At 48.0% G+C, this 57,671-nt stretch carries 45 protein-coding genes and 1 riboswitch (1 of these 46 running past the window's edge); of the genes, 27 read left to right on the top strand and 18 right to left on the bottom strand.

Going from position 1 to position 57,671, the window contains the following annotated elements; genetic code table 11:
- Positions 1 to 2,086, bottom strand: the 5' portion of a protein-coding gene (locus MHM94_RS00225; protein WP_235418249.1) for an acyl-CoA dehydrogenase. The gene continues 176 nt to the left of window position 1, outside the view; only the first 2,086 of its 2,262 coding nucleotides appear in the window; the start codon lies at positions 2,084 to 2,086; its stop codon lies beyond the left edge, outside the window.
- Between the two features lie 278 nt (positions 2,087 to 2,364).
- Positions 2,365 to 2,826: a Cys-tRNA(Pro) deacylase gene (gene ybaK / locus MHM94_RS00220; protein ID WP_152441657.1), complete on the bottom strand. Its 462-nt coding sequence runs from the start codon at positions 2,824 to 2,826 to the stop codon at positions 2,365 to 2,367.
- 258 nt (positions 2,827 to 3,084) lie between these two features.
- Here ybaK and MHM94_RS00215 point away from each other — a divergent pair, with 258 nt between their 5' ends.
- From MHM94_RS00215 to MHM94_RS00195, 5 genes are all read left to right on the top strand, one after another.
- Positions 3,085 to 3,897: a hypothetical protein gene (locus tag MHM94_RS00215; RefSeq protein ID WP_235418248.1), complete on the top strand. Its 813-nt coding sequence runs from the start codon at positions 3,085 to 3,087 to the stop codon at positions 3,895 to 3,897.
- A complete protein-coding gene (locus MHM94_RS00210; protein WP_235418247.1) occupies positions 3,898 to 4,938 on the top strand; it encodes an ABC transporter substrate-binding protein in 1,041 nt (346 codons plus the stop codon).
- Positions 4,938 to 6,428 (top strand): iron ABC transporter permease, encoded by a 1,491-nt coding sequence (locus MHM94_RS00205; protein WP_045979906.1) that lies wholly within the window; start codon positions 4,938 to 4,940, stop codon positions 6,426 to 6,428. The genes MHM94_RS00210 and MHM94_RS00205 overlap by 1 nt, the downstream gene beginning before the upstream one ends.
- A gap of 21 nt (positions 6,429 to 6,449) precedes the next feature.
- Entirely contained in the window at positions 6,450 to 7,472 is a 1,023-nt protein-coding gene (locus tag MHM94_RS00200; protein WP_235418246.1) for an ABC transporter ATP-binding protein, read from the top strand.
- Positions 7,473 to 7,550: 78 nt separating this feature from the next.
- The gene (locus MHM94_RS00195) at positions 7,551 to 7,775 is read left to right on the top strand and encodes a hypothetical protein (protein WP_151174140.1); all 225 of its coding nucleotides are present in this window, start codon (positions 7,551 to 7,553) and stop codon (positions 7,773 to 7,775) included.
- A 49-nt stretch (positions 7,776 to 7,824) separates the two neighbouring features.
- Here MHM94_RS00195 and dnaJ read toward each other — a convergent pair whose 3' ends face one another.
- Both dnaJ and dnaK read right to left on the bottom strand, forming a co-directional pair.
- Positions 7,825 to 8,958, bottom strand: a complete 1,134-nt coding sequence (dnaJ, locus tag MHM94_RS00190; protein ID WP_022945190.1) for a molecular chaperone DnaJ — start codon at positions 8,956 to 8,958, stop codon at positions 7,825 to 7,827.
- 153 nt (positions 8,959 to 9,111) lie between these two features.
- Positions 9,112 to 11,037: a molecular chaperone DnaK gene (gene dnaK / locus MHM94_RS00185; RefSeq protein WP_022945191.1), complete on the bottom strand. Its 1,926-nt coding sequence runs from the start codon at positions 11,035 to 11,037 to the stop codon at positions 9,112 to 9,114.
- Between the two features lie 185 nt (positions 11,038 to 11,222).
- Here dnaK and MHM94_RS00180 point away from each other — a divergent pair, with 185 nt between their 5' ends.
- On the top strand, positions 11,223 to 12,014 hold the full coding sequence (locus tag MHM94_RS00180; RefSeq protein ID WP_235418245.1) for a thioesterase family protein: 792 nt from the start codon (positions 11,223 to 11,225) through the stop codon (positions 12,012 to 12,014).
- Here MHM94_RS00180 and MHM94_RS00175 read toward each other — a convergent pair.
- Complete coding sequence (locus tag MHM94_RS00175) at positions 12,003 to 12,800, bottom strand: transporter substrate-binding domain-containing protein (RefSeq protein WP_235418244.1); 798 nt, start codon at positions 12,798 to 12,800, stop codon at positions 12,003 to 12,005. The two genes, MHM94_RS00180 and MHM94_RS00175, sit on opposite strands and share 12 nt — an antisense overlap.
- 84 nt (positions 12,801 to 12,884) lie before the next feature.
- On the opposite strand from MHM94_RS00175, the gene MHM94_RS00170 reads away from it, so the two are divergent.
- From MHM94_RS00170 to MHM94_RS00160, 3 genes are read left to right on the top strand one after another with little or no spacing between them, the layout of a single operon-like run.
- Positions 12,885 to 14,111 carry a PqiA/YebS family transporter subunit gene (locus tag MHM94_RS00170; protein ID WP_138548974.1) on the top strand — a complete coding sequence of 409 codons (1,227 nt, stop codon included), beginning with the start codon at positions 12,885 to 12,887 and terminating at the stop codon, positions 14,109 to 14,111.
- Positions 14,104 to 15,762 (top strand): intermembrane transport protein PqiB, encoded by a 1,659-nt coding sequence (gene pqiB / locus MHM94_RS00165; RefSeq protein WP_022945195.1) that lies wholly within the window; start codon positions 14,104 to 14,106, stop codon positions 15,760 to 15,762. Before MHM94_RS00170 ends, pqiB begins: the two co-directional genes overlap by 8 nt.
- Positions 15,762 to 16,385, top strand: a complete 624-nt coding sequence (locus tag MHM94_RS00160) for a PqiC family protein (protein WP_235418243.1) — start codon at positions 15,762 to 15,764, stop codon at positions 16,383 to 16,385. The genes pqiB and MHM94_RS00160 overlap by 1 nt, the downstream gene beginning before the upstream one ends.
- 59 nt (positions 16,386 to 16,444) lie before the next feature.
- Here the strand turns inward: MHM94_RS00160 and MHM94_RS00155 are convergent, their stop codons facing one another.
- The gene (locus tag MHM94_RS00155; RefSeq protein ID WP_235418242.1) at positions 16,445 to 19,330 is read right to left on the bottom strand and encodes an insulinase family protein; all 2,886 of its coding nucleotides are present in this window, start codon (positions 19,328 to 19,330) and stop codon (positions 16,445 to 16,447) included.
- Positions 19,331 to 19,520: 190 nt separating this feature from the next.
- On the opposite strand from MHM94_RS00155, the gene MHM94_RS00150 reads away from it, so the two are divergent.
- Positions 19,521 to 19,934, top strand: coding sequence for an MAPEG family protein (locus MHM94_RS00150; RefSeq protein ID WP_022945198.1), 414 nt, complete (start codon positions 19,521 to 19,523; stop codon positions 19,932 to 19,934).
- A 56-nt stretch (positions 19,935 to 19,990) separates the two neighbouring features.
- Here the strand turns inward: MHM94_RS00150 and MHM94_RS00145 are convergent, their stop codons facing one another.
- The gene (locus tag MHM94_RS00145; protein ID WP_235418241.1) at positions 19,991 to 20,725 is read right to left on the bottom strand and encodes a peptidylprolyl isomerase; all 735 of its coding nucleotides are present in this window, start codon (positions 20,723 to 20,725) and stop codon (positions 19,991 to 19,993) included.
- Between the two features lie 198 nt (positions 20,726 to 20,923).
- On the opposite strand from MHM94_RS00145, the gene MHM94_RS00140 reads away from it, so the two are divergent.
- Positions 20,924 to 21,166, top strand: a complete 243-nt coding sequence (locus tag MHM94_RS00140; protein ID WP_306341141.1) for a hypothetical protein — start codon at positions 20,924 to 20,926, stop codon at positions 21,164 to 21,166.
- 148 nt (positions 21,167 to 21,314) lie between these two features.
- On the top strand, positions 21,315 to 22,934 hold the full coding sequence (gene ushA / locus MHM94_RS00135; protein WP_235418240.1) for a bifunctional UDP-sugar hydrolase/5'-nucleotidase UshA: 1,620 nt from the start codon (positions 21,315 to 21,317) through the stop codon (positions 22,932 to 22,934).
- Here the strand turns inward: ushA and MHM94_RS00130 are convergent.
- Both MHM94_RS00130 and MHM94_RS00125 read right to left on the bottom strand, forming a co-directional pair.
- A complete protein-coding gene (locus MHM94_RS00130; protein ID WP_235418239.1) occupies positions 22,921 to 23,910 on the bottom strand; it encodes a hypothetical protein in 990 nt (329 codons plus the stop codon). The two genes, ushA and MHM94_RS00130, sit on opposite strands and share 14 nt — an antisense overlap.
- Positions 23,907 to 24,749: a phosphate/phosphite/phosphonate ABC transporter substrate-binding protein gene (locus MHM94_RS00125; RefSeq protein WP_235418238.1), complete on the bottom strand. Its 843-nt coding sequence runs from the start codon at positions 24,747 to 24,749 to the stop codon at positions 23,907 to 23,909. Before MHM94_RS00125 ends, MHM94_RS00130 begins: the two co-directional genes overlap by 4 nt.
- 260 nt (positions 24,750 to 25,009) lie before the next feature.
- Between MHM94_RS00125 and MHM94_RS00120 the strand changes: the two genes are divergently transcribed.
- The 3 genes from MHM94_RS00120 (at position 25,010) to MHM94_RS00110 (ending at position 32,789) form a co-directional block, all read left to right on the top strand.
- A complete protein-coding gene (locus MHM94_RS00120) occupies positions 25,010 to 25,834 on the top strand; it encodes a S1/P1 nuclease (protein WP_235418237.1) in 825 nt (274 codons plus the stop codon).
- Positions 25,835 to 25,912: 78 nt separating this feature from the next.
- Positions 25,913 to 29,125, top strand: a complete 3,213-nt coding sequence (locus MHM94_RS00115) for a TonB-dependent receptor (RefSeq protein ID WP_235418236.1) — start codon at positions 25,913 to 25,915, stop codon at positions 29,123 to 29,125.
- 532 nt (positions 29,126 to 29,657) lie between these two features.
- Positions 29,658 to 32,789 carry a carboxypeptidase regulatory-like domain-containing protein gene (locus MHM94_RS00110; protein ID WP_138508325.1) on the top strand — a complete coding sequence of 1,044 codons (3,132 nt, stop codon included), beginning with the start codon at positions 29,658 to 29,660 and terminating at the stop codon, positions 32,787 to 32,789.
- A 47-nt stretch (positions 32,790 to 32,836) separates the two neighbouring features.
- Here MHM94_RS00110 and MHM94_RS00105 read toward each other — a convergent pair whose 3' ends face one another.
- Positions 32,837 to 33,283: a MarR family transcriptional regulator gene (locus MHM94_RS00105; RefSeq protein WP_045979893.1), complete on the bottom strand. Its 447-nt coding sequence runs from the start codon at positions 33,281 to 33,283 to the stop codon at positions 32,837 to 32,839.
- A gap of 103 nt (positions 33,284 to 33,386) precedes the next feature.
- Between MHM94_RS00105 and hmgA the strand changes: the two genes are divergently transcribed.
- From hmgA to MHM94_RS00090, 3 genes are all read left to right on the top strand, one after another.
- Positions 33,387 to 34,688 carry a homogentisate 1,2-dioxygenase gene (gene hmgA / locus MHM94_RS00100; protein WP_235418235.1) on the top strand — a complete coding sequence of 434 codons (1,302 nt, stop codon included), beginning with the start codon at positions 33,387 to 33,389 and terminating at the stop codon, positions 34,686 to 34,688.
- The gene (gene maiA / locus MHM94_RS00095) at positions 34,688 to 35,314 is read left to right on the top strand and encodes a maleylacetoacetate isomerase (RefSeq protein ID WP_235418234.1); all 627 of its coding nucleotides are present in this window, start codon (positions 34,688 to 34,690) and stop codon (positions 35,312 to 35,314) included. Before hmgA ends, maiA begins: the two co-directional genes overlap by 1 nt.
- Positions 35,315 to 35,386: 72 nt before the next feature.
- Complete coding sequence (locus MHM94_RS00090; RefSeq protein WP_053909315.1) at positions 35,387 to 35,674, top strand: DUF1496 domain-containing protein; 288 nt, start codon at positions 35,387 to 35,389, stop codon at positions 35,672 to 35,674.
- A 54-nt stretch (positions 35,675 to 35,728) separates the two neighbouring features.
- Here MHM94_RS00090 and MHM94_RS00085 read toward each other — a convergent pair whose 3' ends face one another.
- Positions 35,729 to 37,363, bottom strand: coding sequence for a diacylglycerol kinase family protein (locus MHM94_RS00085; protein ID WP_045979891.1), 1,635 nt, complete (start codon positions 37,361 to 37,363; stop codon positions 35,729 to 35,731).
- A gap of 227 nt (positions 37,364 to 37,590) precedes the next feature.
- On the opposite strand from MHM94_RS00085, the gene MHM94_RS00080 reads away from it, so the two are divergent.
- From MHM94_RS00080 to MHM94_RS00060, 5 genes are all read left to right on the top strand, one after another.
- The gene (locus MHM94_RS00080; protein ID WP_045979890.1) at positions 37,591 to 38,109 is read left to right on the top strand and encodes a sigma-70 family RNA polymerase sigma factor; all 519 of its coding nucleotides are present in this window, start codon (positions 37,591 to 37,593) and stop codon (positions 38,107 to 38,109) included.
- Complete coding sequence (locus tag MHM94_RS00075) at positions 38,106 to 38,816, top strand: anti-sigma factor (RefSeq protein WP_235418233.1); 711 nt, start codon at positions 38,106 to 38,108, stop codon at positions 38,814 to 38,816. Before MHM94_RS00080 ends, MHM94_RS00075 begins: the two co-directional genes overlap by 4 nt.
- Positions 38,817 to 38,975: 159 nt before the next feature.
- Entirely contained in the window at positions 38,976 to 40,574 is a 1,599-nt protein-coding gene (locus tag MHM94_RS00070; protein WP_235418232.1) for a DUF4331 domain-containing protein, read from the top strand.
- A 15-nt stretch (positions 40,575 to 40,589) separates the two neighbouring features.
- Positions 40,590 to 41,108 carry an Ig-like domain-containing protein gene (locus tag MHM94_RS00065; RefSeq protein ID WP_235418231.1) on the top strand — a complete coding sequence of 173 codons (519 nt, stop codon included), beginning with the start codon at positions 40,590 to 40,592 and terminating at the stop codon, positions 41,106 to 41,108.
- Between the two features lie 59 nt (positions 41,109 to 41,167).
- Positions 41,168 to 42,166: a hypothetical protein gene (locus tag MHM94_RS00060; protein ID WP_235418230.1), complete on the top strand. Its 999-nt coding sequence runs from the start codon at positions 41,168 to 41,170 to the stop codon at positions 42,164 to 42,166.
- On the opposite strand, the gene MHM94_RS00055 is transcribed toward MHM94_RS00060, so the two are convergent.
- Both MHM94_RS00055 and MHM94_RS00050 read right to left on the bottom strand, forming a co-directional pair.
- Positions 42,159 to 44,129, bottom strand: coding sequence for a methyl-accepting chemotaxis protein (locus MHM94_RS00055; protein ID WP_235418229.1), 1,971 nt, complete (start codon positions 44,127 to 44,129; stop codon positions 42,159 to 42,161). The genes MHM94_RS00060 and MHM94_RS00055 overlap by 8 nt on opposite strands.
- 218 nt (positions 44,130 to 44,347) lie before the next feature.
- A complete protein-coding gene (locus MHM94_RS00050) occupies positions 44,348 to 46,033 on the bottom strand; it encodes a cyanophycinase (RefSeq protein WP_235418228.1) in 1,686 nt (561 codons plus the stop codon).
- A gap of 362 nt (positions 46,034 to 46,395) precedes the next feature.
- Here MHM94_RS00050 and MHM94_RS00045 point away from each other — a divergent pair, with 362 nt between their 5' ends.
- The 3 genes from MHM94_RS00045 to iadA all read left to right on the top strand — a co-directional run bounded on the left by MHM94_RS00045 (position 46,396) and on the right by iadA (position 51,976).
- Positions 46,396 to 49,329 (top strand): TonB-dependent receptor, encoded by a 2,934-nt coding sequence (locus tag MHM94_RS00045; protein WP_235418227.1) that lies wholly within the window; start codon positions 46,396 to 46,398, stop codon positions 49,327 to 49,329.
- 64 nt (positions 49,330 to 49,393) lie between these two features.
- Positions 49,394 to 50,803, top strand: a complete 1,410-nt coding sequence (yfcC, locus tag MHM94_RS00040; RefSeq protein ID WP_235418226.1) for a putative basic amino acid antiporter YfcC — start codon at positions 49,394 to 49,396, stop codon at positions 50,801 to 50,803.
- A gap of 6 nt (positions 50,804 to 50,809) precedes the next feature.
- Positions 50,810 to 51,976, top strand: coding sequence for a beta-aspartyl-peptidase (gene iadA / locus MHM94_RS00035; RefSeq protein WP_235418225.1), 1,167 nt, complete (start codon positions 50,810 to 50,812; stop codon positions 51,974 to 51,976).
- Between the two features lie 73 nt (positions 51,977 to 52,049).
- On the opposite strand, the gene MHM94_RS00030 is transcribed toward iadA, so the two are convergent.
- On the bottom strand, positions 52,050 to 53,159 hold the full coding sequence (locus tag MHM94_RS00030; RefSeq protein WP_045979883.1) for an arginase family protein: 1,110 nt from the start codon (positions 53,157 to 53,159) through the stop codon (positions 52,050 to 52,052).
- A 279-nt stretch (positions 53,160 to 53,438) separates the two neighbouring features.
- Positions 53,439 to 54,218: a DUF2189 domain-containing protein gene (locus MHM94_RS00025; RefSeq protein WP_022944402.1), complete on the bottom strand. Its 780-nt coding sequence runs from the start codon at positions 54,216 to 54,218 to the stop codon at positions 53,439 to 53,441.
- 167 nt (positions 54,219 to 54,385) lie between these two features.
- Here MHM94_RS00025 and udp point away from each other — a divergent pair, with 167 nt between their 5' ends.
- Positions 54,386 to 55,147 carry a uridine phosphorylase gene (gene udp / locus MHM94_RS00020; protein ID WP_022944403.1) on the top strand — a complete coding sequence of 254 codons (762 nt, stop codon included), beginning with the start codon at positions 54,386 to 54,388 and terminating at the stop codon, positions 55,145 to 55,147.
- Here the strand turns inward: udp and cdd are convergent.
- The 3 genes from cdd to MHM94_RS00005 form a co-directional block, all read right to left on the bottom strand.
- A complete protein-coding gene (gene cdd, locus MHM94_RS00015) occupies positions 55,105 to 55,962 on the bottom strand; it encodes a cytidine deaminase (protein WP_235418224.1) in 858 nt (285 codons plus the stop codon). The genes udp and cdd overlap by 43 nt on opposite strands.
- Before the next feature lie 40 nt (positions 55,963 to 56,002).
- Positions 56,003 to 56,380 (bottom strand): hypothetical protein, encoded by a 378-nt coding sequence (locus tag MHM94_RS00010; RefSeq protein ID WP_235418223.1) that lies wholly within the window; start codon positions 56,378 to 56,380, stop codon positions 56,003 to 56,005.
- A gap of 67 nt (positions 56,381 to 56,447) precedes the next feature.
- Positions 56,448 to 56,537, bottom strand: a riboswitch (cyclic di-GMP riboswitch).
- A gap of 328 nt (positions 56,538 to 56,865) precedes the next feature.
- On the bottom strand, positions 56,866 to 57,450 hold the full coding sequence (locus MHM94_RS00005; RefSeq protein WP_235418222.1) for an HNH endonuclease signature motif containing protein: 585 nt from the start codon (positions 57,448 to 57,450) through the stop codon (positions 56,866 to 56,868).
- Positions 57,451 to 57,671: the final 221 nt, after the last annotated feature.

Genomic DNA, 57,671 nt, shown 5'->3' with positions numbered 1-57,671 from the left:
CGAGAGTTTCGCTAAAGCGCACGCCCGAGCGGATCTGCTTCGACTTAATAGCCTTGCGCACTTTCGCTAGGCTGTCTAGGTTAGCCAGTTTTGCTTTGTAAGCTTGCTCATTAATGTCATGGCCATCACCTGGCGTTGGCTTAACGAGATGCGTCAGTTGCGCTTTAATATTGGTATCAAGCTGTGCTTGCTTCGCCAGCTCACGTACCAACTCGTCGCCGATAGCAGGCATTTTGTAGCCATACTGCCATGTCAAAAAGCGCATGAACTTACGCGTGCCAGACGCAGGGAAGTTATCCAAGAATGCATGCAATGCCTTTTCCGCCTGCTGCAACGCCCAACGAGTTGCATAGTGGAAGTAAGGAGCCGCTTGCTCTCTATCCTCAGCACTGACTTTTTGCTCATAGTATTTAATGGATGCCATAGCTGCATACATGTAGCTCATCACATCACCTAAACGCGCTGACAACATTTCTGCTTGCTTAAGCTTGCCACCCAACACCAATAGCGAGAAATCGGCGTATACTGCTAAACGAGAGGATAGCTTATGCACCGCTTTTTCATATTCACGCACCTCTGCCAAGTTTGACTGACTTGACGCAGTGAACGGGAGCATGCCGTGCTTAAATGCACGAAGTGCGTTTGCTGTGCTGTAACCCACAGTTTTGCGCAAGATGCGATTGAACGTCGCGTCGGCATCTTTTTCCTGTGAGTGAATCGCCTCAACCATGTTTTGCAGGTACGGGTGACAACGCATTACACCTTGACCAAAGATCATCAGGTTGCGCGTCAAAATGTTTGCGCCTTCAACGGTGATAGCGATAGGCTGCGCCACAAAGCCGCTAGCTAGGGTGTTTTGCGGGCCGCGTTGAATCGCTTTACCGGCCTGAATATCCATTGCTGAATTAAGCACATCGCGACCAATTTCAGTCATGTGGTATTTGGCAATCGCGGTTACCACTGATGGCTTCAAGCCCATGCCAAGTCCTTCGGTGGTCAGCACTCGCATGGCTTCTTGCAAGTAAGTTTTACCAGCAATATCCGCGAGTTTTTCCTGGATACCCTCAAATTGGCCAATAGCCAAGCCGAATTGCTCACGCACAGCGGCGTATTCAGCTGCGCCTTTAAAGGATACTTGCGATACCGATACGCCCAGTGCAGGTAGTGAAATACCGCGCCCTGCGCCTAAACAGCTCACCAGCATTTGCCAACCACGACCAATATTCTGTTGTCCGCCGATGATGAACTCCATCGGGATAAAGACTTTCTCGCCGCGTGTCGTGCCATTATAAAAACGCACGCCCATCGGGTCGTGACGGTTACCTAATTGCACGCCAGGATGGTCATGAGGAATAAGCGCACAAGTGATACCTAGGTTTTCTTTGCCACCGAGTAGGCCATCAGGGTCTACCACTTTGAACGCCAAACCCAGTACAGTCGCGATAGGGGCTAAGGTGATATAACGTTTGTCCCAAGTGACCTCAAGACCCAGTACTTTCTTACCTTCAAACTCACCTTCTTTAACCACACCAATGTCTGGGATACCACCGGCGTCAGAGCCGGCCTCAGGGCTAGTTAACGCGAAGCAAGGAATGTCGCGGCCATCAGCTAGGCGTGGCAAATAGTGATTTTGTTGCTCGTCAGTGCCGTAGTGAAGCAGTAACTCACCTGGGCCTAGAGAGTTAGGCACCATGACTGTCACTGCCACCGCCGAGGATTTCGTTGAGATTGTCGCAACGATGGTAGAGTTTGCATATGGGCTGAACTCTAAACCGCCAAACTTTTTCGGGATGATTAACGAGAAAAAGCGCTCTTTTTTAAGAAATTCAAGAATATGCTCAGGGAGATGATTACCGGATTGGATTTCGGTCTCATCAATCATCTCAAGCAATTGCGCCACTGGGCCGTCGAGGAATGCCTGCTCTTCGGCACTCAAGGTTGCCGCTGGCACATCGCGCAGGGCAGCAAAGTCAGGTTTACCCCGGTAAATCGAGCCCTCTAACCAAACATCACCAGCGTCTAGCGCCTCTTGCTCGGTAACAGAAATACTCGGAAGGATTTTTTTCAATTTAGTACGTAAGCTCATAACCAACTCATCAGACCAGTTAATTTACCCACTATTACGGCATAAAAATACAAACAGATCAATTGGTCCAACCAGTTTTTTAACAGAAATTTTAATTCCCGTTTAAGTTGATGCAATTAACGTATTGAAATTAAATGGCTTTAAGCGCACAGTTGTACGCTGAATTTTTTTGTTATTTATCTTGGTATCGGCTGAGACGAAAAAGCAGGCGGGCTGTAAATCAAAACAATACCCAAACGCTCGGATAGTTAAGATAAGGAAAAGGCACAGAGCCTGTGCTAGAAGGCACCGAATTTTACCGGGAGCAACTGTGCTAACACATCAGGTGCAATTGCCAGCTCAACGCCCCGCTTGCCTGCGCTGACATAAATACGTGGTTGTTGTAGTGCACTTTGATAAACAAAGGTCGGCAAGCGCTTTTTTTGCGCAAATGGGCTGACTCCCCCAAGCACATAGCCGGTAATACGCTCAACTTCACTCGCACTGGCCATCGCCACCTTTTTACACCCCACTAATTTTGCCAGCGCTTTGGTATCGACCGTGCGATTGACTGTCGTAATGGCGACAACATAGTCATTATTCGCGGTTTTAAGAACCAAGGTTTTGAACACGCTTTCACAATCTAGAGAGAGCTTGGCAACGACTTCCTGACCGTAATTGTCAGCCTGAGGGTCATGGCTAAAACTGAGCAACTCGTATGCGTGTTTGTGCTTTTCTAATAGAGTCACAGCGGGGGTCATAGTGTGTCCATATCTTTATCATCTGTAACTTAAAGCATACTGCGGGGTTAGTTCTTTGTCTATGTTTCAGAACCTAGCTAACTATATGATAACAAGGCTCTTATGTTAATTCTCTGTAACTTTAACCTAAGTTTCATAAAAGCTTCGTTAGGATGTCATGAAATCACTCATAAGGGGTTGTCTGCATATTGATTAAGTGCGTCTCGAGGGATATGATAATAGCTATCATTTACACTTATACTTTTCGGTAATCTAATTATGAAAACATGGTCACACTCTATAAAACTCGCGGGCCTTGGCCTTGTTCTAGCCTCTGCCGTAGCCACTCAACCAGCCTTTGCAAACGGTCCAATTGGTGAGCACGTAAATCACCTACAGGAAAACTTAAAAGACTATTCAGAAGAAGTTGAATGGATGGTTGGCAAGGTTGATACCTTAGTCGGAAAATATGAACAGCAAGGCAAGAAGTCAGTAAACAGTGATGAGCTCATTGAATACTGGGAATCGGTTAAGTTCCACAGTGCCATTGAAACTAATTATGTGCCGGTTTATGCCTCGATTTGGCAAGGTTTGTATGGTGTAAAAATGGCCATTGATAATGGCGAACCTAGCAGCAACGTGCGTACCCAGCAACAAGCCATGAATGCAGCCTTGTGGCAGGGTCTTGGGGCTGTTAAACTTGCCGCGCAGTACCAACAAAAAGGCTTGCTTGAGAGCGTTGAAACCACAGCAACGGAGTCCATGACCCAAAGTGCCACCATTGTTGAAATCAAGCACAAATTGGACCGCGTCGTTGCCAAATACGCAGAGCGCCTTAACGAAGAAGCGACCAGCATTGTCCACGATACCTACTTGCACCTTTTTGAAGGCGTAGAGGGTACGCTGATTGAGCAAGACGCTAACCTCGTTGAAGTACTAGAAAAAGATTTTAACGTTACGCTGCCTAAAGCCATCGCCGATGATCAAGGCGTTGATGCGGTGCGCAACGTTGTCATTGATATGCAAACAAAATTAGACCGCGCTAAGGCGTTGATTGAGAAAGCCGAAAAAGCACGTAAGGATGTATTTTAAGTGAAGCGTAGGACCTTTATTCAAGGCCTAGCTGCGTTAGGGGTGGCTGGTGCCTTGCCGCTGCCTCTGTCACGTGCATTTGCCGCGACCACAGCCAGTCCTGTTTCTGTTGATCAGTTACCGCGTTTAGAGGGGAAGCTGACGCTTTACCTTGGTCGCGGTGAAGGTGGCCTGTATGAAAACGTGTTACAAGCCATCCAAGACAAAAACCCCAAACTAGAGCTTGGGATCCGTCGTGGTCCGACTGCCGCTTTGGCAAATACTATTGTAGCCGAGGCCAAAATGGGCGTGCAGCGCGCCGATTTGTTCTGGGCCGTCGACTCTGGCGCTATAGGTCTGGTCACCGATGCAGGCTTAGCTCACCCCCTACCTGATGATCTGTCTGCCCAGCTTCAGCCCCAATTCCGTTACCCTGGTTGGGCTCCGGTGACTGGCAGGGTTCGCACTTTACCCTACAACACTGAGCGCCTAAGTGCTGAGCAGATCCCAACAGATATTATGGATATTGCCGAGAGCGACTTGAGCATCGGTTGGGCGCCCGCTTACGCTTCGTTCCAATCATTTGTCACGGCCATGCGCCTCATAGAAGGTGATGACAAAACCGCAAAATGGTTAAAGAAGGTGCAAAAACGCGCCAAATCCTACGCTGGCGAACTGGGCGTAGTGATGGCTGTTGAACGCGGTGAGGTAGATATTGGTTTTGCTAACCATTATTACACCTTAAGGTTGAAATCCGGTAAGCCCGATGCCAATTTAGCGTTAGCCTTTACCAATAATGATGCTGGCTGTTTAGTCAATGCCTCTGGTATTTTGGCTCTGAGCGAAGACCCATTAGCAGTGAACTTTATGCGCTACTTACTAAGCGCCGAAGTGCAAAGTTATCTCGCCCAGGAAGCCTATGAAATTCCACTTATAAGCGGTGTTCCGCAGCCACAAGGGTTGCCGCCACTGGCTAGTATTTCACCACCCAAAGTAGACTTAACGCAACTAGCAGATTTGCGACCGACTCTCGATTTAATGCGCGCCAGCGGTGTGTTGTAATGCGCCTACCTGCGTCTTACCCTCTAGCGCTGCTCGCGGCGCTAGTTGCCCTAACCCCTGTGTATGTGCTGCTGAGCTTAGCAAGTGACGCTAACACCCTATTTGACAGTCATAATCTCGAGATTCTCGGCAACACCTTAGCGCTAATGGCATTGACCGTGTTGGGCTCCATCCTTATCGGCGTGCCTTTGGCGTTTATAAGCGCTTATGTGCACTTACCACTGAAAAAATTCTGGTTAGTGCTGTTTGCCGCTCCCCTCGCTATCCCGAGTTATATCGGTGCATTTACCTTGTATGCCGCATTCGGTCCTGGTGGCGAAATAGAAGGGTTGTTTGGCCTGACCACCGCACCTATGTATGGTCTCAGCGGCGCAGCGATAGTGATGACCCTTTATACCTTTCCTTTTGTGATGATGACCACCCGCTCGTCGCTATTAAGCTTAGATGCCAGTATGGTCAACGCTGCGCGCACTTTAGGAATGTCCATGACCGGCAGTATTTTTAAGGTGATTTTACCGCGCGTGGTCAATGGTATCGCCGCCGGCTCGCTACTGGTGGCATTGTATACCTTATCCGATTTTGGCACCCCAGCGATGATGCGCCTGGATACCTTCACCCGCGTTATCTACGTTGAATACAATGCCTTTGGCCTAAACCGAGCAGCAATGCTGTCATTACAGTTAATGTGTATTGTTGGCTTTTTATTGTTTTTAGAGTCACAAATAAAAACCGCCACCGAGCGCCATGGTCGTGCGCTTATACTGTTCCCCAGTCGCTTGCAGTTAATGGGGTTATTTACCATTTTCACACCTATTCTGATGCTTGCTATTGGTTTGCCTTTAGCTATTTTTATGCTTTGGCTCGCCCGTGATGGCGTTGCCGATTTTGACATAAATATCGCTTGGAACTCGGCGTATGCGTCGATTATAGCCGCACTCACTGCCGTGATTGTCGCCATCCCCGTTGCCCATGCGGCACTGACCGGCAAAGCCGGGCGTATTATGGAGCGCGTCACCTACTTTGGTTTTGGTATTCCCGGAATTGTTATGGGCACAGCATTGGTTTATGGTGGCCTGCAATTACCCCTGCTCTATCAAACCCTCGCTTTATTAGTGATTGCCTATGTACTGCGCTTTCTCCCTTTAGCCGTAGGTAGCATTCGTACCAGCACTGAACATTTGGATGGCAGTTTAGTCAAATCCGCGCGTGTATTAGGTGCTTCTCCGAGGGAGGCCTTTATGCGCGTGACTTTGCCCCTGACTGCACGCGGCATTGTCGCTGGTGCTGCACTGGTATTTTTAGAGTCTATGCGCGAGCTCGAAGCAACTTTATTGCTTGGTCCAACGGGCTTTGAGACCCTGTCTACCTACCTATGGCGAGTGTATGAGGCCGGATATTTTGGTCGCGCAGCAATTCCAGGGCTACTTCTAGTAGTGATCTCCGCCGGCGGCCTCGCTATTATGCTTTCAGGCGAGAAACGCAGCAGTTAAACGTGAAGAGGAAACCTAAACATGCTATCTGTAAGTAAGCTGTCTATCGATTACGGTAGCAATCGCGTTGTCAGTGAACTCGACCTGGCCCTTGATAAAAGCGAAATTTTGATGCTCGTAGGCCCTACAGGCTGTGGAAAAAGCACGATTTTACAGGCCCTCGCCGGGCTTATTCCCATCAGTGAGGGGCAAATCGATGTTGGCAAATGGCGCGCTACCCCCACACAAACGGTGCCTCCTGAAAAGCGCAGCGTAGGTATGGTATTCCAAGATTTTGCGCTATTCCCACACTTAAGTGTGCAGCAAAATATTTGCTTTCGTTTAAAAGACCACACCCTAGCCGATCATTGGATTGACTTACTTGGCCTGCAGGCATTTCGCGATAAAAAGCCAGCCACCCTCTCCGGCGGCCAAAAACAGCGTGTTGCCCTGGCCCGCACTTTGGCGCATCAACCGGATTTTGTGCTACTGGATGAACCCTTATCAAATCTAGATGCAGCGCTCAAAGACACGCTGCGCTGGGATATTCGCAACGCTTTGAAAGAAGCCGGCGTGCCCGCTATTTGGGTGACCCACGACCAAGAAGAAGCACTCTCTGTGGGTGACCGCGTCGGGGTGCTCCGCGATGGTAAAATTCAACAGATTGATAGCCCAGAAAAATGCTTCAGCATGCCTAGCAATCGCTTTGTCGCACGATTTTTGGGCGAAGCAAGCTTTATTCGCGGACAACATCAACACCACCAAGCCAGTACCGCAATAGGAATAGCGCCAGTAGTAGGCATTGACGACAGCGCAGCGGAAGTAGACGTGTTGCTGCGCCCAGACGATGTGTTATTAGCGCAAGATGCAAACAACAACAATGGTGTTGTTACTTGGGTCAGGTTTGAAGGCGGCAGCAGACTGTGCGCGATTGAACTTCCCTGCAAAACCACGGTGACCAGCCGCGTGAGCCATGAAATGCTAGTGCGCCCTGGCGATAAAGTACATGTTTCATTAAGCACCTCACACCCATTAGCCGCATTTACAATCCAGAGTAGCACTTAGTTACGGGATAAAGTTCGCTCTCACCGCTGGTTGTGTACTAAGGTTAGTTAAGGTATACGAGCGAGTGGGTGAGAGACAATGCTGAGTCGAAATATCCGCCTTGCCAGCTTAGCGGTCGTGGCGGTGCTCCTTACGTGGCTGATTTCAGGTGAGTACGATTACTGGCAGCATCAACGTCAATGTGCAGCACGCTGCGAGCAACTAACGCGTAGCGCGCCATCCGTACACGAGGTGAGATACCACGAAGATGTGCAGTTGTGTCGTTGTTCAGACGTTACAGAACAAGCATTGCTGCTCAATTAGATACAAAAAAAGCGCCTCAAGGCGCTTTTTTACTTTAACGAGCTCACCCTTACTTGGTTAAGTCATCAAAGAACTTTTTCACCCCGTCGAAGAAACCTTTCTCCTTCGGGCGGTATTTTGAGCTGTCTTTGCCCAAGCTGCTTTCTAACTGCTCAAGTAACTCGCGTTGCTCACTGTTGAGGTTCACTGGCGTTTCAATCACCACCTTACAGATTAAATCACCAACTGAACCGGAGCGCACTGACTTGACCCCTTTACCACGCATACGGAACATCTTTCCAGTTTGCGACTCTGCTGGGATTTTCAGCTTAGCACGACCATCTAGCGTTGGTACTTCAATCTCACCGCCTAACGCTGCTGTGGTAAAGCCGATAGGTACTTCACAGTACAGATTGTTGCCGTCGCGAACAAAGATAGGGTGTTCACGTACACTCACTTGTACATAGAGATCGCCTGCAGGCGCACCATGAGCACCGGCCTCACCTTCGCCAGCAAGACGAATACGATCGCCAGTATCCACACCTGGGGGAATTTTCACCGACAATGTTTTGGTGCGTTCTACGCGACCTTGACCATGACAACTATCACAAGGGTCGGAAATAATTTGCCCTGTCCCCTGACAAGTTGGACACGTCTGTTGCACTGCGAAGAAACCTTGGCGCATTTGTACCTGCCCTGCACCATGACAAGTATGACAGGTTTTCGGTTTTGAGCCTGGTTTGGCACCTGAGCCATCACAAGGCTCACAGGCCACCCAAGTAGGCACTTTGATTTCGACGTCTTTACCACGCACTGCCTCTTCTAGGCTTAAGTCCATGTTGTAACGTAAATCGGCGCCACGTTGTTGGCGTGACTGACGACGACCGCCGCCAAAGATGTCTCCAAAGACATCCCCGAAGATGTCACCAAAATCGCCTGCGCCACCGCCAAAGCCGCCGTGGCCGCCACCGCCGCCTTGCTCAAATGCTGCATGGCCGAACTGATCATAGGTTTGGCGTTTTTGCTCATCACCGAGGACTTCATAGGCTTCTTTGACTTCTTTGAACTTATTTTCAAGCTCTTTATCGCCGGCAGTACGATCCGGGTGATATTTCATCGCCAGGCGCTTATAAGCCTTTTTAATATCTCGGTCACTGGCGTCCTTTGCTACGCCAAGGACTTCGTAATAATCGCGTTTTGACATATCTACCACTACTGTTAATAAATGCAGCAAGGCTGCAAAGTGAAAAAGGGTTTACCGTTGAGCCTTAGCCATGGCAACCCTCATTCCTAAAATCTACATACACTAAGGGCGCGTCAAGCGATTTCGCCAGCGCGCCCTTACAAAGTTCAAGACTTATTTATTCTCGTCTTTCACTTCTTCAAACTCAGCGTCAACAACATCGTCGTCTTGCTTTGCTTGTGATTGCTGCTGTGCACCGGCATCAGCGCCACCTTGCTGTTGGGCTTTCGCTTGCGCGATTTCCATTAGCTTTTGTGACTTCTCAGCAAGCGCTTGGGTTTTCGCATCGATTTCTTCTTTGCTTTCACCCTTAATCGCAGTTTCAAGTTCCGTTAGCGCACTTTCGATAGCTGTTTTATCTTCTGCCGGTAAATCATCACCCGCTTCTTCGATTTGCTTACGCGTACCGTGTACTAAAGCATCTGCTTGGTTACGTGCAGTTACTAACTCTTCGAACTTTTTATCTTCCTCAGCGTTTGCCTCGGCATCACGTACCATTTTTTCTACTTCATCATCGCTTAGACCTGAAGAAGCTTGGATAGTGATTTTTTGCTCTTTACCTGTGTCTTTATCTTTTGCTGACACATGTAAGATACCATCGGCATCAACATCGAAAGTGACTTCGATTTGAGGCTCGCCGCGACGCGCTGGACGAATACCCTCAAGGTTGAACTGACCAAGCGACTTGTTGTCGGCAGAGCGCTTACGCTCACCTTGCAGTACATGAATGGTTACTGCATTTTGGTTATCTTCCGCTGTTGAGAAAGTTTGCGACTTCTTCGTTGGAATGGTCGTGTTTTTCTCGATCAATGCGGTCATCACTTGGCCCATGGTTTCGATACCAAGAGACAGTGGAATAACATCAAGCAGAAGTACGTCTTTCACGTCACCAGCAAGAACACCACCTTGCACTGCCGCACCCATAGCTACCGCTTCATCCGGGTTTACGTCTTTGCGAGGTTCTTTGCCGAAGAACTCAGTAACCGTTTTCTGCACTAATGGCATACGTGTCTGACCACCCACTAGGATGATGTCATTCACATCACCTACCGATAAATCGGCATCCGCCAGTGCTTTTTTCAATGGCTCGATAGACTTAGTAACAAGGTCTTCAACTAATGACTCAAGCTTAGCGCGAGTCAGCTTCACGTTCATGTGCTTAGGACCGCTAGCATCAGCCGTAACATAAGGTAGGTTAACCTCAGTTTGCTGTGCACTTGAAAGCTCAATTTTAGCTTTCTCTGCGGCTTCTTTAACACGCTGCATCGCTAGCGGATCGTTATTAAGCTCAATACCTTGCTCTTTTTTGAACTCTTCTACCAAATAGTTGATAACGCGGTTATCAAAGTCCTCACCACCTAGGTGCGTGTCACCGTTGGTTGCCAGTACTTCGAAGGTGTGCTCGCCTTCTACTTCGTCGATTTCAATGATAGAGATATCAAAAGTACCACCACCGAGGTCATACACGGCAACCACGTTGTCGCCTTTTTTCTTATCCATACCATAAGCAAGCGCAGCGGCCGTTGGCTCGTTAATAATGCGCTTAACTTCTAGACCCGCGATACGACCTGCGTCTTTTGTTGCTTGACGCTGTGAATCGTTGAAATATGCAGGCACTGTGATTACAGCCCCTGTGACTTCTTCACCTAGGTAATCCTCGGCGGTCTTCTTCATTTTCTTCAAGACTTCGGCAGAAATCTGAGGAGCAGCACGCTTTTCGCCTTTTGCTTCGACCCAGGCGTCGCCATTGTCTGCTTTAACAATCTTAAACGGCATGATGCCGATATCGCGTTGTACTTCTTCGTCTTCAAAACGACGACCAATTAAACGCTTGATTGCAAAAAGTGTGTTAGTCGGGTTGGTTACCGCTTGGCGTTTCGCCGGCTGACCTACTAGCGTTTCACCGTCTTCAGTGAATGCGATAATAGAAGGAGTCGTGCGATCGCCCTCGGCGTTCTCAATTACGCGTGGCTTATCACCGTCAAGTACTGCTACACACGAGTTAGTAGTACCTAAGTCGATTCCAATAATCTTACCCATGAATCTTCTCCAACTTCAAAATTCTGTTAACGTGTTCGATGACTACTAGATAGGGGCCGCTTTTGTTAATTCAAGCGTCATAATTAAAAAAATTTCGTTTTTTTGTCATTTTTTTCAATTTTCCCCCTCGCCAAGGGAAAATTTACCGTTAAACTGGTCTGACAAGTTCAATTAAGGTGAGACAGATGACCTTTGATACCCTATTGGCCAGCGTGACTGGCGAGAACCAACAAACGCTCGAATTTCCTGCTTCATGGACACAAGGGCGCACAGCCTTTGGCGGCTTGTCTTGCGCATTAGCCTTACAATCCATGCTGAAACATTGCGATAGCGATCGTATTTTACGATCGTTTAGTGCGCAATTTATTGGCCCCATTGCTCCGGACACACCCTTTACCCTGACCTTCCACCATTTACGCGAAGGCAAAAGCTCTAACCAATACAGCGCAACCATTGAGCAGCATGGACAAGTGTGTTTATCTGTCCAGGGATTATTCGCCAAAGACCGCGTCTCAGAGGTTGAAGTGCCAGTGGCCGCTGTCACCGTCCCTAAAGCCGCCGATGCAGAAAACTGCTTACCCTATGTAGAGAATGTTATGCCGGCCTTTTTTCAACATGTGGACTTAAACCTAACCGAGGGCAATATGCCTTACAGCGGCGCCGAACGCACTGACTTAACAGGCTGGATGCGCTTTAAAGGACAACAGCAGCAATACGACTGGACCCATGTCATTGCCCTGATTGACAGCTGGCCACCATCGCAATTACAAGCATTTAAGCAACCGGCACCAGCAAGTAGCATGAGTTGGCATGTAGAATGTTTAACGCTACCTCAATTAGCAGCGTCACAATGGCTAGGCTTGCATGTGCACACCACCGCCGCACATAACGGCTACGCTTATGAAGACGCCACTGTTTACTCTGAGTCAGGGCAGGTGCTTGCTCGCTCTAAACAAACTGTGGCCTTATTTGCTTGATTGGCGCTGAGCATACGATGGCGCGCTGGCAAGCAATGCCTTGTAGCGCGGTGTTTTTTTTAGCTCTGCAAGACCTTGGTTGAAGCGCTCACGCAGCTGTGAATCAGTAAATACCACGTGTCGGGGAGAAGGAGGCCAAAGCGCATGGATGGTAACTGGCTTTGTCTGTTGCCCCTGGTTCATTGCAAAGGTGTGTAAGTAATACTGAAAAATGCGCTTCTCCAGCACAATCACATCTACCCACCCCTTCATGAGATGGTCTATTTGCGCATACTGATTGACTACCTCATCATAACTCAAGGCCTTAGTAATGGCCTTGGTATAGTCAGGTCCAAGGTAGTTTTTGGCATTTTGAAACGCAAGAATGCTTTTACCATGTAAGTCACTGAACTGCTCAATGCTGAAGTTATGCTCAGCTAAGCTAATAGCTACATTCTCAAAATACAATAAGGGCTCGCTGTAATAGCCCTCGAGCCCTGACTCTTTCGGAATATTAATCGCGCCGCTAATTTTACCTTGGCGTAACTGCGCCTCGGCACGGCGATTACTTAAAAAGTGTAAAGTTAATGGCCCAAGCTGCGCTTTTTCCAAAGCATGTTTGATAATATCTATCTCAATCCCGTGGTGTCCGTCTTTAAATACATAAGGTGGGATGTAAGCACTGGCGGAGAGCTCCACAGCGTTATCGTCGAGGTTATTGGCAGCATTTGCTGTGCACATAAACATCGTACACAGCATTACCTTACTGATAGCTAGCCAATTCTTCGTTACCAGACCCCTTGCCATAACCCGTCCTTAGTCACTAGGAATTACATAAAATAAGCGCTATGCTCTAACATTAGCAGTTAACTGGATAAAGTTTGAGAAAACATGCAACTGGCCTGCCCGCAATGTGATCTAGTGGTCGATGTGCCGCGACTACAAGCCAAACAAGTTGCCCAGTGCCCTCACTGTCACTCGAGCTTAAATGCAAGCAACGTCAATAACGACCCTAAAGTTGTAGCCCTCACCCTGAGTGCCATTATTTTATTATTGAGCTCAGTGTTTTACCCTTTTATTTCGTTCTCCAGTCGAGGCATCACGCAAACTATGACCTTGCCTGATGCCGGACGCATGCTTTTTAACTACGACAGCACCCTGTTAGGGATATTTATTGATATCAGTATCATTATCTTACCCTTAGTGATGCTGTTGTTACTGCTGCCTTTACACTTAGGTTTTTTGCGCACCTTGCCAAAGCATTGGGGACGTAAGCTGCTGAAATTGACCCTGGCATTGGATACCTGGGTGATGTCGGAGATTTTCCTCGTCGGCGTATTGGTCAGTATGGTTAAAATAATGTCTATGGCTGACATTACCTTTGGTATTAGCTTTTGGGCCTATGGCGGGTTTGTGCTGACATATATAGGTGCCCTATCTTACGTCAACCGTCCTCGACTGTGGCGACAGATTGCCCCTCATAAAGAGGTCGCTGTTCCAAAAGGAGTGAGGGCTATTGATGTCAATCTACGCGCCTGCCATGTTTGCCAGCAACTTACCTACGACAAATTATGCCCACGCTGTCATAGCACTACGCATTATCGCAATATGCAAAGTGTACAAAAGGCCGCTGCCTGGCTGGTGACGTCGGTACTGTTGTACATTCCTGCCAATGTACTGCCTATCATGTATACCACCAGCTTGGGAGACAGAGAGCCATCAACGCTAATTGGCGGCGTAATACTGTTGTGGCAAAGTGGTTCATACCCCATCGCTTCGATTATCTTCCTTGCCAGTGTGGTGGTGCCATTTGCTAAAGCATTGGTGCTTGCGACCTTGTGCGTGATGGTTTACCGCCAAGCCAGTCGCCGCTCTATGGTGTACACTCGGCTATATCAGGTTACTGAATTTATTGGCAAATGGTCGATGATTGATGTATTTGTTGTTGCTATCTTGGTAGCCTTAGTACAGCTAGGCAACCTGATGCTGGTCGAACCCGGGTTGGGCGCGTTATGTTTCGCAGCGATGGTTATTTGCCAAATGATGGCGGCCCATGCTTTTGATCCACGTTTGATTTGGGATCCCCCTGAAAAAGTGAAGAGAGTCGTGAATGAGTAATACTGCGCGCATTAAAACGGCGCCTAAACTGTCCCCTATTTGGCTGATCCCTATCATCGCCTTGTTTGTTGGTGCTTGGATGTTACTGCAACACCAACTCTCGCAAGGGCAAACTATTTACATCAAAATGCCCCATGCTGAGGGTATCGTCGCCGGTAAAACAGAAATCAAAGTTCGCAGTGTAAAAATAGGCACTGTCGATGCAATTCGATTGGCGTCAAGCCGCGACCATGTTATCGCCCGAGCTCAAGTCGATAACCACTACGATAACTTACTCACTGAAGATGCAAAAATATGGGTGGTCAAACCGCGCGTGGATGAAAGTGGAGTCACCGGCTTTAGTACTTTATTTTCGGGTGTTTATTTAGAATTCGCCCCTGGCGAGAGTAAACAGCTCACCGAGCGCTTTGAATTGCAAGAGGAGCCCGCACTGATTGCCAATGATGTCAAAGGCGGGCGTTACAAGTTAATCAGCCGAGATGCTGAAGTGCTTGAGGTGGGCACAGGGGTTTACTTCAAAGGGTATAAAATCGGCCAAATCGAAACTGCCAATTTTGATTGGCAACAACAAGTGATGCGTTACGGTTTATTTATTAATGCGCCGTACGAAAACCTGGTGACGTTAAACACGGTCTTTTGGGTTAATTCAGGACTCGAATTTGACCTATCCGCTGATGGTATCAACGTCAAAACAGGGTCGATCGCGAAAATGCTAAAGGGAGGTATTTCGCTGGCTACCCCAGAGGGCGATCCTCCAGGAGCAGTCGCCAAGCAAGACCACACCTTTAGCCTAAGTGACAGCTATAAAGCTGCGCTAGAACAGCGATTTTATGATTACCAGCACTACCTCATTGAGTTTGAGCAGTCCATTCGCGGCCTACGAGAGGGTGCGCCGGTCGAATACAGGGGTATGCGCATAGGCACTGTCGAGCAAGTCCCGGCTGAGGTTATGATTGATGGTCGCCCTGCTCACTTTAGCAATACCAGCAATGCCGTTCCGGTACTTATACGTATCGAGTATGGGCGCTTGTACCGCGACTCAACACAAGCGAGGGAGTTTTGGCAATCTCATGTTGATGAGCTCCTGCAACAAGGACTTAAAGCTTCTTTGAAGCCTGGCAACCTGCTTACTGGCGCCGTTTACGTTGATTTTGATATCTATCCTGATAGTGAATTGGTCGGCTTAACACAACGCGGCGACTACACTGTTTTCCCCAGTACCTCCAGCGGCATCACGGTGCTGGCCAACCAAGTTAATGATGTACTCAATAAGGTTAAAGGCCTTCGTATAGAAGAAAGTTTGGCTCAGTTTGAAAGCACCATGGCCCGTTATGAAACGCTTGCTGTGGATATGCGCCAGTTCATGAGCGACCCGAGTATGAAAGCGCTGCCCAAAGAGTTTACCCAAGATATGGCTGATATTAGCCAAAGTATGCGCCAATTTGAGCAAAGCATGGAGCAATTTGAGGTGACCATGGCGAGCTTCCAAAATGGTTCGAAAATGTATCAACAAATGCAGTCTTCACTTGAGCAAATGCAGCGCCTAATGGATGAACTGCAGCCCCTATCGAAAGGATTAAAGGAGCAACCTAATATGCTGATCTTTGATAAAGAGCTGCCTGCTGATCCGCTGCCAAGGAGTGATAACTAATGGTTCGACTTATTTTATTACTGACGCTGGCATTGCTGATACAAGGCTGCGCCACAGACTCGCGAAGTATCAGTATCCGCTACTACCAATTAGATAGCGCGCTGTTTAATAACAACCTGCTACGCACCGATGAGCAGACCCAACACCTATTGCGTTTAAGCCCTATCAGTTTACGCGGTAACCTTAATAACCGTGCCATGGTGGTACGACGCTCACCGCAAGAAATATACAGCGCTAATTACCATTTTTGGGCCGATAGCCCAGCACTCATGCTCGAAAGTAGCGCCCAGTTGCAGCTAATGGCTACATTAGAGCAAGTGCTGGTCGTCAAAGGGGCTGATGTCTACGCCGAGCAGCTGCAGTCATCATTTTATCAGCTCGATATCGACATCGACCATTTTAACGGCGGCCTCAATAACAATGCAGAAATAGCAGGCTTGTGGCGTTTATCTCGAGTTGATGAGAAAGGTAAATTACACGTACTCAGTATGGCGCGCTTTAGCCAAAGCGAGCCGCTGGCACAAGATGGCTACGCTGCTTTGGCGTCCGCCCTGAGTAAAGCATGGCAAACCAGCTTGACGGAGATTGCTAACGCCCTTCCTCAGCACTTTAATCAAGGCTAAATCAAACACATAAAAAAGGCTCCCAAGGGAGCCTTTTCTGCACTTTATTATCCAGTCAACTACTGCTGCCAGCTGATTTGCTTTTGGAAGTCAGCCACCGATTCCACCTTGGTTTGCTCAGGTAAATCAGCGAAGTCCTTGTCGGCAAATTTACTGCCACGAAGCTGCACGTTGAGCCTTGCGGCTTCTGGGTTCATCATCGTTTGCTGGTAAAATGCTTGAATGTCTGCAAGCGTCAGTTGCTCGACCGCCGCAATCAGTTGGCTACGGCTGTTGAAATCAAACTGTTCGCGATACCAATCGGTAATAAGGCGTCCAAGTTCATCTTTTAGATTTTTTGGCTGCTCTTTGAGCGCCACGAGAGTGGCATTTTTAAGTTGCGCAAACGTCGCCTCATCCATCTCATTAAGCTCTTGTTGATATTGTTGCTTGAAGCTATCAAAACGGGCCTGCATTGCCTTCGGGCCTTTGACCGGGGTTTGAATAAACAACCCTATGGCGGCATAGTCCTCAAGTGGACGGGCGATAGCACCAACGGCGTAAGCCAGCTGCTCTTCAGTGCGCAGTTTATCAAAGGCCACCGTACGGAAGTGCCCTTGTAATACCGCAGCCGCTGCTTTTTGCGCATAACCTGGGGTCGGGTGATAAACCATGTCAATAATAGCGACATCGGCCACCTCTATGTCTTTATGAACAACATAGGTTTCGCCCTGCTTAGGTTGCCAAGACTGAGAACGCGTATACTGGCTATCTTCTTTTTGCGTCGGCAGCGCCTGAGTAATATTTTTGGCAATAACGTCAATACTGCTTTGATCATAATTACCAAAAGCAAATACCCGCACTGTGTTATGCGTCAACACTTGGCTCATCAATTGCTCTAAGTCCGCTACCGTAAGTGATTGCGCTTTGGCAATCAGTGCCTCGGTGTCGTAACTGCCAGAGCGAACTAGATTGGAGTACTCATCAAACGCTTGGTAAAAAGGAAATTGCTGCTGCGCATTGTTTAGTGCTCGTACATAGCGGTCAACGGCTTGATTAAATGCTTGTTCATCGACTTCAACCTGCAAGTTGCTTAGCGCTTCACGTAACAATTCTGGCTGTTTATCGGTGAACCCGCCGACAGTGAGAGTAAACCCGTTACCAGGGTCCATGCCTACCGACATGCCAGCAATAGAGGCCTCGGTTGCCAACGCGGTTTGCGACAAATTGTATAAATCGGCCCACAAATTCATTAACACCTTAGCAGTCATATCGTTTTGTGGCGCTGGTGAATTAACATACACCTCGACCAACCCCTTAGGCTGCTCAGCAAAATGTTGGCTCGGCTGCTGCCAAATCTTTATACCGTTTTTATCGTAGCTCACAACCGGTTTAGTTTGCGCTGCGTAGCCTCGGGTTTTGATATCAAAATGCTGTGGCAGCAGACGATTAACGCTGGGTAAAGACAAAGCAAACTCGCTTGCTTGCTGCCAACTTGCTTGCTCTTCGCTGCTGATATCTTCAATGCGGTATTCGCCGTCGTAGAAGTGCAGCTGGCTATCGGTTTGCTCTTGCTGAGAAATATACCAAACTCGCAAGGTCTCGCCATTCAGCTGTGCCAGCACATCTTGCACTGCCTGCGGATTAAACTCACCATAATAGTAAGGCGCGTTAATTGCGTTGGTGAGCGGATAATCCTGCATGCTTTGCGTTAACGAAGAAACATAACTAAATTCGTCGCTTTTCTCTAAGAACTGAAACTGGTTATTCAGCGACGTCCGAATTTCGTCGAAGTACTTCTCATCAACACCATTTTCCTTGATAAGCTCAATGTATCGCATAACCGTGGCGACGATTTGTTCACGGTTTTGCATCCCCGCATCCGTCAGTTCAATATCCACTGACAACGCGCCATAATTGCCGTACATATTCGCTGATGCATTGGCACTCAATTGTGAGACCCAGCCCTTATCACGCAGTATTTGCGCTGGAGAGCCTGGCATTTCATTGCTAAGTAAGTAGGCCACAAAGCGGTTCGGCTTAAGGGCAAACTTATCCATGTTATTTTTAATCGTGAAATCAAGCTTCAGCTGTTTCACATCTTCATTGGGCTTGTAGTAAATACGTTTGCCACCTGCCTCATCAAAATCCAGTTCAGCATTCACTTGTGGCTCTTCAATGTTTTTATTTTCGATATTGGCGAAATATTGCTTCGCTAGCTGGCGCATTTCATTGAGTGGGCGATTGGAGATCATCGCCACTTTCATTATATTCGCGGAGTAATACTGGTTATAGAAGTCAACCGTTTCTTGGTGTAGTGAACTCCCTTCCTTATCGCCCAACGTCTCTAAATTACCAATCAGGAAGCGGTTTGCTGGGTGCTCACCCATCATTTTACGCGCGAGTTTAAACTGACCGAAAAAGTCCATTTCGCGGCGCATCGACCACTCGGCATTGACCGCATTTTTCTCTTTATCAGTGTACTCAGGGTACAGCTTTGGCGATTTGAAAAAGTCACTAAAACGGTCAAGCCCCTCAGCGTAGGCATCGTTATTCACTTTGAACATATAGTTGGTGATATCGAGCCAGGTATAAGCGTTATGAGCACCGCCATTTTTGGTCATAAAGTCACTGTAGCCCTTAGTATCGGGGTAGCGTTCAGTGCCTAAAAACAGCATATGTTCGAGATAATGCGCCATGCCTTGTTGCGACATGGGGTCGTGCAAAAGCCCAACGCCCACGCTTAATGCCGCCGCAGATTTCTCAGCACTGGGGTCAGAAACCAGCACCACATCAATGCCATTGTCCAACGTCAGTGTCTCGTAGGCCCGCTTGTCGTTAGGGCTCACAACTAAGTTTTCCGGGATCAGTTGCTGAGTCAGTTCGCTTTGTAAAGGCGCCGATGTACTTTTACAACCAGCCAGTACGGCAAGGCTCAGGGCACTCAGTGCTAATGTCTTTTTCATGAATTTGTCTCTTATAAGTGGACGTTTTCTTTTATGATCAAAAATCACTGATGAAAATGCAATGAAAAAGCTATCAAGTTTGTAACAATGTATGAAAACACTGACTACCTTTTCTGGCACTCGAATAATAAGAGTAATTCAGGTATGGTCTGGGATGTTTATAAATAATAACGAGTAATGGGAGATTAACGTGCACCAATGGCTTATTTTGGCAATGTTCGCGCAAGTACTGTTAACCCTTGTGGTGATGGTAATAATGGGGCGACGTCGTTTCGCTGCCGCACGCAACAAACAAATTAAAATGCAACAATTTGCCACTATGGATCTCGACAACGCCCCGGAATCAGTGCAAGTGGCCGGGCGTAACTTTATTAACCAATTCGAAATCCCAGTTTTATTTTATGTTGCTGTGCTCACTGCATTAATTACACAAACCACCGGCTACGCTTTCACCGCCTTGGCTTGGGGTTTTGTACTACTGCGCCTTGCGCATACTGTGGTCCATATAAGTAGTAACCACCTAAAAACACGTTACTACCTCTTTTTGTTTGGTTGCATCACCGTGCTGGCGATGTGGATCATGTTGGTGTTGCGCATGCTCTAATACCCGCCCAAGAAACGGCGCGCTATCGATACCCTAGCACGCCGATTAGGCTTGTCTTACGCGCGGCGCCAGCGAATCAACAAGCTAAGAGGTAACAACCACCAAAATGCACCTGAGCTTGAATCATCACCTGGCTCGACAGGTTCATCAATTAAGGTATTTTCAACCGGAGTCAGGTTTGCCGCCGAATTGGGGTCATCATCAATGACAATAACATCATTAACAATAACTAGGTTGTTTGCCGTTAGTTCAGCGCCTTGCTGGCATTCGTTCGTACTGTAATCAACGACCGGCGTGCTAGAACAAGTAGGCAGCGCATTAATGGCTTTAACAACCTCCATCCCCTCACCTATGACCTGACCAAACACCGTAAATCCACCGTTTTGCAGATCTAAGTTACTACTGTTATCGGCGACATTGAAAAACCACTGACTTGACGCGCTGTTAGCGTTGCCACTGCGTTTAGCCATGGCGATGGTGCCAGCGACATTGGATAGCACAGGCTCATTATCTACCGTCCCTTGGGATTCAATGGCCACGGCCCCGCCATCGTAAATAAACCCGCCCCCCTGAACAATAAAGTCCTGCTCGGAGCGATGCAGGTAACTAAACTGATAATCGCCACGCTCAACATAACCTAGAAAATTAGCCACTGTTTTTGGTGTATGCTGATCAAAGAGGTTAATTTGAATGCTGCCTTGGGAGGTTTGCATTTCAACGATAGTCGCGTGAACAGGTTGCGCAAGAGTAAGCCCCGCTGCGACCAGACCAAAGCCAATAAATTTATTCATGGGATTTCCTATGTTGTTGTTTTGAGCCACTTTACATTGACTCAAGCCATGCTTCCATGAGGCACAGTGAATAACAACAAATTGATACCTGGGGGTAAAACCCAGTTACAAATTGGTTAACAACATATAACTATAAAGTATCTTTTTGCGCTTTTTTAAAACAGATTCGACTTATCAAACTATCAAGAGTTCTCTAGTATGTGCATATCATTTGAGCAGCTAAAAACAACAACTATGGATAACAGCAACAATCTCATTTGCGACTTTGGTGTTCACAAAGGCGAGTCGTACCGTCAAGTGCCTGCATCGTTTTTAAACTGGATGGTCGGCGTCAATCATCATCAGGCACCCGTAGCACGTGCTGAGTTACGCCGTCGTGAACAAGCTGCACTGGCCAGCGTCTCGTCTTGTGCAAGCCAGCACAGTGAGCTAACTGGCTGATCTGTTGCGGCTGAGCCCGGTTGCTTCAGCAAATATCTTAACTCGGGGTATATAAAGACGGATTTGCACAGTCCGTCTCAGACTAGTGAAATTGTCATAAAATTTAATTAAAATCAGGCGCAACGACAATCGCCGATAGGAATCTCCTGTGCGCCTAATTACTCTTTCAGTGCTTACACTGCTCAGTGCATGCTCTGCCTCCACGCTGACACCCGAGTCACACTCTGACTCCGCACAAGCGCACTATATTAGTGTGTTTCATACTAACGATCACCATGGCCGCTTTTGGCATAACGATAAAGGTGAATACGGTATGGCCGCGCGCGCAACATTACTAAAACAGTTGCGCGCACAAGCTAAACAACGAGGCGATACCGTGCTGTTGCTCTCAGGGGGAGATATCAATACTGGTATTCCTGAGTCTGACTTACAACACGCGGAACCTGATTTTAAAGCCATGACTCTGTTAGGCTACGATGCCATGGCCATTGGCAATCATGAGTTTGATAACCCATTAGCGGTATTAGACAAGCAGCAACGTTGGGCCGACTTTCCGTTGCTGAGCGCTAATATTATCGATAAACGCAATGGCGAGCCTGCTTACACTCCTTATACGCTATTACAAAGAGATAATCTAAATATCGCTATTTTAGGCCTGACCACCACCGACACCGCAAAGATTGCGAACCCTGATTTTATCGGTAATTTTGATTTTATTGAGCCCGCAACCGCGACCAAAAACATGCTTCCTGAAATTGAGCGCCGCGACCCTGATATCGTTATTGCCGTCACGCACATGGGTCACTACAGCAATGCTCAACACGGCATTAACGCCCCCGGCGATGTAACCTTAGCCCGCAATTTACCCAAAGGCGCCGTAGATATGATCATCGGTGGCCACTCCCAAGAACCAGTGTGCATGGCGGCAAAGAACAGCAACAATGATGGTTACCGCCCAGGCATGCCCTGCCAGCCAGATAATCAAAACGGTATTTGGATCATGCAAGCCCATGAATGGGGCAAGTATGTGGGTCATGCTCGATTTAAACTGCTAGGTGAAGAGTTGACTCTTGAAAGCTATGAGCTGATCCCAGTAAACCTTAAAGACGCGACCGGTGAATGGGTCGGTGATTACATCAACAAAGACCAAGAAATGCTCGACTTTTTAACTCCTTACCAGCAAAAAGGCCAAGAAAAGTTAAGCGTGACTTTAGGGCATACCGAAGTTCACCTTCAAGGCGACAGAAACAAAGTCCGCTTTGGACAGACGAATTTAGGACAGCTGATCACCCAAGCACAAATGAATCATGTCGATGCTGATTTTGCAGTCATTAGTGGCGGCGGTATTCGTGACTCAATCAGCCAAGGAGATATCGATTACAAAGATATTCTTCGTGTACACCCATTTAAAAACCGCATTGGCTACATTGAGTTTAGTGGTCGTGAGGCTTTTGCATACATCAGTAAAGTTGCATCATACCCTGTCGATTCTGGCGCCTATGCCCACTTCAACCAAGTAGCACCGGTGTGCGAGGGGGATGAATTGGTATCAGTACGCATTGACGGTCAAGCGTTAGAGCTAGATAAGACCTATCGTATGAGTATCAATAGCTACAATGCGGCAGGTGGCGATGGCTATCCGCGTTTAAACACCGACACCCGCTTCGTTGATACTGGCGACTCGGATGCCAGTATTTTGAGCGAGTATGTAAGCAAGCACAGCCCAATTAAGGCAATTAACGTGCCTCATCCGGTTACTTGCCAATAACCTCAAAATCATCGCCATCGACGGCCCTAAGCCCATAGTGATGGACACGCGAGCGTGACCCTTCACCATGGGCTTTAGGCGGAAAATAAGGCTCTTTATCTTGCGAGTCTGCTGCAAACACTTCATCCAATGCAGCACGAATTTCACTTAGCGTTTTCTCTAAACTATTGCCAAAGTTGGGGCGCTTTCTAATCGTGTGTCCTAAATCGATTAAGCGGCCAAAATACTTGTGGGCCAAATCCAGTAGCTCCTGTGGCACCTCTTTATTTTGATTTAACGTCACCTCAGGGTATTCAATGCCAAACTCCAACAGCGCCAGATAAAAACAAAGAGGTTTGTTCGCCAATTGCACCTGCCTGCCCTGCTCACCATAGCGTAGGCTTTTATCCGCTAAATCAATAAGTAGGCGTTTGCGCTCGAGTATCGGCATACCCGCTTCTCGCGCTTTATCTAATTTGCTTTGGAGGGTTTTAAACCATGCTCGCATGGCGACAGACAGCAACAGCACGATGAGGAAAGGCCAAGGACTCAATAGCTGGGCTAGAGGCATCACCGCTGGTGACAGCGTCACGGTGAACGTCTCCCCACCTGTGCGAACGAGGTTGAAGCTCTCAAGATTGCTTGTCTCATTACCGAGCGTTGTACCCGCTATTGCATGCACTTGAATTGCGTAACCTTGTGATGTGAGGTGAGTGTTGAGCTGCTTAAGATAATGCACCACGCGTTTGCGATCGCCCGGTACCTCCAACAACCTATTGGGTAGTCCAATGTATTGAGCATCCAGGGCTATCCGTGTTTTGACATGGGCTATCACTTGTTGCTGTTGATGATGCCAGCTATTCAATGCCCCCACTGCGTAACTGCAGTAAGCGATAATCATAGCCAAGCATGCAAATAAAACCGTGGCGATATTGGCATTAAAGCGCCGAACCCAGCTGTGCATGTGCTTTAGCAATGCAACTTTAATCGCTCTCACAGCGGCTCTCCTTTAAATGTTGCAGGTGCTGAATCACTGCACTGCCAATAAGGTTTGGCTTGTTTAAAGTACTGTGCCGATTGCTCTTCTGCTTGGCTTAAAATAGCGCCCTGAATAGCACAGGCTAAGTCAGGATTGTCACTGGCTTGGCGTAAAAACCAATGGCTACCACTGATATTGTCACTGATTGCGGTTATATAATTTGCAGAAAAACGCTCGTTATCTGCTTGTTGCCAATAAGAGCTAATGATATCCACTTCACCTAGCGCTAACTTATCTCGCAACGCACTGTGCGAGTTCACAAAAGTGATATTCAGGCTATTCATATTAATATCAAGCTCCTTAAACACCTGCTTGGGCATAATGTGACCGGAGCGACTGGTGGGATATTCAATTAAGCCAATGCGCTTATCAAGAAAGTAGCTTTTCTCTAAGCGCGGCTTTTCTTTACTAGCAATAAAGTAGGCCGTGTATGAAGGATAACCGACTAGCGGTGAGTAGCCATAGGTTTCGTGAGCGGTAAAGGCACTGAAGAGGTTTTCCTTGGCAAGGATTAAATCCGCTAAACCTTTTCCCAGCACATTCACCTCAAACTCAGAAGAGCCTCCCCAAAAAGCTTGGACAGCGCCGTATTGCTTAGACACAGTGGTGTCCTTACATAGCGATTGAGCCAATCGTTTGACGACATTTTCGCTTGGGGCAAACAACGTAAGCTGCGTTTTATTTTCTGGCTGGGTGGTATTACAACTGTAGTGAGTCGCTATAACATTACCCAGTTGCGTGGTTGCCAAGGTAAAACGCATTGTTCCGATAAGGTAACTAGTTAACGCCAGTACCATTAATGTAACCAGGATAAGCGCAGTGTCACGTCTGTTAAATATGCTTGTCACGGGCTTTTGTGCTGCTTTTGTTGAATTCAATTACCATTTCAACAATTATAATTACTTATTGCAATAGGTAATTTTATTTATAACCCATAAGCAATTGTTTTATATACTTTATTAACAAGTAATTATGAATCCCATCAAGTCCTGTTTTTTCGCTTAAAAATCCGGACAATTTGCCTTCACTTAAGCAAGCCAGTAACGTGACAACAACAATGAGTTTACAGTTCAATTATACGCATCTGAGCAAATTGCCGCTTATTTGCACCCTCGCTTTTGTTAGTTTTTTCGCAACGAAAGTGAGCGCTTGGGGCGCCAACGGTCATCGTATTGTAGGAGCCATTGCTGAGCACCATTTGGATGCTGATGCAAAGCAACAGGTGTCTACCATTTTAGCGGGCCACAGTATGGCCAGAGTCAGTACTTGGGCTGATGAAATGCGCTCTTCCTCCGATACTTTCTGGCAAAAGCAGGCCAGCCCTTGGCATTACATTAATATCGACTCCGTTGAGGAATTTACACACCAGCACTTCTCAGCAAAAGAACACAAGCATGATGTAAAAGACGCTTATACAGCCATCCTAACGGCTATGAAGGCACTGCGCTCGCCAAAAACAAGCCAACAACAGCAGCAATTCTATTTGCGTTTTTTAATTCATATTATTGGCGATATTCACCAACCTATGCATGTCGGTAATGCCGAGGACCGAGGCGGTAACCGCATCGATGTCACCTTCTTTCGTGAGCAAACCAATTTACATCGTTTATGGGATACCGACCTTGTTGAGAGCCAAAAGCTGTCATATTCCGAATACGCAGACTTCCTATGCTGCGTTGATACCAAGGCAATCAATAAAGACCTGGATATTAAAAAGTGGCTCATTGAGTCTCACCACTTAGCGCAAGACATTTACGCCAATACCGGTGAGCAAGTCAGCTACGACTACTTATTTACCTATCGTCCAGTGATGGAGCAGCAACTGCAGCGTGCGGGTGTACGCCTAGCAGCCGTGCTTAACGCGCTATACGGACAACAATAGACCGAATTAATAACAATAAAAATATTCACTCGATTACACACTGTTTAACCAATGAAACAAAACACGGGAAACAACATAATGAAAAACGTTCGCTTAACGAAAGTGGCCGGCGCGCTCGTACTCGCTTTGGGCGTGTCAGCAAACGCTTTCGCAGCCGATACTTCATCATCAATGCGCGGTAAGATCACCACGCCTAAAGGCGATGCTGCACCTAACGTGCAAATCTCAGTGATCCACGAGCCTACCGGCACGGTGAGCACCTTTACGACTAACGATTCTGGCGCGTTCATCGCCAAGGGTTTGCGTGTAGGTGGTCCATACCGCATCCTCATAGACTCAGATAAATACAGTGATGCAGAGCTGGAGAACATCTATCTTGAACTAGGTGAAACTCGCCGCGTCACTTCTCAGCTTGAGCCTATCAACGTAGAGCGTATCGAAGTATCAGGCTACCGTATTTTGCAAAAAGCAGGCGGTTCAAGCAGCGTATTTGGCCAAGACACAATTGCTAACACTCCGAGCTTTAATAACGATATCAAAGACATTGCTCGTTTGAATCCGTTAGCAAGCATTAATGGTAGTGGCGAGCTAACCATTGCCGGTAGCAACCCAAGAAGTAACAGCTTAACCGTTGACGGCATCGGCCAAAATGACGATTTCGGCTTAAACTATGGCGGTTACCCCACTGAGCAGCCACCTGTTGCACTTGACGCTATTGAACAAGTGTCAGTAGATACCTCACCGTTTTCAGCAAAAAAAGGTAACTTTGGCGGTGGTGTTATCAATGCGGTGACTAAATCGGGAAGCAATGAGTTTGAATTCACCGGTTTCTATGAATTCACTAACCCAAGCCTTGCTGGAGAAGTAGAGAGTATTTCTCAGGTATACGCAGATGGAAGACCGGTACTCGACGAGGATGGTCGCCGCACCTTCGAAACAACGAAGACAGACCCTATTCAATCTGAAAAGCGTTTCGGGATCAGCACCGGTGGCGCTATCATCGAAGACGAATTATTCTTCTTTGTTAACTACAACAGCTGGGCCAGTGAACTGGAAATGGACTATGGTTTTGAAGGCTCAGGTGCAACGCACGAGTACGATACCTCAGAGCAAAACTTTAATGAGTTCCTTTCTGTACTAGACAGCACCTACGGTCTGAGCGATGAGCTTGGTGGTGACCCGGAAGATACCAACGACAGCTTACTGGTAAAACTAAGCTGGAACGTGGCTGAAGATCACCGCGCTGATTTCACCTACCAATGGCAAGATGACGCCGACGAGCGAAACTACGGTACCGGTGGCGACACAGTAATGTTGGCATCAAGCCGATATACCTACGAAACCAAGTTTAACAACTTTGCTGCTAAGCTATACTCAGATTGGTCAGGTAATCTCTCGACCGAAATTGGTATAGCCTATAAAGATGTCAGTAGCGACAGCCTCACCAACTCAAGCATTGGTAGCGTTAAGGTAGAAGAATACTATCGCGGTCCTGCCTATCAGTTTGGCACCGATGAATATCGTCATAAAAACCAATCGGAAACGGAAAACCTCACCCTGACCTTCGATGGTACTTACTTCTGGGGTGACCACGAAATCAATTTTGGTGCTCAGTACGAGTCACTGCGCCTGTACAACCTATTTGCAGCAGGTTCATTAGGTGTGTGGGAATTTGATAGCCTAGAAGGTTTCCAAAACCGCGAAGTGGGTAACTACAACGGTAACTACGACTTCGATTATAGCAATGCCTACACTAATAACGCCGATGACACGGCTTATGACGCACGTCGTAATCAGTTTGCTGTGTATGTTGAAGACAAATTCTACCCTACTGATGAGTTGGAACTTACCGTCGGTCTTCGTTATGAGCGCTTATCATCAGACGATAAACCCACGCTAAACGAAAACTTCCTAGCCACTTATGGGTACTCAAACCAAGAGAACCTTGATGGTTTAGACATCATTCTGCCGCGCGTTGGCTTTAAATACTACGCGTCTGAGAACCTCACCATCAATGGTGGCGTAGGTCGCTTCCAAGGCGGTATTCCAAACGTTTGGTATAACAATCCATACCAAAATGATGGTCTAACTTATGTAGCAGCCACGTCGCAAGCGATTGCGGATTACTATTCACAAGACGGTGTTGAAGCGGATATCACCCGAGTACCTGACGCAATCCAAGCTTCTATGACTCAAGGCGCAGGAAGCACTAACTACACCGACCCTAACTTTGAATTACCGTCTTCAATTCGTGCTCAACTTGGCTTTGAATATGAGTTTGATTCAGAGCTACTAGGTGATGGCTTTAGCTGGACCGGTGAAGCGGTTTATCACAAAAAAGAAAACGAAGCAGTATGGCACAATACCGCTTTGGTTCCAGTGGGTGAATCAGCTGACGGTCGGGTGATTTACGAGAGCCGTTATGATGGTGAGCGTGAAGAAAATTACGATATCATGATGACCAATGCTGACGAAAACGGTCGCTCAGTGATCCTAGCCACGGCACTTGCCAAAGAGTGGGACAACGGTCTGTATGCGTCTGTGAGCTATGCGCACCAAGATATTACTGAAGTAGCGCCTGGTTCATCATCACGCGCGATCAGTAACTATAAGCATGCGCTAGTCGAGAGCCGCAATATTGATACTGTGGGCCGTGGTCACTATGAAGTAGAGCACAGCTTTAAAATTAACCTTCGCTACAAGACCGAGTTCTTTGAAGGTTATGAATCACAGTTCAACATGTTCTTCGAGCGTCGTTCGGGTCGTCCTTACAGCCATTCAATGGGCTTCTACAATGATTACGACTTCGGCGATATCGGCAGTGAGTTCCAAAGCCACTCAGCCTACCTAGCCTATATTCCATCTGGCGCTGATGACGCAGCGGTCAACTGGGATGAGTCACAGGTGACGTGGAATGAGCTAGAAACCTTGCTAAACCAAGCTGGCATTTCTGAGCGTGGTGAGATCATCGGCCGTAACACCGGCACACAACCTTGGGTAACCACCATGGATGTAAGCTTCAAGCAAGAGATCCCTGGGTTTGCCGAAGGCCACAAAGGCCAGCTTTACGTGATGGTTGAGAACTTCGCGAACTTACTTAATGATGATTGGGGCGTAGAAAAGCGCCTAAGCTATTCAGACCAAGCAGTCTATGACTTTGGTGGCTTAGATGACGAAGGTCGCATCATCATTGACCGTCGCCACAATGGCTTCGACACTCGTAACTACAACTCTATTTCAAAGAGTTCGTCGGGTTGGCAAGCTAAGATTGGTGTACGCTACACTTTCTAATTAGTTAGAAAATCGCAACCTCAAGCCCACCTTCTCGGTGGGCTTTTTTATACCTAGACTTCCCTCTTCCCTAGGGTTATTGGTGATCATTATACCCCTGACACTCTGGTGTGCTTTTATGCAACCGCATCACCCGACGATATATACATCCAGCTGCTGGTTAATACTCCAACTTACAGTTTATAAACAAAGTTCAATCTAAAGCGGACAAATGGCCTTTAATTTGCTGAAAAAGAGTGACTAAGCTGGCTATGATGGGTACAATTCACCCACTTTCAACAGCCACTAAGCCAAGCGCATCAGAGTGTGTCGATATACTGGCATCTATGAGTCGATGAACTAGGCTTAGCTGTTAATATATTTAAAGCAAGTAACAATAAGAGTCACGCCGTTGAGCAAGTTAAGGGCTTATTTTTGCAATAAAATGTGCAATTTTAGCTTTTCGCAATACCACGGTAACAATAATAGTTTTTAATATCTTACGATAATTAATGACCGTCTAACTAATGACACTTAAACACGGGAAAACAACATGAAAATGCAACTTAGGAAATCGGCACTGTCGATGGCCATTGCCGCTACTGTGGGCATGTCTTCAGGTGCTTTTGCTAACGAAACCGCATCCTCAGTCAAAGGTCAAATCACTGGACCAAACGGCAACCCGGCTGCAGGCACTGAAGTGACCATTATTCACTTGCCGACAGGCTCTGCAAAGACCGCTGTAGTCAATGATGCTGGCTACTTTAGCGCCAAAGGCTTGCGCGTTGGCGGCCCATACAATGTACTGATCGACTCAGATAAATTTGAAGACCAAGTCGTTGAAAATGTTTATCTATCACTGGGTAAAGAGTACCCAGTAACAGTGCAACTTCAAGCGAAAGGCGATATCGAGCAAATCGTAGTCACCGGCCGTCCTATTAGTTCATTTTCAGGTGGCACCGGCCCGGCCGCGACCTTTACTCAAGCAGATTTAGAATCAGCACCAGCCATTAACCGTGATATTAAAGATATTGTCCGTGCCGACCCACGTATTTATGTGGACGATAGCCGCGATGCGATTCACTGTGGTGGCGCTAACCCACGCTTTAACAGCCTAACCCTTGATGGCGTTCGTATGAACGACAACTTTGGTTTGAATTCAAATGGTTACCCAACGGTGCGCCAGCCGTTCTCGTTTGACGCGCTAGAGCAAGTCGCCGTTGAAATGGCCCCGTTTGACGTTCAGTACGGCAGCTTTACCTCTTGTAACATCAACGCCGTTACTAAATCTGGTACCAATGAGTTGCACGGTGGCGTATTCTTTGATTACACCAATGACTCGATGAAAGGCGACAGCATCGACGAAATCGATGGCGACATTGATAACGGCAACTACACCGAAAAACGCTACGGCTTTAATGTGGGCATGCCACTGATTGAAGATAAGCTATTCTTGTTCACCTCTTACGAGAAGTTGGAAGGGGTAAAACAGTTCGATTACGGCCCTATCGACAATGGTAATATCAGCCAATCAGATATCGACCGCATTCGCCAAATCACCAGCGATGTTTATAACTACGATATCGGCGGAACGCCAGGCAGCATGCCTATCGAAGATGAAAAGCTGTTGGTAAAACTAGACTGGAACATTAACGAAGATCACCGCGCCAGTGTAGTGTATAACTACAACGATGGTTTTGATCTTTCACAGTCTGATGCTGACAACGACGAATTGGCATTCTCTAGTCACTTCTACGAGCGTGGCGCAGAGTTCTACTCTATCGTCGGTTCACTTTACTCAGACTGGTCGGCCAACTTCTCAACTGAAGTACGTATCGGCAAGTCAGACCTAGATGCTCGCCAAGAGTCACTTGATGCGGCTAGCGGTTTCGGTGAATTCCAAATCAGCTACGGCCCCAATGACGACACTGTATACATCGGCCCGGATGATTCACGTCAGTCAAACGACCTTAACTGGGATAACCTGACTGCGAAAATCTCAGGTACTTATTACCTTGACCAACATACTATTACTGCCGGTTATGAGTATGAAGATTTGAACGTGTTCAACCTTTTCGTACAACACACCGAAGGTGAGTTCCGCTTCGACTCAATCGAAGATTACGAGCAAGGTATCGCTGATCGCGTTTATTATTATAACGCAGCGGGCAGCAACAACCCGAACGACTTAGCGGCGGAATTCTCATACCAAGTGCATACTCTATACGTTCAAGACGAGTATAGTTTCACTGATATCGATGCGACCTTGTTGTTTGGTTTACGCTATGACAAATACCAAAGCGACGACTATCCAAACTTCAATGCGCAATTTGAAAATCGCTATGGCTTCTCTAACCAGCAAAACCTAGATGGCGTTGATTTGTTGCAACCGCGTGTTGGCTTTAACTGGTTCGTAGACGATGCCCTTGAGATTCGCGCTGGTTTCGGTCTTTACTCAGGTGGTAATCCGAACGTATGGGCGTCAAGCGCTTACCAAAACGACGGTGTAACACAAATTCAATTGCGTGCGGATGACGTCGATCTGTTCAATACAGCAATGACCAATGGTGATACTCCGGGTTACGGCGTACCACAGTCACTGTTTGATGAAATCGCAGCAACCACACCAGGCGCAGGTGACTCAGCAACTCACTCTATCGACCCAGACTTTGAAATCCCGTCAGAGTGGAAGTACTCAGTCGGTGCTACGTACACCTTCGAAAATGACTATGTTGTTAACTTAGATGTATTGCACACGCAAAAACAAGATTCAGCGTACCTACAAGACATCGCTTTACGTGATAGCGGCGAGACAACCTTTGACGGTCGTCCAATCTTCGAAAGCATCGAAGGTCGCGATCAAGAGTACATGCTCACCAATGTAGACGGCGATGATGGCGAATCAACCATTATCTCGGCAGCGCTAAGCAAGTCATACGATAACGGCATCGACTTCACTGTGGCCTATGCATTTACTGATTCAGAAGATGTAAACCCAATGAATAGCTCAGTGGCGGCATCGAACTACAGTAACTTCGCAACCACCAATCCAGGTATGCCAGGACCGGCCACTTCGGATTACGAAGTACCGCACCGCTTTACGTTGCGCCTTGGCTACACCCAAGAGTTCTTCGATGGTTACGAAACTCGCTTCAACCTACTTGGTCAAGCAAGCGAAGGCTTACCTTACAGCTACGTGTTTGATACCGCAGACAGCCAGTTCGGCGATTTCAACAACTACGGCTATGGTTCACGCCAATTACTGTACGTACCGTTGGAAAACGATCCAAACGTTGTTTATGACATGAGTGCCGAAGACCTCGCTGCGTTCAATGCATTCATCGAAGAAGAAGGCTTGAAGCGTGGCTCAGTGACCGATCGTAACTCTGAAAATGCCGAGTGGTATGTGAAGTTTGATTTGAAAGTAACGCAACAGCTGCCTGGCTTCGCAGAAGGCCACAAAGGTGAAGTGTTCTTTGTCATCGACAACCTAACTAACCTGTTGAACGACGACTGGGGCACTTACAAAAAAGGCTCATTCGTAGGCAACCGTATGGTTGATATGAATATCGACAGCAACGGCCGTTATGTTTATACCGGCTTTAACGATGGCAACCAAGACACGTCTGTACAACGCGACGCGTCACTGTGGGAAATGCGCATCGGTGTTCGCTATACGTTCTAATGATTAGTAAACACGATAATAGAAGGCTCACCTAAGGTGGGCCTTTTTTATGCCTGACGACTGGCGCTCGCCTCTGCAGCGCGGTTTAATTTCTGCAAACAACCTTTCAGCAAGGCCTGTTCCTGTGCGCTTAGCTCGGTTATTAAGCTCTGTTGCCACTGCAAAGCCCTCGCCTCTAACTCATCCATCAATGACTCGCCCAAAGGCGTTAAACGCACTTGTTTGGCGCGCCTATCCTCCGCACAAGGCTGCACCTCAACCCACAATTGTGCGTGCAAACCATTAATTGCCCGCGATGCCGTTGATTTGTCTAATAGCGCATAGTCGCATAGTTGGCGTGACGTTAGGCCTGATTTTTGTTGTCTTAAATGACACATAATGCGCCATTGGGGAGTTGATAATGAATCTTGATAAACAGAGGCAAAAGCGGCGCTGACTTTGGCCCCAGACAAGGTGAGTAGATAGGGGATGAAGTTATTTAAATCAAATGACATCGACTTTACACGTAAAATTTATGTTACACCCGCCCTGTGCGTGATGTTTGAATTTACTCTCACATGAGAGTATGTTGATTAACAATACAACAGGAGCCTACTAATGAGCAAACATACACTGCAATACATGACCGGCTTTGGCAATGAATTTGACACCGAAGCCCTTGCCGATGCCTTGCCAATTGGTCAATTCAGCCCACAGAAGGTCAACTATGGCCTTTACGCTGAACAATTCTCGACAACCGCGTTTACCGCGCCGCGCGCCGACAATCGTCGCTCTTGGCTATATCGTATTCGTCCTTCGGTGGTTCAAGGAGATTACCAACCCCTGGACAATGGCCTACTGCGCAGTGCCCCCATCACCGAAGTGCCCAGTCCTCCGACTATGCTGCGTTGGGATCCAATCGATATTCCCGTTGAGCATACCGACTTTATCGATGGTTTGGTGACCATGGCAGCTAATGGTAGCGTCAATGGTCAAGCCGGGATTGGTATTCACGTTTATGTGGCCAATACCTCGATGCATGAACGTTACTTTTATAACGCCGATGGCGAGATGTTGTTTGTGCCGCAACAAGGCGGCCTGCGGCTGCGTACAGAATGCGGCATCATCGAAATTGTGCCTGGAGAAATCGCGGTGATCCCTCGTGGCATGAAGTTCCTTGTCGAATTAATCGATGGCCCCGTGCGCGGCTATATCTGCGAAAACTACGGCCACCCCTATATTCTTCCTGAGCGCGGACCAGTGGGTGCCAATGGCTATGCCAATGACCGCGACTTCCAATACCCTGTCGCCGCATTTGAAGACAAAGAAGGTGACTTTGAATTGGTGGCCAAATTTAGCGGCCAACTGTATCGAGCAGATATCACGCACTCACCGCTGGATGTGGTGGCTTGGACCGGCAACAGCGCGCCATACAAATATGACTTATCACGTTTTAATGTCATGAACACGGTCAGTTTCGACCACCCAGATCCATCCATTTTCACGGTCTTGACCTCTCCTTCGGGGACCCCTGGAGTGGCCAATGTTGACTTCGTGATTTTCCCAGAGCGATGGATGGTCGCCGAGCACACCTTTAGACCGCCCTATTACCACCGCAATGTCATGAGTGAATTTATGGGTCTGATTAAAGGCACCTATGACGCGAAAGAAGCGGGTTTTGTGCCAGGTGGATCGAGCCTACACAATTGCATGTCACCGCACGGCCCAGAAGCCGAGGTGTTCGACAAGGCAAGCCAGGGCGAGCTTGAGCCGGTACGCTACGAAAACACCTTGGCCTTTATGTTTGAGTCGCGCTACATCATTGCCCCCACAGAGTACGCATTAACTGGCAAAGAGCGCCAAAGCAACTATCTTGATTGCTGGAAAGGGATAAAAAAACACTTTAACGGAGAGAAATAATGAAGCTATACAGTTATTTTCGCTCATCGGCGGCTTATCGCGTCCGCATTGCACTAAATTTAAAGGAGCTGGAGCATGACATTGTACCGGTCAATTTGCTCAAATCCGAGCAGCGTGGTGAGCCCTATCTCAGCAAAAACCCACAAGGCTTGCTACCTGCCATTGAAACCGAGCAAGGCGTACTTAGTCAATCACTGGCTATTTTAGAGTGGTTGGACGAAATAGCCCCGCAGGCGCCGCTGGTTAGTGGTGATGCCTGGGAAAAAGCACAAATTCGCGCGCTGGCGTATGCCATTGCCGTCGATATTCACCCCATCAACAATCTGCGTGTGCTAAAGTATTTAACAGCAGAGCTCAATGTCAGTGATGAGCAGAAAACCAAATGGTATCAAGACTGGATAGTGACCGGCTTTGACAGCCTTGAAAATCAGATCGGCGAGGGTCCATTTTGTTTTGGCAGCGCGCCAACGCTTGCCGACATCTGCCTGGTACCTCAAGTGTTTAACGCGCTGCGGTTTAAGGTCGATATGGACCGTTACCCCAAAATCATGGCTGTCTATGAGCACTGTAATACGCTCAAAGCCTTTGCTGATGCGGCGCCGCAGCAACAGGTGGATGCCACCTAAACACGCAAAGCAACAGGTATCATAATTGTGCCTGTTGCTTTGACATAACGATTACACCTCGGAGAAACCGATATGCGCACAGCGCTTGTGGTATTGATAACACTGATGTTCGCCCCGCAAGGGGTTGCTGATACCAAGAAAACCAAAACGCGTGTTTGGGTCGATGCGCAGCACACATCGGTGTGTTGGTATGAAGAGCGTCGTTACAGTGAAGGAGCGGTAATTGACATGTTTGGGGCGCCGAAAATCTGTGCCCGTAAACACCCAAACCAAGATAACGGCGCGCTTATCTGGCGAGCTGTAGACAAACAGGGCCACCCAGTTTATCCCGAGCAACAAGGCAAAATCCGCGTGCACTAACTAACGCTATAAGGTGATTGAGCCCAATGACCTGGGCCCAATCACTTTGTACTTTTAAGATGACTCTTCGTTGCGCTGCGGAGCCATTACACGCAATGATGAGGGCTGAATCTCAATGACCAACTCATCTGCCTGACGAGTTTCACCATCTATTACGTAATCAATCGGTTCATTGGCTGTAACACGCACCTTGCGGGCATTGGTATGGTGCGCATTCACATCGAGTTGAGTTTGAGTCACACTGTTAAACGCAAGCTCAGCAATGCTAAGTACGTTAACACTGGAGTCTTTGGCCGGTTCGAGCCAATTGACATCCAATAAACCATCGTCATGCTCAGGTTGTCCTCGCCCTTGCGCTAGCAAAGTAAAAATAGGCGCTGCATTGGCAATAATCATACTGTTTGTATGCACAGACTGAGGTGCCATATCATCCAATGTTAACTCGTAATCTTTCGCCTTATGCTCGCCAAGTGCTTGCCAGAAGCCTTGCAAATAGGCGAATTGGCCGCTGTTATTTTTGGCGTCGCGATGAGCGCTCTCAATCATTTTTTGCTCAAACCCTAGGCCGATGAGTAACAACGTTAACTCATCATTACAGCGCGCTGTGTCTATGGCCTGAACATCTCCACTGATCAACACATCAAGGGCCTTATCAACCCCAAAGGCTTTAGACTCAATCCCCATAATCACATGCGCTAAGGCGTTGGCCGTGCCCATGGGAATAATACCCAAGACGATATCGCTATTACAGATCACTGAGGCGACTTCGGTGACCGTGCCATCGCCGCCGCAAGCGATTATCATATCAGGATGATCGGCCAACGCTTGCTCGGCTAGCATCGCCGCATTCACCTCCTCTGTGGTGGTTTTCACCGACATATCAAAATAGCCATTGAGGCGTGACATGATCTCGTGCTTTTTTTCACCCCATAACTTACGTCCGGAAACTGGATTAGCAATTAAGCACACTTTATTGCGTACTTCGAGTTCACCACTGCTATGCATTTTCTTCAGGGCCTTGCGCTGGAAACGATTGAGGTTGGCCGTCTCACGGGTCTCCTGAATTCGCGACAACACTTCGTCTAAGTCCGCCTCAGGCTCTTTAGCTAGTAAGTAAGCAGCCATCACTAATACCGAACGCCCGCGTCCAAGGGCACAGTGTACAACCACATTGCGGTTGCGTTTGCGGTGGTGGTGAATCCAGTTGATGGCTTGGCGCAATTGCGCGCGGTTTGGCGCCGCATGATCCAACACAGGGATATTCAAATAACTGATGTTTTCACCGATGAGCGACCAGTCCAAACCATCAAACTCGCAGGTAGCGTCTAGTATGGCAGTGACATTTTCATGCTTAAGGGTTTCCACGTCGGAAGGAAACAGTCGGCAGGCGAGAAACAAGCCTGGTTCAACTTCTTGAATAGGCGGCACTTTATCTGTGCGCCGTTGCCAAGAGTTATATAGTTGCGCACCCAATAAGAAAGGAATAAATGCCCAACGAATATACCAAGGAATACTGCCATCTTGACGCTTTCTAAAAATGCGCCCTAAATTGGCGATATAGGCCAAGGAAACCAGTAGTAACGACAGTGCGCTCCAGTAGAAAAAGATTGCGAAATAGGGAATTTTAATAACTACGGCAATGGCACAAAGCGCCACGGCCATCAATAAGTAAGCAACAGCAGCGTACATCAACCACTCCTTGTATAGTGTTATAGTAAAACCATATCACGATCACCAGTAAGCGCAAGCGCTAAAAGCCCCTCTTTAAATATCGATGTGTACCGCTTTAATACAACGAAGTTATTGATGTCGTTGCTAATTATCAACCTAATTAATTGTTAAAATAGTGTTATATGCTAGTCTGGCAAGAGTCTATGCATCCAATTAGACTTATTAATCGTTAAGGGGATAACGTCGTGCAAAAAGAACACCATTTAGCTTGGTTGACAGCGGTGGCGCAAGGTGATCAACGCGCTTTTGAACACCTCTACAAAGACACCAGCGGTCTCATCAACGCTATTTGTCGTAAAATGTTGAATAGCCCAGCCTTAGCTGATGAAGCGCTGCAAGAGGCCTATGTGCGTATCTGGCACAATGCCAGCGATTATCAAACAGATAAGGGAGAAGTGCTCAGTTGGATGGTGAGCATCGCGCGATACCGCTGCTTAGACATGCTGCGTTATCAAAAGGTCCGCCAAGAGGAAGAATATGAAGAAACTCATGGCAGTGAGCAACCCATCGTGGCTGAAGAAAACTCACAGTTGGCGCACTGTATCGAGGCGCTTGCTCCAGAGCAACGTCATGCGATTCATTTAGCTTATTTTCGCGGCTTTAGCCATGGCGAAGTCGTTTCCCATTTGGGCGACCCACTTGGCACAGTTAAAAGCTGGATCCGTCGAGGGTTATCGCAATTAAAGAGGTGCTTAGGAATATGAACTATGACAACCACAACCTCATTGATCATTTAGCTGCCGAGTACGTGCTCGGAACGCTCAAGGGTCCCGCACGTAAACGCTTTGCGCGTTTATTGATGACCTCAGATTATGCGCGCCATGCAACAAATCAGTGGGAGCAGCACCTCAATGCACTCGGTACGCAGTTGCCCCACGATGCGCCCAACCCACAGGTATGGCAAAAGATTCAAGCTCGTATCAACAACACACAGAATGTCACCGCAATCGGCCACGGCAAATCAGTGACTAAAACATCAACGCCTTGGTTCTGGCCAACAATCAGCGCCGCCAGCCTTGCGGCCTGTGTATTGCTCACAATACTGTTGATGTTGCCTTCAGAGCCGGTGGACCAGCGCTTTGTCAGTGATCAGTTTGCGCTTGTAAAAGATCAGCAGCAACAGCCACTTTGGCTTATTGATGCTACCGACAACGCACTGCTGGTTAAAGCAAATGAGCAGCTAAAAGCGAGACAAGATAAAGACTACGAGCTGTGGATGATAGTAAAAACACAAGAAGCGCCAATTTCCTTAGGTTTGTTACCCAAATCAGGGCAGGCATCGCTCCCTATCCCCAAAGACTTCGCCGATGGCAATATCAACCTGCTCGCTGTCAGCTTAGAGCCACTTGGAGGCTCTCCCACTGGCACGCCCACCGAAGTGCTATATACGGCTGAGTTAGTCGATATTTAATGCAAACCATGTTTTTAGGGCCCGCACGGGCCCTTTTTTATGCGCCTAATCAATTGAAAATATAAAGTTTTTAAAAAAGTTTTAGCTTTTTTAATTTTTTTGCATCCAAAGTCCTTTTTGCCCCGTTACGGCTATGAACTCAGCAAAAAGGAGAATCCCATGCGGACTCATGCTAAACACTTATCACTTTCTATCGTCGCCGGTGCTCTCGGTATTCTTAGTGCCCTTCCCGCTCATGCCTCAAGTCATCGAGAAGCGCCTAATATCGCGCGAATGCCTACGGTCGATTCCACCGACTTTTATGCCTTCAATAGTTACGAGGCGCAACGGGGTGGCTATGTAACCGTTATTGCTAACTACATTCCGCTACAAGACCCCTATGGTGGTCCCAATTACTTCGCTATGCACCCAGATGCCAAATACGCCATTCACATCGACAATGATGGCGACGCCATCGAGGATTTAACCTATGTCTTCGATTTTAGTTCAGCACTCGCCGGTGGCGATGGCATTGCACTCAATGTGGGTCCTGAGGGCAATACGAAAAGTATCGCCGTCCCGCTAAAAAATGTGGGGCCAATCAGCGCCAGCGATCAAAGCGCAGCTAACTTCTCTGAAAGCTATACCCTAAGTGTCGTGCAAGGCCCAATGGCCTCAGGTACAAGCACCCCCGTGACTAACCCAATGACCAGCACAGAAAATTTTGCCAAGCCATTGGATTATATCGGTAATAAAACGTTTACCAGCCCTGCTGCCTATCAGCAATACAGTGACCAATTTGTCTATGAAGTGGCTCTACCTAATTGTGGCTCACCGGCAAAAGTGTTTGTTGGTCAACGCAAAGACCCCTTTGTCGTCAACCTTGGCAAAACCTTTGATTTGGTCAACTATGTGCCCGTAGAAGGCGATAGTGCACCAGGTGCCAATGACGGTGAAGGATTCCCAGGTGGTATTACTCAGGACACCGCTAATGACGACTTAGCAACCAAAAACGTGACCGCTTTAGCGCTCGAATTACCTAAAGAGTGTGTTACCGGTGAAGGCAACGGCACCATTGGTACATGGACTACAGCGTGGATGCCACAAGCACGTATTCTTAATCCGCGAGCAAATTTTGCTAAGCCTGCAGTCAATGGCGGAGCATTAGTGCAGGTTTCACGTCTTGGTAACCCTCTGGTTAATGAGCTGGTCATTGGCCTGAAAGATAAGGACACCTTCTCCAGTGCTCATCCAAAAGATGATGGTCAATTTGCTGACTATGTGACCCACCCTAGCTTACCAGAGCTACTCAATATTCTTTTCAAAGATGCAGTCAACCAAACACTGGGCACTAATATTGAAACCTTGGCGCCAACTAACTTTCCGCGTATCGATTTGGTTACTGCCTTCCTAACCGGGTTTGAGGGCGTCAACCAGTTAGCAATCGTGACACCTTCTGAGATGTTACGCCTAAATACTGCGATTACAGCCACACCACAAGAGCAGCAGTCTACCTTTGGTGTTGTTGGCGATGATTTAGCGGGTTTCCCCAATGGCCGTCGCCCTGGTGATGATGTTGTCGATATCGCCTTACGCGTAGTGATGGGCCGTTTATGTTACCCAATCCCCGTTGCCGGTAACGACACTGATTTAGGACTTTGCAGCTCTGACGATGCAAGCGTTGGTAATGTCCCGTTCACCGATGGCGCGCCCATTAGTGCACAGGACACCAACGCACAATTTCCTTATTTAGCGACCCCGTTACCGGGTTCGCAGTAATAAGAGGTGATCATCATGCGTAACTTAATCCAATTAGCAGTTGCTACCACCCTAGCGCTGACTCTCAGTGGTTGTGGCAGCGATAACGATGGCACAGACAAAAAGCAGCCAATGCCAAGCAATAGCGCGCCCAATGTCGCGGATGCAAGCTTTACGACGCAAGCTGACACCGAGTTGAACGGACAACTGCAAGCGTCCGATGCTGATGGTGATACCTTAACTTTCACCTTAGATATGGCGCCGACCAATGGCACTGTCACCGTCAACGCTGATGGCAGTTTCAGCTATCAACCAATGCTTGAGTACACCGGCAGCGATAGCTTTAGTTTTACTGTCGACGATGGCAAGAACATGGCCGTTGCAGCGACAGCGCAAATAACTGTCGACGCTTTACAGGTCAGCTTTTCAAGCTACAGCCGAGCGGCATTTACCGCTGCCAGTGACGCCATGCCGGCCCGTGTAAATGGCCGCATATTTAGCAACGATGTCGACACCACCGAGTTCTATCAAGACTTAGTCGACGCTAGCAATTAGGCAATACGGACCTGCCTTGTTAAACCTAGGCCATGGAAGGCCTTTTTTAAGGAGCTGTTATGAAACTCGCCACCCTTAGCTTTTTATTCGCAGCGACAGTGTCGATGCCCTGCACTGCCCATTTGGAACATATACATGAACCTAAGAGTCAGGAAACACGCCTGAACGACCTTAGTTTCGATGAGTTAGTGGAGCATATCGCTGGCAATAAGTTTGTGACCCCACAGCCATTTACCCATAAAGCACTGAGTAAAGAGTTAGCTAAGCGCACAAGCGATGAGCGACCTATCAGTCATTTTTGGCGCGCCAGCATGTTGCAACGCGCCCATCATTTTCAGCCGGCTTTAAGTACACTTGAGCATTATCTAACATTACGACCTAGCGATGCGAATGCGCTACTATTAAAAGCGAATATTGAAACCGTACTTGGCTCTTTTGATAAGGCGCTTGCGACCTGTTTATCACTGGCCGCTAAGCACAGTGTTGATTTGGCCATGGTGTGCACCCTTGATGTAAAAATGCAAAGTGAACCGCTGCAGCCAATTATTACTCGCCTTGCTCACTCGCCGCTACGCGAGGGCAACTCTGAACTGGCTTATTTTACGCAAGAGCTCTTTGCCACCGCGCTGTATTTTGATGGCCAATACCTGGCAGCAAAACAAGCACTTTCCCCCATGATGGGCGCAAAACTTAGTTCCAGCACTTGGCTACTTTTTGCCGATACACTCATGGCGCTGGGTCAAGCACAGCAGTTTGTTGAGGAGTTTTCTCGCCTTAAGTTGAACATCGACGACATTCCCGATGCCTTAATTGTGCGTCTAGCACATGCGGCTCCAAAACAGTGGCTCGCTAGTGCGCAACAACGAATGGCTCACCGACTTGCGGATGATGCCAATAACTATGCCGATGCTCTGGCCTATTATTTCTACCATGTCGTCGATGATCCCATCACTGCGCTGCACTGGGCCAAACAACAAACCCATATCAGTGCATTGAAGGTCGACACAATGTTCTATGAGCAAATTCAAAGCGAGCTGCGTGCGCAAACCATTAATTAAGCTTGAAGCGCCCGCTACTGGTTTGCAACTCATAGGCTAGACGTTGAAGTTCCTCGCTGGCCGCTTTAACCTGCTCAGCAGTAGCGACATTATCGTTGGCGGCATCATTAATGCGCGTCATACTTTTAGAGATATCTTGAGCGGTGTAGCTCTGCTCATTGGCGGCCGTGGCGATCACTTCAACATGGCCTGCCACTGTTTTCAACTGCTCTAGCGTTTGCTGCAGTGCTTGTGTGCTTTTGATAGATTTATCTGCTGTATCACTGGCGTATTGACTGCTTCGAGCCATCGACTCGCGAGCGTGCTTAGCATCCTTTTGTAGCATGCCAATCATCGACTCTATGTTTTTCGTGGAGCTCTGCGTTTTCTGTGCCAGTTGCCTCACTTCATCGGCTACCACGGCAAATCCACGACCCTGATCGCCAGCCCGCGCCGCTTCAATTGCGGCATTTAATGCCAACAAATTTGTTTGCTCAGCGATAGAGTTAATCACATCGAGCACCGATCCGATTTCTTGGCTACGTTCACTCAAGCTATTAATGGTATTCTCACCACGACCAATTTCTTCACATAACTGTTGCAGGGCACCCGAGGTTTGATTAATAGAATCATTAGTTTGTTGCGATGTGCCTTCTAAACCATGCGTTAAATCAGCAACGTTACGAGCACTTTTTGCCACTTCATCAATGGTGGCCGACATCTCTTGCATGGCTGTGGAAATACTAATGATATTTTCCATTTGTGTGCGATTATTCTCCAGCTCTTGTTCGGTACTGGCCGATGTTTGCTCAACTGTAGAGCCCAATGTATCAACAGTATCGCTGAGCTGACCGACCAACTGCCGCAGATTGGAATTCATCGCTCGCATGGAGTTGTATACATTTTTGCCCTCGCCTCGTGCGCTTAGTTCGCAACTTAAATCACCATGGGAGATACGCTCACTGATGTCTTGCATTTCCTCAGGCTCGCCGCCAAGAGGGGTGATGATCATTCTTACCACCCACCACGTTGCCAGTAATATTGCCGCAATAACCAAGACCAGCAATACCGTCATACTGGATATCAGCTTATCAACACTACTGAATACCTCTTGTTGATCGATTTCTACCACCATCGCCCAACGCGTGTCGCCAATATCAAGGGGCTCATAAGAACTCAAAACTGGATTACCGTTATAATCGATGTTCACTTCGGTGTTACTGCGACCAGCCAAGGCCTCAGTGACCGCTTTGGTTTTAATCCCATTATCAGCAATGGTACCGGCAAAGCTGGCTTTAACTGAACGTCCCTGAGCATCTAAGAACGAGTCTGAACGCATACGATAATCTTGACCAACTAAATAGCTCTCACCACTGCGCCCCATTCCCTCGCGCGTGTTCATGACCTCGTTGATAGCATCAATGGATAACTGCAACGCAAGCACCGCCTGAATTTCACCACCAGCAACAACGGGCGCGCCGACAAACGCAGCGGGGGCCCCGCCGCTAGGTGCATAAGGCTGAAAATCGCTGAATGTGTATTCGCCTGTTTCCATCACTTGACGATACAGTTGGGCAAGCCCCGAGTCACTGTAAGGGCCACTGACGAGGTTGCTTTGATAATCCGCCTCTTTAGTGACCGAGTAGCTCACCACCCCTGTGTCATCAATAAGAAATAAATCGTAGTAGCCTCGGCGCTCAATGTAATCAGCGAAGCGGCTCTGGTTTTGGTGCGCACTTCTAACCCAGTCCGACTCACTCATGCGTGCTGACCAATCGTTGGCTGCACTGAGGGTATCCACTTCAATGCGCTCGAAGTACTGTTTAATTTGCAATTTTTTGATAGTTTCGATGGAGCGTAATTGGTTGTAGGCCTGTTCACGCAGAGCCTCACTGCTGATGTAGCCACTGATCAAAGTGATAACCAGAGCTGGGATCAGTCCCACCAATAAAAAAGCGATTAGTAATCTAAATTTCAAAGGCATAACCGTTCTCCCTCACGCTGCAACTCCCTCAGTATAGTTAAAATAGGGACTGTGGCTAATTACAACTAGGAAAAAACGCTTACACAGCATTACCGCGATATGATTTATAGTCATACCCGCTATTGTTGTGACCAAAAGTATCAAAGATAAGCTGGTGACAAGGTATATACGAGTAATGGCACCCCGAGCTCGGTGCCATTATAGCTTATGGTGCGAGATTACTGGGCTTTAGAGAAGGTTATAAGCAAGTTCTCAACGGCGCAGGCATTATTACTTATAGCGGTGTTAACCATGCGAGTCTGCTCGTCTGCAGTTAGAGCAAAGTGCCAATACTGACCATCGGCAAATTGCTGCGCTAGGGCTTTTTTAGTGTTGGTCATACACATTGCCTGAGTCAGGCTGCGAAGCTTAGCATCGTACATAATATCGTTGAACCGAATATCCGGTAACGCTTGGTTGGCAAGCTGAGGGCTACTGACTTGCTCGGTATTCTCAGCCAGCTGCCAGTGCCCATCGTTTAGTTTTAAGCGCACACCCGCAGGGTAAAAGCTGTAGCGAAAGGCATTTTCTGCCGTGGGAGTTATCTTTACCACACCTGCAGCACCGAGTACTGCAGCGCCGCTGCCTGATGCCGAAGACAGCGTGACCAGTGCTGTGGTCTCATCCACACCATAGCCATGATGTTGACCAATGTGTTGCACTAATGTGTGCAAACGTACACTACGATTACGCTCACTAAAATGGGTATCCAATACCCCGTAGGTAAAGCTTCCTAATCCCCCTTCTTGCTCATACGTCACGCCACCACGTTGCTGCACTCGCGCTGAAGGAGCTGAATGGGGTTTAGCACCCGCATTGAGAGCGCCTATCGAATCACCGCTGGTGATCATAGCCACCGCGCCCTGCTCATTACTGCCGCCACTTTGTACCGCCGTCCCAGCACTGGTGCCAACAATAACAGGGCGCGCCTTTAGCGCGGCTGTCCAAGGATAGGGGGCGCCATCGTCTGCAAAGAGTATCTTGCGCGTTAAGCTCTGATCGCCACCATTGAACATCACCGCTGTCGCACTTTGGATTTTTTCCACTAAGCTGGCAACCCCGGCTTCGCACAATGCATGCTCTTGGGCGATGCGCTCTGGGTAGATTCGTGAGCGCGCAAAACTGAGCGCTTTCGCGCGCAGAGCAGGTAAGGACTCGCAGCGATTCTCGGTAATGGCCTGCGCCAACGCTGGCGTCAATGCCAACCACTGCGTTTCGACCCCATCAAATTGCAGTAGTTGCTCATAAAAGTCAGCGGACTCATAAGGGTCTCTGCTTGATGCGGTGATCGCCAATATCTTTGCAGGTTGCTTCTGTTGTTGCGCTGCCACCAGCGTGGCTTTTTCAATGAAGGCGACAATATCTTTGGCCGCCTGCGAACGAGTGCGAGTTTTATCTACACGCTCGACCAAACGCTGGCGTTTATCTCTTTGATAGACTTCGAGGTTATCGAGGATGAAGTAATAGAGCTCATCGGTGATTAACGCCACTTGCTCATCCACCGCATGCCATTTGTCGAGTAGCGCTTGCCGACTCATTTTTTGCTCACTGGTGATGGCTTTTAGCGCCTCGATGATGCGCGCCTTTTGCGGTTGGTATTGCTCTGGCCAGTGCTTTTCTAGCCTGTCGATAGCTTGTGTATCGAGCTGATAAAGGTTACTACGCTTGCCCTGCAAATTCGTTTTATCAAGGCAATGCTTAGCACCTAGCGATGAACAAGTGTGCAAAGCACCGCCAATCAATATGTGCGTCTGGGCATGTGCAAGCGGTAACACGAATAGAGAAATGAAAAACAAGACAGGGTAAAAGAGACGATTATGAGTCGAAAATGCGCGAATAGCGCCTAAATCCTTAATCATGGTCATAAGTTTCCAAGGCTGATTTAAATGTAAAACAATTGTTGCTTTAGCAATAATTGGGTGTTATAACGAAAAGGACTCAAAAATCGAGTACAAGCTAACCCGTTTAGTTTGCGTTGTCAAAAACCTATGAGGAATGCGAGAAAATGTTGAAAAAAGCCCCGGTGCTTGCTGCATATTTCTACTCGCCCCATTACCTGTCGGAGTGGTTTGACGAGTAGCCCACCCGTTGTCTTTACAACGTGGTGGTTAAGCACGTTTTAGCCATCTCATCCTAACTCTATCTACGAATAATAAAATTCTGTGCATAAAAACGCGCACTCATTGTGCGTGTGCATGACGCGCACAGCAACATCGACAGGTGAAATATGTTTCGCAAGTTATCTTTAGCTGCGGCCGTGACTGCGGCTGTATGCCCTTCTCTATCGGCGGCTGAAAAGCCCCTGGCCCCTGCTGAGCAAAATATTGAGCGCATCGACGTCACCGGTTCCCGCTTAAAAGGCGTGGATTTGGAAGGCGCACAACCGCTTACTGTATTGGACCAAGATGATATCGCTCGCTCCGGCGCCGATAGCATCCACGATCTACTGAAAGACATTTCCCAGCTACGTGGGGGGACTGGCACGTTTTCCACATCTCAAAGTGGCGGTACCTCTAACTCCACTCCTGCCGGGCAATCAGCAGCGAGCCTACGCGGAATGGGCCCGTCCTCAACACTGACACTGGTTAATGGCCGACGCATTGCGCCGAGCTCATTTGCAGCGGGCACGGAAAACTTTGTTGACGTTAACGCAATTCCGCTCGCGGCCATTGAACGTATTGAAATTCTTGCCACCGGTGCCTCAGCCATTTACGGCGCAGACGCTGTTGCCGGCGTTATCAACTACATCCTTAAAGATGATTTTGAAGGGTTTGAAGTCAATGCCTCATACGGCGACAGTTTGGCACAAAGTGATGAAAGTAAAACGCAAATTAATCTGCTTTGGGGCACACAACTTGGCAAAGGCAACCTCAGTGTATTCGCCGATTATTATCACCGTAATGCCTTTAAAGCGACGGATCGGGAGTACACTAAAGACCCTCACCTAGTCAGTGGCTATTCTTATTTACCCAAGCTCGAGAATACGCCAAACATTTATTATTACTCGCAGCGAGATGGCTTAGAACTCCCTGCCCCAGGGTGTAAAACCGAGTTGGTCGAGACCGAATATGGCGAGCAAATATGTGCCTACTACGGCAATGAGGACGACTACCTCGATAGCCCATTTGAAAGCCTCGCCACCGGATTTACCTTTACGCAAGCCGTTGGCGATCTTAATTGGAAAACTGATTTTTTCTACAGCCATACGCAATCAACAGCCTACTCTTCGCCAGCGCCTATCAATCAAATTGATGACAGCGAAGGCCCTTATGCCCTTGAGCAAAGCCTGTTTATTTTTGACCAAGCAGATGGCTCAAACCCGCTTTTAGAGCAGCTCTATATCGACCCCTTTGACACCGTAAATAATCGCCAAGTTTATGGTTTTGCCTTTGATGCCCGTTTTAGCGACCCGCGTACCATTGAAGTAGAGTCGGATAACATGCGCTTGGTGAGTGAACTTGAAGGCAGCCTCGGTGAGTGGTTTTGGCAAAGTGGCATCACCCTGTCGCGCTCAAAGTCAGAGCAAGTTGCCATTGCTGGCGTCTATAACCGCTTCAAGTTTCACGCTGCATTAACCGGTGAGCTGTGCAGTGACGGACAAATTGCAAGCTACGATGGCACTACTTTAAACTGCGCAGGCGACGCGACATTACGCCAGTTTTATAACCCGTTTTTGCTCGGCGATAGCACCAATGATGCGACTTTGGCGTTAACACAACAAAAACCCTCTCGCTCAGGTAAAAGCTCGGTTTATGCTTGGGATGCCAATATTAACGGTGAATTACTGCTGCTTGATGCGGGCGCAGTGAATGCAGCTTTTGGTGTTGAAGTTCGCCGCGAGGAGCTTGAAGACATCCCCTCTTTAGACTCACAAGCTCAGGCGCAAAATGACTATTTAGTGGATGTATTTGGTTTTGGCTCTAGCCTGGCCGAGGCCGACCGCACTCAGTGGGGAGCCTATGCAGAGTTCAATATCCCACTAAGCACCGAGCTTGAGCTGCAAGCCGCCGGGCGTTACGATCATTTCGATGATTTCGGCAGTACCTTTAACCCCAAGCTTGGTTTCACCTACCGCCCCACCGACACTATGGTGCTACGGGGCTCATGGTCGACCTCCTTCCGCGCTCCGTCATTGACTCAGGCCGGCGTAAAGCTGCGCACGACCACATCAACCTTTGATTGTGGCGCAAACCAAGCGGTAGCCGATTTATATTGTATGGGCGATGGCACCGAAGTAACGGTCAATTCGCTTGAACTTGGCAATGCGGCATTAAAAGCGGAAGAGTCGCAGGCATTAAGCTTAGGTTTTGCATGGAGCCCAAGTGCCCAAACTAACCTAACTATTGATTACTGGCAGTTCAATCACGAAAAAGTCATCGATACCAATATGACGGCGGTACTCGACAGAGCACTAAGCGATGCAGCCTTACGTCATTGCAACCTGGTACCACAAGGACAACAAGGCATTGCCTATGATCAACAGCTGTGTGAGGTGACTGACGAACAAGGGCTCAACATTGAGCAACAGGGCGCTGATCTCTCTGAGATTCTTGACAATTATATTGCCGCTTTTGACCCCCGTGACAGTGAGTTATACCTGCCTTTATCTCGCGATCACGTGATCCCCTTAGAAAATACCGGCAGCCAAGATTTACAAGGCGTGGATATCAAATTCGATCATCGCTTTGCACTGGCCCAAGGAGATTTGACGCTGCGTTTTGACGCCACTCATTATCTCGAATACGAACGTAACCGCCCAGGCTCCGATGCCATTGAATCTTTAGTGGGTAGTTATCGTTACCCCGAGAATGTGGGCCGCGTCAGCTTAGCTTGGGATAGCGACAATTACTATATCGTTATAGGGGCCAACTATACTGACAGCTACAGCGACGATATCGATGGCCTGAGGGGTCGTGAAATTGACGAGTTGGAGGCGCTTGGCGCGCTCGATGCACAAGGTGAGCGAGAGGTCGACTCATGGTTAGTGTGGGATCTCTCTGCTGGCTATGAGCTGAGCAACGCACTCACCCTGCGCGTTAATATCGACAACCTCACAGATGAAGAGCCGCCTACAGTGTATGGCTCTGCCCGAGGTTTTGATGCAATAAATCATAACGCCCTTGGCGCTACCTATCGTGTGGGCATGACCTACCGCTTTTAATGGTCAGCGCCCAAAAATCAATAAGGGGCCGTGCGCCCCTTTGTCCTTTTATAAGTGAAGACTCATGACTAATCACACGCGTTTTTCTTTGCCCAGTGCCAGCGTTATTTTGATGTCGGTGGCCTTACTTGCCTATGCCAGTACCTGGTTTGTGCAACCTGGCTGGTTTGCTATGGACGCTCAGCAAACTACGGTCAGCTTGGCGCAATTTCAACAACAACAAACGCAGCTGCAATTGCCGTTATTTGCAAGTAACGGCGAAGTCGGCTTTGTGAATGTACTATTCGAAGGGCTCGTTGCTGGCGATAAATTTGGCGCTACCATTGGCGTCATGGCATTTATTCTTATTACCGGCGGGGCGTTTTCGGTTCTGATGCACACCGGCGCTATAAACCGCGCTGTTTTAGCACTGATCGGCCGCACTCAAAAGCTACAATGGCTATTTATTCCTGTGCTGTTTACATTGTTTTCTCTTGGCGGCGCCATATTTGGCATGGGTGAAGAGGCAATCGCCTTTTGCGTCGTGCTGCTGCCAATTATGAAGCAGCTGGGCTACAACGCTCAAACTACAGTGTTAGTGACTTATGTGGCAACACAAATCGGGTTTGCGAGCTCATGGATGAACCCATTTAGTATCGCCATTGCTCAGTCTATTGCTGAACTCGGCGTGTTCTCCGGTGCCCCCTTGCGGATGTTCGCTTGGGGTTGTTTTACATTGCTGGGCATGACCTACACCTATCGCTATGCAAAACACAGTCGCGCATTACCCGCTGAACCTGCGCCGAGTACAAGTTATGCGCCTCTTTGTCGAGCTGATAAAACGCTATTATTGCTGTTTGCCGGTGTCATTGCCTGGGTGATTTGGGGAGTGACCTTGCACCAGTATTACATTCCGCAACTTGCTGGCCAATTTTTTACTTTGGCGGTGTTAAGCGCCATTGTTGCCAAGGTCATGTATCGCACCTCGTTTTCGCGCAGTGCAGAGGTGTTTACCCAAGGAGCACAAGAGCTGCTGCCGGCCGCGTTATTGGTCGCCTTAGCCAAAGGCATCGTGCTTTTACTCGGTGGCAATGAGCTCAGTGAGCCTTCGGTGTTAAACACGCTTTTGTATTACAGCGCCACCCTCTTACACGGCATGCCCGAAGCGCTGGCAGCATGGAGTATGTTGGTGTTTCAAAGCTTATTTAACTTCTTTGTCTCCTCAGGTTCGGGGCAAGCTGCGATCACCATGCCGATTATGGCCCCTTTGGGCGACTTGCTTAATGTTGGTCGGCAAACCGTGATACTCGCCTTCCAGCTCGGTGACGGCCTGACCAATATCATTATTCCCACCTCAGCAAGCCTGATTGGTTGTTTGGGCGTGGTGAAGTTAGAGTGGGGCCAATGGTTTCTATTTATTTGGCGCCTGCAGCTTGCGCTATTTGCCCTCGCCAGCGCTTTTGTTATTGGCGCTCAATTTATGCAATACAGTTAAGTCATTATGATCACACTTATTAACAACGTTACTACTTACAACCCCGACCCTATGGGGCAACAAACTATCGCCTTGGGCGGCGAGCATATTCTCGGTATAGACCCTGATCTCACGTTCACCAGCTCCCTGCAGCAAACAGTCATAGATGGCAGCACGCTGATTGCCGTGCCCGGCTTTGTTGATTCATTAGTGCATATTTGTGGCGGTGGCGGTGAAGACGGTTTCGCCAGTCGCACGCCGGAAATGATGCTCAGTGATGCGATAACCGCCGGGATCACCACGGTTGTTGGCGCCCTTGGCACTGATTCAATCGGCCGCACACACAGTAATTTACTGGCTAAGGCTAAAGGACTCAAAGAAGAAGGGCTCAATGCCTTTTGCTATACCGGTGCGTATCATCTGCCAGCGCCCTCGCTCACTGGCAGTATAGAAAAGGACATTATGTTCATTGATGAAGTCATCGGTGTCGGTGAAGTCGCTATTAGCGATCATCGCGGCTCTCAGCTCGATGCGAAGCAGCTTAGTGAGCTGGCAGCACATGCTCGGGTTGCAGGTATGCTAAGTAATAAGCGCGGCACGATTAGTATTCATGTCGGCCCTAGTGACAGTCATTTAGCGCTCCTGCATGAGGTGGCTGCCCACTATGATGTACCATTAAACCGCTTCTACCCCACCCATATGAATCGCAACCAGCAGCTGCTTGACGCCGGTATCGCCTTTGCCAATGCCGGTGGCTGGATAGATTTCACCACCAGCACCACCGACTATGACTTAGCACATGGCGAAGTCAGTGCGGCGCGCGCTTTGGCACAATGCTTAGCCAAAGGTGTTGAAAAAACTCGTTTAACGATGAGTTCTGATGGCCACGCTAGCTTGCCAGTGTTTGATGAGAACAACCATTTGGTGGGTCTTGAGGTCGGGCATGAGCGCTCGTTATTACTGGCATTTATTGAAGCAGTCAAAGAGCATAAGGTGGCGTTTGCCGATGCATTACGAGCGATAACCAGCAACCCTGCGAACGTACTGGGAATACAAAAAGGTACGCTGGCAGCGGGGGCGTGCGCTGATTTAGTGTTGCTTGATAGCACTTCACTGTTGCCACGGTGGGTGTTCGTGCGCGGTCAATGCATGATGGCCGATGGTGAGCTGATACGCAAAGGCCGTTTTGAATAGCCAAAGAAGCGCTTATCAACAATGAAAAAAGCGCCGCAAGGCGCTTTTTTTGGTCACTGGTAGAAGTGGAGCCTTACTTGTTCATTGCTTGAAGCAAGAACGCTGAGATTTTAGCCCCTTCGCGCAAGGTCGTCTCTGAGCTGCTTTTGCCTTCCAGTGAACTGTCGGTGAAAGGAGCGATTTCCATCATGTCGGCACCCGTTATTGGAAACTCATCAGCCAGTGCGCCAAGAATAGTGAGTGCTTGTTGTGGGTTTAAGCCGTCGTCTTCGGGTGTGCCGGTGGCCGAGGCAAACTCAGCGTCCAAAGCGTCAATATCAAAGCTTACATACAGCTCGTCAACACCATCATTGCGCAGTTGCTGAAGTACTTCGGCAATAACGGCTTCACAACCACGTTCATTGATTTCGTGGGCCCAGTGTTGCTTAACACCAAAGGTAGACTCCCAATGCTCTTTCGGCTTGCCGCTTGAGCGAATACCAAACTGGATTAAATGCGCAGGGCTCGGCAAGAATTCTAGAATATGCGTACACCAAGAGCCAAAGCATAGGTCAATGCCCAAACGCTCTACGAGCAAATCGGTGTGCGCATCAAAATGGATGATAGCCACTTTTTTGCCCTGCTCGCGCTTGGCTTTGAGATACGCTTTCGTCAGTGGGTAACTGATTGAATGGTCACCACCGATACCAAAAATGCCTTTTTCGGGGAAGTTTGCATAAAAATCAGTGCATACATCTTCGGTGATGGATAGCGGGCTAACATGGTAGTCGCTCTGCTCGTTTGCGTACAAGGCTTTTTGACAGTTGCTGATAGTGCCTTCGTTGAGGTACTTATCATGTAATAAGTGTGGGATCACACGAACATCACCGATATCGAACGCTTTCGCTTGCGGTTGCTGTTCAATTAATGTACTGCGAAGAAATAACGGGCCCCAGTTCGCACCACGTAAAATACCGCCACCACAGTCAGAGCTGATCCCCAGCATAACTGCTTTGTGCTCGCTAGTGGGTAAATCTTGAAGGGATGATTTCCACAGTGGCTCAATGTTTTCAGTTTGACCGTAGAGCTTGTGATGCAGGGCCGCTTTGCGCTCTTTGGCCGTGTTAACAGTAAATACACCGTTACCTGGCGGGCACAAGCAGTGCTCAACTTTTTCTTGAAAATCTTGCCACTTAGCAGTCATGCTCTCTCCTCAATAGTTATGCAATTATATGGTGCTTGCAGAAAAATCGTGTTGCTGTACGTTGTTATCTTATTCTGTGTAATCTGTACCTCGACACCAAGTTACCGGTAAAACATAACACCATGTTTTTAAAAGGCTTATTTAGTATCCATATACACCTTAGCACCCAAGGTAAACGATTAATATACAAGCTGAGTGAAGAAGTCAAACTAACGTGGAGGGGCCGCAAACAAAGGCGTGACTGGCTATGCATAAAAGCTGCATAAGCCAGCCAGAAAGTTACTCGTAGCTACGCGGACGCTTGGTTTTAATAATAGCGATATAGCCGTGCCAACTGGCGTAACTGAGCAGTGGCATAATGACTATAAAACCCGCAGTGCCGGTGATAAAGCCAAGCAAAACCAAAGAGACAATACAGGCGCACCACACCACCATTGCACCCACATTGTTTCGCACTGCATTCATTGAGCTCACCACCGCAGTCATAATATCAACGCGGCGTTCCATCATAATTTGCGGAGTAAAGGCAGAGATGGCGAATACACTTACCAGCAGCACGCCGCCAATAATAGAGCCTAAGGTTAGAAACGCGCTCAGCTCTTCCAATGTAGGGTTAACGGTGTTGGGATAAAGCGCATGCACTAAAGCGGCCAAGCGCATCCACACTATCATGACCACCATCAAGAGTACGGCAAAACCCCACTCCCCTGCGGGGTTACGAAACATAGATTTGAGGCTATGGCGAAATGTTGGGGTGTGCCCTTTTTCTAGCTCCCACGCCACATCGTAGAGGCCAGCCGCAAAGGCTGGTCCAACGAGGGCAAAGGCGACAGCAGCAGGCAAAATGACCAAATGCGACTGACTAGAATAAACAAAAAACAACAGCGCAGCGGGAATAGCGGTGAACACTAAACCATAGACAAGGCTCAACAGCGGTGCCCGAGCCATATCTTTAAACGCTAACGCTAACCAATGTAAAGGAGCAAAGACGCTCACTTTGTTACACTCGAAGCAACGAGCAAATTCACTGCGGCTCGAAGCACTAGAAGAAAGCCCCATAATTTATCTCCTATGATACATTCAATTAACATCTAGTTGAGATCTACTCAGTTCGCAAGCTAGGGGATCACTTGTATCGGACATTTGTCCTTATTGGCATGGACCGCAACACCGCAGCATGGCACCTTTAAAGGCACTATTATGCGTAAGATAAATCAGAGGCTTACATGAAAAAAATGTTTCACCTTGGCATCACTAAAGAAGACATTGCAGGGGCAACCTTGGCTATTATCCCCGGCGCTCCTGAGCGTGCAGGCGTTATAGCAGAGCAGCTTGAGCAATCGCGCTGTCTTGCCAAGCATCGCGAATTTCACGTTTATTTAGGTCAGTTAGCGGGTCAATCTGTGGTGGTGTGTTCAACCGGTATTGGTGGACCTTCTACGTCCATCGCCGTTGAGGAACTCGCGCAGCTCGGCGTAGATACCTTTTTACGAGTGGGGACCACAGGAGCCATTCAGCCGCACATTGCCGTGGGAGATTTATTGATCACCCAAGCCTCGGTGCGTTTAGATGGAGCGTCGCACCACTTTGCGCCAGCCAACTACCCCGCAGTGGCCAACTTTGAAGCCACCGCCGCCCTAGTGAAAGCATGTCAGGATAGCGATATCACTCATCACGTTGGCATTACCGCATCCAGTGATACCTTTTACCCTGGGCAAGAGCGTTATGACACCCACAGTGGTTATGTTCCCACCCACCTTCAAGGGTCCATGCAGCAGTGGCAAGCGCTTAACGTGATGAATTATGAAATGGAGTCTGCCACCTTACTGACCATGTGTAGCGCATTGGGGCTGCGCTCAGCGTGCATCGCCGGAGTATTAGTCAATCGCTGTGAAAACGAGATACCCGACGTGGATATCTCGGCTGTTGAACAAAATGCGATAGATCAGGTTATTGCGGGAGCACAGCTGCTGCTTAGTAATTCGTAATTAAATTGCGCGTGCGGAGCAAGTTGAGCTAACACTGTTTTGCTTGCTCCAAGGTGTGATTTGCCCGCCTGCTGCTCCAATAAAGTCACCGCTGTAATAGCACTAAAATCGATTTCTTGATTGGCCAACACAATTTGGCTTAGCGCCGCTTGCATGGGTGAAAAACTAGGATTAAACGCGGCATTCTCCATATAGCGGCCAAAATAGGTTGCGCCGGCATATTCAATGGCTACCGCCGCCTTACCACCACTGTAAGGGGCATAGCTTTGCGCAAAATGGTGGTGTAATGAGCGGCTATCATCATGATGGCTAGCAGCATTACCCAGCAAGGGCTGCTCTACCCCCAAATCAACTGGACCAAAGGCTTGAGGCAACAATTCGTTTAAGGTCGTTGACTTATCACCTATGGTTATAGCGATGTTCTTCGCACCTTTGAACTCATTAATAAATTGACGGCAATGCCCGCATGGTGCGGCGCTGATATAGATGTGCTCAATCTCTGTCGCGCCGTGTAGCCAGGCATTATGCAATGCACACTGCTCTGCATGGGTAGATACCTCTAACCCCAAGCCTGCTAGCTCAACATTTACACCGACTGCATAAAACACGTCACCTTGACTATTTTTTGCTTTAACAAGAGCGGCAACATGAAATGACGAAATGGGCGCTACCGCCCATGTTTGGGTTTGCGCTAGCAGCCAATCGATGGTGTCTTTAAAAGAAGACCCCAGCTCCTGCTGAAGTTCTTTGAATTGCTGCTCAGAGGCGATACCGCCTTGGCGTTTTATTTCTGCGAGTAACCCTATAACCTGCATGTTCAGGCCTGTTGTTATTTTTTGGGCTTGGGATACTAACCTAGCACGAAAGTGGGCGCAACCAATTACGTGCCTGCTCCTGGCAATCAAAGTTTTTCACCCTGACCCCAAGCTCTCGTACTTTTTGCGTCACCAGTTCATGCATAAAACCCTGATAACTAACCACCCGAGCAATACTCAACTGGCCGAGCAATGGCGCTAGCTTGTAGCACACATCAATGAACTCATCCTTAGCATAAGCATGTTCAAATTCGCGTACATCAATTAACACCGCTTTCGCATTGTAACTATTGGCGAATTCAATAATGGCGTTGGCGTTATTTAACACATCAATTGATTGCGCTTTACCGCGCATGGTTGCGCAGACAATATTTTCTTCAGCGCAATAACTTAAACTCGCAACAACAGAGTTGGCCATGTCGTTCTCTCTAATAAATACAGATACAACAAAGGCACAAGTTCGTTTGCACTAGGAGGGCAAAAGTGGAAGCGGCTCAGCCATCATAGCCAATGTATTGACCTTAGACCTGGAGCTTTGCGTGGAAACTCTTTCGAGCACCGTGCCTTTATTCTGAGCAGGCCATAATACGTAAATTAGAGCTTTTATTCAACTAAACTGAATAATCACCACTCTACGCTGTGATCCATGTAAGGAGGTAATAAAAACTGATTGCTGTGTAGATAGCATTTTCTGATAGGAGGCCGCCTTACTCAGCCGATGTGGCAACGCTCGGCTAGATTTGACTGTGAAAGTTTAGGTGCTTTTCCATTGAAAAATTAATTAAGGACACACTATTTCTATGTACCATATTTTTCTTGATCACACGGAACCCACCATCTTAACCAATAAACCTAACGCATAGTAAAAATGCCACGAGTTGTGAATCACTCTTAAACAGTTTGTTAGCCAAAATGTTTTTTACGGTGACAATTTGGACATAGAGCTTCTGCATTTTCCACAGAGTCTTCACCACCTTTGGAAAGAAATACTTTGTGGTGAACCTCTAAGTAAGGCGTTCCATCTTTAGAGCGTATAAAAGGAGCTCGCTCACCACAACACTCACACTTACCTTTTGCTCGTTCAAGAATCTCAGCTACAACATCAGGGTTTCTAATAAACTCTGCTTGATACGTCAGTCTCATGGTAGGCTTTTTCTCTGCCAAATTTAGCCTTTCTTGACGTTCAGCAGTGTCAGATAAAGAAAGTTGCACCTGATCATAAAACGAGTTTTTGGCTTCTTTCTGTTCTTTGATACTTATAAACTCTACCGGAAGCTTTTTGAGAACAGCTTTCATCTGGTTTGTTGTGTATGTTGCCGGTGGGCAATTAGCTGCCAAAGCAAATGTATATTTTAATGGGTATAGCTCCCCTAAGATCAGTAAGAACCAATCTACTCGATTTAGAGTTTGTGCCCAGGGGCGAATATTGGCTTTATACTTTTCGGTACCACCTAAAAGCTGTTCCATTGTTATTGTTGGAGCTGCCATTTTGCCTCCTTTCTTTGGGTAAATACTTTGGCTAACGCCTCGCATCAGCGGCCAATTTGGTCCGTCTGCATACGCTTGATACTTATTGAACCTCCTCCCCGAAGTTTAGCGAAATACTAAACTTCAAGGCGACCAAACCAAAAGGAGAAAGCTCAATGAAATTTTATACCAAATTACATGATTTTTACTGTGGTATCGACTTACATGCTCGAATTCTTTAT

The organism is Pseudoalteromonas sp. CNAT2-18.1 (assembly GCF_022347865.1).
In the GTDB taxonomy this organism is placed as follows: Bacteria; Pseudomonadota; Gammaproteobacteria; order Enterobacterales; family Alteromonadaceae; genus Pseudoalteromonas; species Pseudoalteromonas ruthenica.
The sequence above is the reverse complement of the archived record's forward strand: the minus strand, read 5'-3'. Positions and strand labels throughout refer to the sequence as shown.

Bases quoted from the DNA above. Each gene is read 5' to 3' on its own strand.
- cdd (WP_235418224.1), bottom strand. From the start codon at position 55,962: ATGCAGGTTATAGGGTTACTCGCAGAAATAAAACGCCAAGGCGGTATC.
- MHM94_RS00010 (WP_235418223.1), bottom strand. From the start codon at position 56,380: ATGGCCAACTCTGTTGTTGCGAGTTTAAGTTATTGCGCTGAAGAAAAT.
- MHM94_RS00025 (WP_022944402.1), bottom strand. From the start codon at position 54,218: ATGGGGCTTTCTTCTAGTGCTTCGAGCCGCAGTGAATTTGCTCGTTGC.
- MHM94_RS00030 (WP_045979883.1), bottom strand. From the start codon at position 53,159: ATGACTGCTAAGTGGCAAGATTTTCAAGAAAAAGTTGAGCACTGCTTG.
- MHM94_RS00055 (WP_235418229.1), bottom strand. From the start codon at position 44,129: ATGCCTTTGAAATTTAGATTACTAATCGCTTTTTTATTGGTGGGACTG.
- MHM94_RS00065 (WP_235418231.1), top strand. From the start codon at position 40,590: ATGCGTAACTTAATCCAATTAGCAGTTGCTACCACCCTAGCGCTGACT.
- MHM94_RS00050 (WP_235418228.1), bottom strand. From the start codon at position 46,033: ATGACCATGATTAAGGATTTAGGCGCTATTCGCGCATTTTCGACTCAT.
- MHM94_RS00105 (WP_045979893.1), bottom strand. From the start codon at position 33,283: ATGTCATTTGATTTAAATAACTTCATCCCCTATCTACTCACCTTGTCT.
- dnaK (WP_022945191.1), bottom strand. From the start codon at position 11,037: ATGGGTAAGATTATTGGAATCGACTTAGGTACTACTAACTCGTGTGTA.
- MHM94_RS00085 (WP_045979891.1), bottom strand. From the start codon at position 37,363: ATGTACGCTGCTGTTGCTTACTTATTGATGGCCGTGGCGCTTTGTGCC.
- MHM94_RS00200 (WP_235418246.1), top strand. From the start codon at position 6,450: ATGCTATCTGTAAGTAAGCTGTCTATCGATTACGGTAGCAATCGCGTT.
- MHM94_RS00005 (WP_235418222.1), bottom strand. From the start codon at position 57,450: ATGGCAGCTCCAACAATAACAATGGAACAGCTTTTAGGTGGTACCGAA.
- maiA (WP_235418234.1), top strand. From the start codon at position 34,688: ATGAAGCTATACAGTTATTTTCGCTCATCGGCGGCTTATCGCGTCCGC.
- MHM94_RS00075 (WP_235418233.1), top strand. From the start codon at position 38,106: ATGAACTATGACAACCACAACCTCATTGATCATTTAGCTGCCGAGTAC.
- MHM94_RS00155 (WP_235418242.1), bottom strand. From the start codon at position 19,330: ATGAAAAAGACATTAGCACTGAGTGCCCTGAGCCTTGCCGTACTGGCT.
- MHM94_RS00195 (WP_151174140.1), top strand. From the start codon at position 7,551: ATGCTGAGTCGAAATATCCGCCTTGCCAGCTTAGCGGTCGTGGCGGTG.
- MHM94_RS00070 (WP_235418232.1), top strand. From the start codon at position 38,976: ATGCGGACTCATGCTAAACACTTATCACTTTCTATCGTCGCCGGTGCT.
- MHM94_RS00120 (WP_235418237.1), top strand. From the start codon at position 25,010: ATGAGTTTACAGTTCAATTATACGCATCTGAGCAAATTGCCGCTTATT.
- MHM94_RS00145 (WP_235418241.1), bottom strand. From the start codon at position 20,725: ATGAATAAATTTATTGGCTTTGGTCTGGTCGCAGCGGGGCTTACTCTT.
- MHM94_RS00215 (WP_235418248.1), top strand. From the start codon at position 3,085: ATGAAAACATGGTCACACTCTATAAAACTCGCGGGCCTTGGCCTTGTT.
- MHM94_RS00140 (WP_306341141.1), top strand. From the start codon at position 20,924: ATGTGCATATCATTTGAGCAGCTAAAAACAACAACTATGGATAACAGC.
- iadA (WP_235418225.1), top strand. From the start codon at position 50,810: ATGATCACACTTATTAACAACGTTACTACTTACAACCCCGACCCTATG.
- hmgA (WP_235418235.1), top strand. From the start codon at position 33,387: ATGAGCAAACATACACTGCAATACATGACCGGCTTTGGCAATGAATTT.
- MHM94_RS00125 (WP_235418238.1), bottom strand. From the start codon at position 24,749: ATGGTACTGGCGTTAACTAGTTACCTTATCGGAACAATGCGTTTTACC.
- MHM94_RS00090 (WP_053909315.1), top strand. From the start codon at position 35,387: ATGCGCACAGCGCTTGTGGTATTGATAACACTGATGTTCGCCCCGCAA.
- ybaK (WP_152441657.1), bottom strand. From the start codon at position 2,826: ATGACCCCCGCTGTGACTCTATTAGAAAAGCACAAACACGCATACGAG.
- MHM94_RS00170 (WP_138548974.1), top strand. From the start codon at position 12,885: ATGCAACTGGCCTGCCCGCAATGTGATCTAGTGGTCGATGTGCCGCGA.
- dnaJ (WP_022945190.1), bottom strand. From the start codon at position 8,958: ATGTCAAAACGCGATTATTACGAAGTCCTTGGCGTAGCAAAGGACGCC.
- MHM94_RS00160 (WP_235418243.1), top strand. From the start codon at position 15,762: ATGGTTCGACTTATTTTATTACTGACGCTGGCATTGCTGATACAAGGC.
- udp (WP_022944403.1), top strand. From the start codon at position 54,386: ATGAAAAAAATGTTTCACCTTGGCATCACTAAAGAAGACATTGCAGGG.
- yfcC (WP_235418226.1), top strand. From the start codon at position 49,394: ATGACTAATCACACGCGTTTTTCTTTGCCCAGTGCCAGCGTTATTTTG.
- MHM94_RS00180 (WP_235418245.1), top strand. From the start codon at position 11,223: ATGACCTTTGATACCCTATTGGCCAGCGTGACTGGCGAGAACCAACAA.
- MHM94_RS00115 (WP_235418236.1), top strand. From the start codon at position 25,913: ATGAAAAACGTTCGCTTAACGAAAGTGGCCGGCGCGCTCGTACTCGCT.
- pqiB (WP_022945195.1), top strand. From the start codon at position 14,104: ATGAGTAATACTGCGCGCATTAAAACGGCGCCTAAACTGTCCCCTATT.
- MHM94_RS00205 (WP_045979906.1), top strand. From the start codon at position 4,938: ATGCGCCTACCTGCGTCTTACCCTCTAGCGCTGCTCGCGGCGCTAGTT.
- MHM94_RS00045 (WP_235418227.1), top strand. From the start codon at position 46,396: ATGTTTCGCAAGTTATCTTTAGCTGCGGCCGTGACTGCGGCTGTATGC.
- MHM94_RS00175 (WP_235418244.1), bottom strand. From the start codon at position 12,800: ATGGCAAGGGGTCTGGTAACGAAGAATTGGCTAGCTATCAGTAAGGTA.
- MHM94_RS00060 (WP_235418230.1), top strand. From the start codon at position 41,168: ATGAAACTCGCCACCCTTAGCTTTTTATTCGCAGCGACAGTGTCGATG.
- MHM94_RS00110 (WP_138508325.1), top strand. From the start codon at position 29,658: ATGAAAATGCAACTTAGGAAATCGGCACTGTCGATGGCCATTGCCGCT.